Source organism: Pseudoalteromonas sp. T1lg22 (assembly GCF_002964645.1).
In the GTDB taxonomy this organism is placed as follows: Bacteria; Pseudomonadota; Gammaproteobacteria; order Enterobacterales; family Alteromonadaceae; genus Pseudoalteromonas.
Genome location: NZ_PQBY01000002.1, coordinates 346,029 through 403,699 on the forward strand (window position 1 = coordinate 346,029; position 57,671 = coordinate 403,699).

Below are 57,671 nucleotides of genomic sequence, written 5' to 3' on the forward strand. Positions count from 1 at the left end.
GAACCTTTATCGCCGGCATGTAATTTTGACAGCGTCGGCAAGATCACCGTGGCAATGCCAATGCCAAATAGCCCGAGAGGGAATTCAATTAAGCGGTCGGCATAATAAAGCCAGGCAATGGAGCCGGTCACCAGGAAGGACGCAATAACCGTATCCAAGAAGAGGTTTATTTGCGACACCGACACCCCGAACAGCGCCGGGATCATCAGGGTTCTTACCTTTTTCACCCCTTCATCATGCCAGCCCCAACGCGGCCGAACCAACATCTTGGCGCGATATAAAAAGGGGATTTGAAATGCCAGTTGCACCACGCCACCGACAAATACACCTATGGCCAGCGCATAGGCCCCGACATCGAATTGCTGATGCAGAAAAACAGCACAGCCAATAATGGCCACATTAAGCAGCACTGGGGTAAAGGCGGCCACCGCAAAACGGTTATAAACGTTTAAAATAGCTCCACTGAGGGCCACCAAGGAGACGAAGAATAAATAGGGAAAGGTCCATTTCAACAAGCTTGAGGCAAGCAGGAACTTTTCTCCATCGGCGCCACCTTGATACCAGTCCACAAACCAGCCGGCGCCAAACAGCGCGGCAATTATGGGCGAGCCTATCACCCCAAGCAGGGTAACAATAATTAATATGGTGCCCAGGGTGCCGGCGGCGCGGGCCACAAAAAGCCGTACCGCGTCATCCCCTTGTTGTTCTTTTATCTCGCTCAGAACTGGCACAAAGGCCTGCGCAAACGCACCTTCGGCGAATAAGCGACGTAAAAAGTTGGGAATGCGATTGGCGAATAAAAATACGTCGGCACTGGCATTGGCACCCAATAAATTGGCCACCACCGCATCGCGTACTAATCCTAATACCCGCGAAATCATTGTCATGGCACTGACAATCATACCGGAACGAAACAAGCTGTTAGCCACACATCCTCTCTTGGGCCGACATTAATTGCGGCATTATGCCAATAAAAGCCGAGCGAATACAGCGCTGGTCGCCGCTCATTTGCTTTGCTATAATCCGCCGCGGTCACAGGCCATTAACTGCAATAACAAACCAAATTTTATTGGGTATAGGGTGCGCTAACCCGCTATAGCACCTTATATATGTGTCTCCCGGTAGGCATTGGCGATTCGTTACTCCTGCAGTTGGCTGTGCCACGTGAGTAAATTTGATTGACAAATTGAAAAAAAACGGGCATAGTCCACGGCCTTTAAATATAAGCTTTATTTAAGATTGTTAGGAGCAAACCTTGGCTAACATCAAGTCTGCAAAGAAACGCGCTGTAACCAGCGAAAAACGCCGTCAGCACAACGCAAGCCGTCGTTCAATGATGCGTACATACACAAAGAAAGTAATTGCTGCCATCCAAGCTGGTGACAAAGAAGCTGCACAAGCGGCTTTCGCAGTAGCTACACCTATTTTAGATCGTTACGCAACTAAGGGTCTAATCCACAAAAACAAGGCAGCTCGCCATAAGAGCCGTCTTGCTGCTAAGATAAAAGCGCTATAATTTAGCTCTTAATCTAGCAAAAAAACCGGCCTAGGCCGGTTTTTTTATGTCTGCAAATCAATCACGTTCGAATAAACACATGATTAAGCAGGCGCGGTATACACCTGCTCCCCATTTCTTGAGTTGCCTCTTAGGCAAACTCTATGCTGGGATAAAACTTTTTCAGCATCGCCGCAATCTTCTTCGGTGAAAAGGGTTTCACCACAAAACCTTTGGCGCCCTTGTCTATGGCATCCTTTACATTATCAATAGTAGAATGCGCGCTAACCATCACCACCTTCGCCTCGGGCAAAATAGCGTTAATGTCGGCTATCATCGCCTTTCCGTCACCATCGGGCAGTTCGATATCTAAAAATACAATCTGGTAACGCTTTTGCGCACAGGCCGACATACATTGCGCCGCAGTCGCCGCTTCATCGACATCGTCTATCCCTAAATGCATCAAGGTTTGGTTGAGAAAACTCCGTACCGTGCCAACATCATCCACTATTAATATTGCTATATCGTCCATTGAAACTTCCTAACTTATCCTACTGAATGGGGCAATCCTAAGAATTAACTTAGATAACCAAACTACACTAAAAACCGCCCTTATTATAGAGCGATGCGACGGTTAGGCCAAGCATCTGCCAGCGCCTTGGTAACCAAGCTTACAAGGTAGAAATGACGGGGCGCTTAACTGCCTTATTAAACATTAAGCAAACTTATGTTTATTCTATCGACTTAACCTCAATCAAGTTCCCTATATAGTCATAAAGAAAACGCTAGCCTGCATTAGTTCTAATCAGTAATGCATCATTATCTATTTTTTCAGATGCTAAAAAAACTGATGAACGCCTCCTTAACCACTGATTTGCAGTCATTTACCCCTATAAATTGGCAATTATCCTGATTTTACCTGAATTCCTTTATTGTCCGGCTAATACCCAACGGCCCAGATCCCGCACCTCAATATGGATGTATTCTCACTCTGAGCGCATTAAATTTCAGATTAATAAAACTTATCCGAAAATGATATTTTTTTTAGTTTGTTTGCACCCATAATGGCTCGCATAATAGCGCCTCTTTTTTAGTCCTATTACACTTTGGAGTCGAGCAACTTGGACGTCAACCTTGGAATTCAAATCATACTTGGAGCACTGGCTATTGGCGCTTTCTTTATTAGTCATGGCACCCTGCTGCGTATCGCCGCAAGTATCGCCATTGGTTTGTTATTTTTTGTCCATGCTCAGCAGTTAGTTACACCTAATGGTTTGACTAACATTACCCTAGTGTTAATTAATACCTTCTATTTATTTAAGGTATACACCAGCCGCGTTGGCCGCACTCTAGTGTAAAACAGCGCAAAAATAACGCACTTGGTACCACGGCACAAAAATGCTGTGGTACAAGTCAAATAAAATAGGCTAACATCAGCCTAGCTGTAATTTATTTGGCCGAGGCGATTATGAATTCTTCTTCTCCAGCACGCGACAGCGACCTATTTGCAGAGTTTATGGGTGATGTTACCCCCATGGCAAAGCCAGATACCGTCAGTTACTTTCAACGCTCATCTAAACCCACGCTTGCACAGCAGGAGAAACGTCGGGCAGCGGAGCAAGCGATCCAGTTCGATGACAACCTGCTCGCAAGCGAACATGTTGAACTACTCGATCCCCATGATTTTCTAGCCTTTAAAAAATCCGGTGTGCAAGAAGGCGTGTATAAAAATCTGCGCCTTGGTAAATATGATGTGGATGCCACCTTAGATTTGCACGGTCAAACCCTGGTCCAGGCACGCAAGGCCATGTATGAAACCATTACCGACTGCCATGAACGGAATATTCGCGTATTACTGATAAGGCACGGTATTGGAGAAAAGAGCCAGCCCCATAAAGGCCTGCTAAAAAGCTATGTGAACCATTGGCTGCAGCAACTCGATTGTGTTTTGGCTTTCCATAGCGCCCTAAAATGCCACGGCGGCCTTGGCTCCACCTATGCATTATTGAAAAAAAGTGCGCAGAAAAAACTGGAAAACCGAGAACTGCACGCCAAGCGCTAAGACTCGAATATCAGGCAAAAAAAAAGCCGAGCTCAGCTCGGCATTTTTATGCATTGGAATGGTAGTGTTCTAGCCCTAGACCTTATAAAGGCATGGCGTTAGCTTGGTTGAACCAGGCCGCTAATCCGAGAAAAGCAACCCAAATCAATATATAGCTAAACTTAGCTCCACCTTGATTGTGTTTCATAACGCTTCCCACTTGGCTTAGCCTTTTAGCGGCTAAGATTATTATTATTATTTTTTACATCAAGTATGTAACGGCACATACTATAAGCAAGCGGCAAAAAATTAACAAGCTGTTTACTTAGACAGTAGTAATTTAGTATTGCCGCTGCCTGTCTATGCAATGGAGCAAAGCTTCGCCCCGCTGTAAGCGCTGATAATTAGTCACCACCTGCTCAACCACGGTATCTATCCTGCTTAGCGCACTGCAATGGGGAGTGACGATCAGGTTTGGAGTTTGCCAAAACATGTGCTCTGCGGGCAAAGGCTCCTGATTAAAGACATCGAGAGATGCGCCACCAAGTTGCTGCGCTTGCAGCGCCGCCAGTAAATCCTCTTCCACCACATGGGCACCACGGCCAACATTTATCACTACCGCATGATCGGGCAGTTTAGCCAGCAAATCGGCATTGATTATCCCTCTTGTTTGCTCGGTCAAGGGCAAAATACACACCAGATAATCGCTTTGTGCCAACATGGTATTCAGACCCAGTTCACCATGAAAATGCTGCACCTCATCACTATCGGTTTTAGCGCCATTAGAATAAGCCATCACAGAGCAACCATTAGCGCTTAAACGCTTGGCTATGGCTTGCCCAAGTTGACCAAAACCCAGCAAACCCACCCGATTATGAGAGCGTACTCGCTTGGGCCGCCAAACTTGCTGCTCTTGCTGATGCATATAACGGGGCATATTGGTTTTATGCAGTAACACCTGAGTTAATACATATTCGGCCATATCCGCAGCCAACTCAGGGTCGACAATGCGACCGACGGGCAGGTGCGCGGGAATAGCCGCCAAGTTCAATCCATCGACACCGGCACCAAAAGACATTACCGCGCGCACATTCGGCAACTGCGACCATAATTCTTCAGGTACCTGCCAGCCGAGCACCATGTCTACGCCCTCGGCATCAACTATATTCGGCCATACCTGTACCTTATCAGCCCCCAATTGCGCCTGAAGCTGGGCTTCTAAACGCTCGATATTACGATTAGGAATGGCTAACAATAAGCTCATCGACTACTCCCGAACAATAAAAAAGAGCAGTATCACATAGCCTTAGTGCAGCGTCACTAGGCTATTTTGCAATGGCCGCTTTAACCCTCGCCCAGTCTTAAAACTGTCACTTATTTTACACCTTAGTGTCATGGTCGATTTTTAATCTAGCTATTATTTCGTTGCCAAAGGGCACAGTATGATCAGCATTGATAAGGTCGTAGAAGATAACCTACCGAGTTTAGCAAACTCACCCAAGGTAAAGGGGCTGGTTAAAAAAGGCCTGGGTTATTTGTTACATGAGCAGGAGTTTGTTGCTTTTGGTGATAATTACCCACACTTACAGGGCCTGGAGTTTATCGAGCAAGTTTTAGAAGAGCTGGATTTCAGCGCGCGATTTAACTCCGCGCAACTGGACAATATTCCCAGCGAAGGGCGCTTGGTAATAGTGGCTAACCACCCTATCGGCTCACTTGATGCCCTGGCATTGATCAGCGTGTTGGCGCGAGTCCGCCCGGATATCAAGGTGGTCGCCAACCGCTTACTGATGAGTGTCACCCCCATGCACTCCTTATTATTGCCGGTGGACAATATGTCCGGCAACAGCCGTAAAAAAGAGCTGGGCGCTATTCATCAACATCTTAAGGATGAAGGAGCCCTGTTGATTTTCCCCGCCGGAGAGGTATCGCGTTTGCGTCCAACCGGCGTCAAGGACTGCACCTGGAACCACGGCTTTTTACGCATTGCTAAAAAAGCCAGCGCCCCTGTTTTGCCAATTTTAGTTAAGGCCAAGAACAGCCCGCTGTTTTACGGCACCTCAATGATCTACAAGCCACTGGCCAGCCTCTTGTTGGTCAAGGAAATGTTCAAGCAAAGACAAAAGTCGCTGGAATTTGAAATTGGCGCCGCCATAGTGCCCAAGTCATATCTGCTTGATAACCTCAACGATAAAGAGATCAGCCGCCTGATCCGCAAACAGCTTTATCGTCTTGGCACGAAAAAGCCTGAGCTATTAAAAACTCAGACGCCTATTGCCCATGCCGAGTGCCGCAAGGCCTTGGTATCGGCCCTTAATGACTGCGAGCGTTTGGGAGAAACTCAGGACGGCATGCATATTTATCTGTATCAGTATCAGGGCAGCTCGGCGCTGTTTCGCGAACTTGGCCGTCTGCGGGAAATCGCCTTTCGCGCCGTGGGCGAAGGCAGTGGCAAACGTCGCGATATAGACAAATATGATATGGACTATCATCACCTCTTGCTTTGGGATCCAAAGCAGCTGGAGTTAGTAGGCGCTTACCGACTGGCCTGTGCCGACGAAATCATCAATAAACAAGGGCGTCAGGGCCTGTACACGGACAGCCTGTTCGACTACGAGCCGGGCATGGATGAATATTTCCAGCAAGGCATAGAGCTCGGGCGCAGCTTTGTGCAACCAAAGTACTGGGGCCGCAAGAGCCTGGATTATTTATGGTTTGGCATTGGTGCCTTCGTTAGCCGCTACCCCAAGTACCGCTATCTATTCGGCGCCGTCAGCCTCTCTAATGCACTGCCGGAAAATGCCAAGGAGCTGCTGGTGTACCACTACCAACATTATTATGGACAAGTGCAGCAACTGGCTATTCCTAAACATGAGTTTAAACACAGTGACGATACTCAGGCCTATGCGCAAAGCCTGTTCTGCGGAAATGATGTTAAAGCGGACTTTACCGAGTTAAAGCATATTTTGGCCAATATGGGCGCCCAGGTGCCAACCCTGTTCAAGCAATACACTGAACTTTGCCAGGAGGACGGGGTCTCATTTTTAAGCTTTAGTGTCGACCCTGACTTTAATAACTGTATCGACGGCCTGGTATTGGTCGATATGGCCAAGCTGAAAGAGAAAAAGGCGCAGCGCTATCTCACCAATGATGCCCTGATCGCCCGTACAAAAGAAAACTAGTTAACAGATTCCCCCAACCACAAAAAAGCCGGTTTTCACACCGGCTTTTTCATCTCTTAATTACAGTGCCCACTCTTAAGAGCAGGCGAACACCTGCTTTAGCGTCTGGGCATAAATATCGGTAATAGCAGTAAGATCCGCCACTGCAACCCGCTCATTATCCTGATGGATGGTGTGGTTGCGTACACCACACTCCACCACCTGAGTGTGCTCGTTGGCAAAAAAGCGCCCATCGGATGTGCCGCCACTGGTGCTGAGCTTAGGATAACTGTGAGTACAGGCATAAATGGCGCTTTCCAATACCGCAATCAGATCGATATTGCCACCACCGGAGGTGTAATAAGGCTCACAAGGGCGCTCCCAACTGATTTCAATCTCATTTAACCAAGGCGCCAGGGCCTGATTGACCATGTCCTGCACATCATTACTGCGATAACCATGGCTATAGCGCACATTAAAGGTCAGCTGGCACTGGGCTGGCACCAGGTTATCCAAACTGTTAGGTACATGTAGGCCGGTCACCTGTAATGTGGTTTTCGAGCCCTCAATATCCTTATGCCAGTGAATTTGTTGCAGCGCCACCGCCAATTGCGCACCAATATGCGCGGCATTGACCGTATGCTCTGGATAGGCAACATGTCCGGCGCGACCCTTAACACTAATGCGTGCCGACAAGGCGCCACGACGACCATTTTTGATGGTATCACCGGCATGCAAATCAGCGGTGGGCTCGCCGACAAGACAGGCGTCTAAACGCACACCCTGGTTTGCCAGATGCTTAGCAATCTCGGCACTGCCAAACTCGGCCTCACCCTCTTCATCCGAGGTGATCAACCAATAGAATTGTCCCTGAGTTGGCTTAGCCGCCAATAAGCGATCGGTGGCCGCCAGCATGGCCGCGACCCCGCCCTTCATATCCGCGGCACCTCGACCATAAATTTCGCCATCGATAATGTCGCCAGCGAAAGGATCGCAGCGCCAACGCTCGGCGGCGGCTGGTACCACATCTATATGGCCGCAAAACGCAAAGGCACTCCCTGGGCCAAACTCGTATTTAGCTATCAGATTGCTCACCCCCTGGCACTCAAAGAGCTCACAACTAAACCCCCGCTGTGTAAGTTGCTGTTCAAGCCAGGCGATGGCACCGGCCTCATTGGGAGTAACCGAGGGAAAACGAATAAGCTGTTGCAAGTACACAAGCTCATCCGCAAGATTCGAAACCTTTGCCTTAAGGCGAGCAGCGTTCGACATAAAATGCTCCATAACATGGCGTTAAAGCCATTACAGCGCCTTTTTATGACAGCCTTATGTCAACTTTTTGCCTTATAACCGACGCAAAGTTTAATCTAAATCAAAGATCCACCGAGGCGATACGCAAACGCGGATGAAAGCTTGATCTAGAACAGTTTTTATTTTCCAACAGCCCTGATAATGGCGCCATCAGCACAACAAATTTAAAATTTCTACTTAGGAAGATGAAGATGAAAAAAACACTTAGCGCAGCTTTAGTTGGCCTTTTACTTGGAACCTCTTCTCTTGCTCACGCAAACCTGAGCATTAATGTGGGTGCCATTAATGTAAACCCAGACAGCGAAGTGTCTAAAATCGACCAAGATCCAACGCTTGGCCTAAACGTTGATGACGATACGCAGCTGGGTATTACCATCGACTACGCCCTAAACGACAACTGGGTGTTAGAGCTAATCGCAGCCACGCCATTTAGCCACGACGTGGACGGTCGTACCGGTCTTAAAGGTGCATCAATCGGTGAAGTTAAACACTTACCACCTACGCTTCTTGGCCAGTACCACTTCGGTCAGGCCGGCGATAAGTTCCGCCCGTTCGTAGGTGCCGGTATTAACTACACCATCTTCTTCGATGAGCAAGCGAGCCAAGATCTTAAAACCGTATTGGGTACCAACGACGTAGAATTAAAGCTAGACGACTCATTGGGCCTTGCCGCTCAGGTTGGTTTTAACTACGCGCTGGACAAAAACTGGGGTCTACACGGCATGGTCAGCTACATGGATATCGACAGCGACGCAAGCGTTTATGCTGATGGCGTTAAGGCACTGACCGTTGACGTTAAAATCGACCCTGTTGTTGCCATGTTCGGTGTACGTTACAGCTTCTAAATACCAATTCTGTTAAGTATGTGAACAGATATAGCGCTGGATAAATGATGTGATAACAAGGCGGAGTTTTTCCTATGTAGTTATTCTACATACAAAAATTCCAACGCAGTGAGCACGATATTTAGCCCGCTAGAATGATTAGCTATTTAAGTGAATTGGTATAACCAAGCCCACACTTGCTAATGTAAGCAAAGCAAAAGCGACTAACCCTGATTAGTCGCTTTTTTTTGTTCCAGCATGGCCTTCCAATGCTCTATCTCCGGCGGCAAAACCGGCGTTTCACCCTTATAACCAGTCAAGGCCACTATCTCTTCAACATCCACCACTCCTTGGCGGCTGCGAAATACGCCGCGCACATAAGCAATGGCATGTAAGCCTTTCTTTGTTGTAAATTTTTGTTCGATATAGAAGTACTTATGATCCCAGCCCACCAAGCGCGTGGACACGGTGAATTTTTGCCATGGCTTAATATCGCGAATATAGGTGATGGCCGTGGCATTGACTATGGGAAACCAGCGGCGCTTCATCACTGCACCCAGCATGCCCAGTCGCTCTGTCATCCAGGTGCGGGCAATATCCATCAAGGCTAAATAGCGGGAATTAGTCAGATGCAGATTAATATCGCAATCAAGAGGCCAGGCGCGAAAGTCGATATCCACGGATTCCAGTAAAGATTGGCGCGCTTTATTACGTTTAATCCTAAAAAATAACCACAACAGCCGAAAATATAGGTTCAAGGTGTGCTCCTAGAGATCCATTAAACAGGTAAGACCAGCATGGTATCACCGCTTTAATAAAAGCTCACCTATTGCTTTACCCCTTTAAAACATACCAGCAAGGCATTGAATCCATTACCTTCATAGGTAAGGGCATATAAAAATGGGCACCCTGAGGTACCCATCTGAAATAACCTGGCAAAAACTGCCGATTACACTTTTACGGTCTTTCGGTTAATACCGTATTCGCGCAATTTGTTGGCTACCGCGGTGTGACTGAGTCCTAGGCGTTTAGCCAACTGCCGTGAGCTCGGGTAAGCAGGATAAAGCTTGCGCAACAAGGTGGCTTCGAAACGCTTAACCGCCTGATCTAAACTGCCTTCAAAATCCGACTCCAGGTAACCCAGATCATTGGTAAAGGTCGGCAATTGCAGATGCTCTACGGTCAGCTCACTGTCATCGAGTAAGGACACGGCACGATAAATGGCATTTTCCAACTGGCGGACATTGCCCGGCCAAGGGTACTGCTGCAAATACTCTATGGTTTCTTCACTTAAGGTGGGAACCGGAGCACCATTTTGCTGCGCATATTTTTGCACAAAATGCTCAGCCAGCGGGCCGATATCGGCCTTGCGATCGCGCAGTGGCGCAATGTCCAAGGTCAATACATTGATGCGGTAATAGAGATCTTCACGGAAGGTTCCCTCTTGCACCATGGCCGGCAGGTCTTTTTGTGTCGCGGCAATAATACGCACGTTCACCTTAACCTCGTTTTCATCACCGACCTTGCGGAAAGTGCCGTCCTGCAAAAAGCGCAGCAACTTGGTTTGCAGCTGAGATGACATCTCCCCCACTTCATCGAGGAAAACCGTGCCGCCATCTGCCTGCTCTAACACCCCGCGTTTTGGCGCGGCGTTGTCTTCATAGCCGGCATAACCAAAGAGTTCAGACTCGGCAACATCATCGGGAAGTGAGGCACAAGACAGGGCAATAAAGGGTTTAATAGAACGGTTCGACGCATAATGACAGGCCCGCGCCAATAGTTCTTTACCGGTACCGGTTTCGCCGGTGATCAGAATGGGCGCTTCTAACTGCGCCATCTTTCGGGCTTCACGCACGGTGCGGCGCATGGCCGTTGAATAGTTATGTATGGTGGCAAAACTTTCCTGACCGTAGCGACGAAACGCGCTAACCTGCTGTCCTAATCGGCTTTGCGATTTGATGTTGATCACCGCACCGGCCAGGGCATTTTGGTCATCCCCTTGCGGGACGGATATTGGCAGAATATCGGCGATAAAGTCTTCCCCGCCCACTTCTACCCGAGTGGTTTGTCCCAACACTTCTTTACCCTCAAGCCAGCGGGTAAAGTTAAAGCCTTTAAGCAGGTTATTTATGTTGGCACCCACAGCTTCCTGCTCTGTCATTTGCAAATCGCGACAGGCGGCGGCATTGCACAGGCGCACCCAGCCCTTGTTATCGATAGAGATGACGCCATCGGGCAGCGCACTGAGCAGGGTATTAAGTTCATTATGCTCACGTTCCGAGGGTAAAAACGCCGTGGTCCGCACATCCTCAACGCCATGAATAAGGCGAATGGACGGCATGATTTTTTGAAACTGTTCAAACTCAATGGGCGGGAAACTAACATACATGCGGCAATTCTTGGCATCTACCTCAATGCCTTTTAAATCAACCTGATAGTTAACCAGTATATTTAGTACCTCTTGGGCGATACCAATTCGGTCCTGACAATAAATTTCAAGACGCATGTGTTCCTCAGTCGCGGTTTATCTGTGTGGCTGGCGCAATCATACGCTAAATTAGCAATAATTGGGTAGCAAATTGTAAAGATTACTGCACAAACTTGCTAATGCCATATTGCCGAGGCGTGACGTCCTCTGCACATAATGGTTCATTTATCGTTAATTCATAACTCTTCCCCTGATGCCAGTGGGTATGTATACTGTGGCGCGTTTGTCGCTAGGATAAAGTGGCGCCCGCGCTACCAGCCAGGTAGTTTGCCGCTCTTTTATCCTGCCGATACAGGCCAGCTATCTGGGTTCATCTAGGGTTTCCATCCAAGGTTTCACCTGAGGTTTACAGTAGCAAAAGCAACAATAATAAGGCCTCACAAATAGCAGCGATGCCCAGCATTGCAAAATAATAAATTTGTAAGTTAGGAAGTATTTTTAATGAGTTCAGTACCAAAAACAGGTGATTTTCTAGGTCACCCTAAGGGGCTCTTCCTGCTGTTCTTCACAGAAATGTGGGAACGCATGAGCTACTACGGTATGCGCGGTATTTTCGTGCTTTACCTTTCTACTATTGCTACCGCTGCCGCCATGGGCTGGGATATGTCCTACTTCGGCATCGACCCAATGTCAGCAGGCGCCGACGAAGAATATCAAAAAGCATTGAATTCAAATGCCCTGAGCATCTTGGGTTTCTATGCCTTCTTAGTATATGTAACGCCAGTACTTGGCGGTTGGTTTGCAGATAACATCTCGGGCCAGCGTAAAGCCATTATCACAGGTGGTGTGATCATGGCCCTAGGTCAATTTGCCCTAGGTACACCGCATGCCATGGTTCCTGGCCTAGAGCTTGAATTTATGTACCTGGGTCTTGGTCTACTTATTATCGGTAACGGTTTCTTCAAACCAAATATCTCGACCATGGTAGGCGACCTTTACTCTGAAGGTGACAAACGTCGCGATGGCGCATTTACCATCTTCTACATGGGTATCAACCTGGGCTCTATCCTGGGCTACTTCGTAGTTGGCTCTATCGGTGAGAAATTTGACTACCAGTACGGCTTCTTAACAGCCGGTGTAGGTATGCTTCTTGGTGTTATCCTGCAGCTGTCTCTTGCTAACAAGTACCTGGGTAATATCGGTACCGTGCCTGCGGCAAAGCAAGGCGGTGACGACAACCAAGGCGCTGCTAAAAAACCTCTTACTAATGAAGAGCGTGACCGCATCAAAGTAATTTTGATCATGAGCTTCTTCACCATCATTTTCTGGGCCGGCTTCGAGCAGGCTGCGGGCTCAATGAACCTTTTCGCTAAATACAAAACTGACCTGGTATTCTTTGGTTGGGAAATGCCGGCGAGCTGGTTGCAAGCAGTTAACCCTATTTTCATCATCTTGCTAGCACCTATTTTTGCCAGCTTCTGGATCCGTATGGGTGATAGAGAGCCGGATTCACCGCGCAAGTTTGCCCTGGGTATGTTCTTCCTTGGCCTGGGCTTTATCTCCATGGTGGGTGCGGCACTGCAAATCGGTGACGATGCCAATACCAAAGCCCATGTGATCTGGTTAGTTATGGCCTATGTATTCCACACCATGGGTGAGCTATGTTTATCGCCTATCGGTCTGTCTATGGTATCTAAGCTAGCGCCACTGAAGTACACCTCACTCCTTATGGGTATGTGGTTCTTCTTCTCGGGTATCGGTAACTACGCGGCCGCTGAAATCGGTAAGCTGGTTGGTGATGCTGGCCCATTAAGCACCTTCGGTGGCGTGGCCATCATGGCGTTCCTCGCTGGTATCTGCTTATGGTTAATGGCTGACAAGCTAGTTGACTGGATGCATGGTGCAGAAGGTACGCATGACGAAGAGCAGCTGCTAGAAGAAGAATTAGAACTCACAGGTGAGAAGCAGTAATTCTTCCATAGAAGTCAAGAAAGGCGCCTTAGGCGCCTTTTTTATTACCCGATTTAACGAAAAGCTTACACCAGCAGGATATCGTACACCTTTATTTACACTTAACCCATTAGTTAATTAGCCCCCCACTCTTTCGCTTTCGAACAAATTCTCCGATTATGCGCTCAAACAATTATGGCTTGATGGCAATGGCGGCGCTTTATTTTCAGCAACGACCTTTACCGCTAGAGCCTAGCCAAACACACAGCAAGTGGAGCTAAATCATGAGTGAAGTAAATAACCCATTAGGCCTTAAGGGCATCGAGTTTACCGAGTACGCAACACCAGATGCGGACTATATGGACAAGATCTTTACCGACTTTGGCTTTTCAAAGTTAAAGAAATTCAAAGATAAAGACATCCTTTACTACAACCAAAACGACATTCATTTCCTATTGAACAACGAGCGCGGCGGCTTCTCTGCAGAATTTGCTAAGAGCCACGGTCCGGCCATTTGTTCTATGGGTTGGCGTGTAGAAGATGCACAAAAAGCCTTCGACACTGCCGTTGAGCGCGGTGCCAAGCCTGCAACCGATTCTACGCACAAAGACATGCCTTACCCTGCTATCTACGGTATCGGCGACAGCCTGATTTATTTCATCGACCAGTTCGGTGACAAGGGCAGCATCTACGACACTGACTTCGTAGACCTAGAAGAGCAAAATGTAGTAGAAAGCAAAGGCTTTATCCGCATCGACCACCTGACCAACAATGTGTACAAGGGTACGATGGAAACATGGGCTAACTTCTACAAAGACGTATTTGGCTTTACCGAAGTACGTTACTTCGACATCAAAGGTCAAAAAACAGCCCTATTGTCTTACGCCCTTAAATCACCATGTGGCACCTTCTCGATTCCAATCAACGAAGGTAAAGACAACAACAACAACCAGATCGATGAGTACCTAAACGAGTACAATGGCCCGGGTGTACAGCACTTAGCCTTCCTTACTGACGATCTTGTCGCCTCACTTGATAAACTTGATCAAAGCAACATCGCGACCTTGGATATCGTAGATCACTACTACGACACCATCTTCGACCGTGTTCCTGGGTTAAAGAAGATAAAGAGAAGATCAAACAGCACCAGATCCTGGTAGATAGCCAAAGCGAAGATTGTTACCTGCTACAAATCTTCACCAAGAACCTATTTGGTCCTATCTTCATTGAGATGATCCAACGTGTTGATGATGGCGGCTTCGGTGAAGGTAACTTCCAGGCCCTGTTCGAGTCTATCGAGCGTGACCAAGAGCGCCGTGGCGTTATCTAAGCGCCCCCAAATCTAGCGCCAAAAAGCAGCGTCCACCTTTGTGTGGGCACTGCTTTTTTAAGTTCCGAGCCCTTGTTTTTTTTATTCTTGGCTCAATAACAGATAAAAGCTTTAGCAAAAGGAATAACTCATGCAACTCAATGAAACGCACGATATTAACCTGACCAGCTGGGTCAGCTCTGCGAACGACGGCAAAACTGATTTCCCAATCCAAAACTTGCCTTTTGCCACCTTTCGCCGCGCCGGTAGCAGCGAAGCATTCCGTGGTGGCGTCGCCATTGGTGTTCAGGTAGTAGACTTAGCCGCCGTGGCCAAACTCGGCATCTTCAGCGGTCTTGCCCAAGAAGCCGTTGAAGCCGCGTCACAAACCAGTCTAAATGCCTTTATGGCCATGGGTCAGGCGCACTGGTCGGCACTGCGTCTTGCGCTTTCACAAGCATTGCGCACGGGTAGCGAGCACGAGCAAGCACTAAGCGACGCTTTGATTGCCCAAACAGAAGTAGAATATGACCTGCCATGTCATATCGGCGACTACACCGACTTTTATACTTCTATCTACCACGCCACAGCGGTAGGCAGCCTGTTCCGTCCGGACAACCCTTTACTGCCTAACTACAAGTGGGTACCAATCGGTTACCACGGCCGTGCTTCAAGCATAGGCGTGAGCGGTCAAACCTTCCCTCGTCCTAAGGGCCAAACTAAGGCTCCGGATGCGGATACACCGACTTTCGGCCCTTGTAAGCGTCTGGACTACGAGCTAGAGCTGGGTATTTACCTTGGTAAGGGTAACGAGCTGGGCGAGTCAATCGCGCTTGATGATGCAGACGAGCACGTATTTGGCTTCTGCCTATTTAACGATTGGTCGGCGCGTGATTTACAAGCCTGGGAATATCAGCCGCTAGGCCCATTCCTGGCGAAAAACTTCGCTTCAACCGTATCTCCTTGGGTTGTGACCAATGAAGCGCTTGTACCTTATCGCTTGGCCTGGACTCGCGACGAGAACGAGCCGCAACCACTTGAGTACCTGGAATCGGCTAAAAACCGTGAGCAAGGTGCCCTTGATATTCAAATGGATGTAGCGGTAGAGACCGAAAAAATGCGCGCCGAAGGCACGCCAGCGGCCAAGCTGTCACAATCAAGCTTTAAGCATTCATATTGGACGGTAGCGCAAATGGTTGCGCACCACACAGTAAACGGCTGTAACTTTAACGCCGGTGATATGCTGGGTTCGGGCACTCAGTCTGGTCCTGAGCATGAAGAAGCGGGCTCGCTACTTGAGCTATCGCGCGGCGGTAAAGAGTCGCTTGACCTGGGTAATGGTGAAAGCCGTAAGTTCCTGGAAGACGGCGATACCGTGATCATGCGCGGTTGGTGTGAGAAGCAAGGCTTCGCACGCATCGGCTTCGGCGAATGTCGCGCCACCGTTTTACCTGCCAACTAATAGATTGCCAGGTAGTTTCCCTTCCCAGTTGACGGCTTATCTAGCCTGGAAGGATAACTAATAAAAATGCAGCTTTCGTGCTTTTGACCACGATAAGCTGCTTTTTTTTGCGGTCAATTACAATTTTTTGCTGGATTTTTAAACTCACCTTGTTATCTTAGCAGGGTTTTTATCAGTAATTTGTCCTTATGAAGTTTAATCTATCATACTTTATTACTAAGCACTTCCCAGCACGGCAGCTCTTAATTCGCCAAGAGGGTGAAGTGAAAGTGGTTGAGCTAACCACCAAGAAGCAGTGCACCATGGCGCTTAGTGCTTTTGTATGTGTTGCTTCACTTGCCTCTTTTGGTGCTTATAACTTCTGGCAGCAAAGCGCATTGCAATTAAGCAGCGGCGATGTGGTTGCTGAAAATGAGCAATTGCGTCAGCAAATCGCTGCGGCAAAGCAGCAGCAAGAGCAATTTATTGCCCAGTTGAGCCAACTGGAGCAACGCCAGCAACTGACACAGAATGTACTGGCTTCCTTGCCCGCATCTTTGTTGCCGGAACAAGGCATTCCCTTTGAGGCCAGCGATACGCCTTCGGCGGATACTAGTGTCGATGAGCGTTTAGCAACGCTACAGCAGCGTCAATACGACACCTTCTCCCTACTCGACCAAGCCATAGTCAAACGTGAACAAATGCTTGGCGCTGCCATTGCCCGTGCAGGCCTGCCCAGCACTGTGATGGATGAGCTGATTGCTAAAAGCGAGGAGCAGGTGGCTCAGGGCGGCCCGCTGGAATTACTCGATACCGATGAGCAGGACACCAGCTCACTCAGCGTGGTCGATAAGCTGTTGACCCTTAACCAGCTAGAGTCCATGTTGGCGCAGGTACCGCATATGTTACCTGCAGCAGATTACTATATTTCCAGCAGCTTTGGCCTGCGTAAGGATCCCATGAATGGTCGTCGCGCTATGCACAAAGGTGTAGACTTGGCGGCATGGCGTAACACCGAAATTTTTGCCCCTGCGGATGGAACCGTAGTGCGAGCCGGGCGTAACGGTGGTTATGGGCGTTTTATTGAAATAGAGCATGCCAATGGCTTTACCACGCGCTTTGGGCATTTAAATAAAATTCACGTTAAGCGTGGAGATCTCGTCACTAAGGGTGAGGTCATCGCCTTAATGGGAAGCACCGGTCGCAGTACCGCAACTCACCTCCATTACGAAGTGTTGCACAATAATAAACATATCAATCCGGTCAAAATCACCAAGGCATTAACCGATGTTTTCAAAGAACAAAGATACACAGAAGAGTAGTCCCGTTGTGAATAATAATAAAAATAGCAGTACCCCCTCATTAATTTCCGCAGATGTGCGCCTAACCGGCTCACTGTTCAGCCAAGGCGAAGTACAACTTGATGGTCGCATCGAGGGTGATATTAAAGCCGAGGTGTTAATGATTGGCAGCCAAGGCCATGTAGAGGGCAGTGTTGAAGCCGGTGAAGTGACTATACGTGGTCGTGTAAGCGGTTCAATTCGCGCCAATAAGGTGGCAATTGAAAGCTCTGCACAGGTTCAGGGCGATGTGTTCCACAACACCCTGAGCATCGCCGCTGGCGCGCAGATGGAAGGGCAAATCAAACAGCTTAACCAACAAGAAACATTATCGCTTGTCAGCAATGATGAAGAAGCCTTGGTAGCCGAATCTTAACGGCTACTTTTTTCGCGCGGTGATGTACATGGTAACGGCCGCGCGAAACACTAACTCTCCACGCATATTCACTATCTCTACCGGCACCACTAAGTCTTCTTTATCCAACCATTGATGGGGCATAGGAATTTTCGCCGTTGCCTGCATATCGGTATCCACCTTATTTAAATACTCCACCGTCATTCCCTTGGGGATCCAGCGATGGGTTTTATGGGGCACGGTCGCATCCGTCATCACTCCGGCCACCAACTCGGCCAAATTACACTGGGCAATCGCATGTATGGTACCGATATGGTTATGCACGGCACGGCGGTTTTTCACCTTAGCCACACACTTGCCCGGCATCAGCTCACTAATAGCTGGTTTAATTGATGAAAAATACGGCGCTTTCGCACAGACGGCCTTTGAAAACAGCCAGTGCCCACAGGGCCACTTAGTGAACTTTTGATAGGTACGTAATAATGGGGGTGCAGTCATTGTTCTTCTCCTTAAGCACTCATCGTACCAGTAAACATGCGTTTGGGTATAAATGCAACTACATCCTTAGTCGTATTTATTGGTCTTGAAGGTTCAAGCTCTACTAGTAACGGAGACGCCGCAACTTCAACACGAATAGAAACTTCTGTTCAGGAATGAATCTTTTGCACAGATGCTAATGCAATTAATAAGTTAGATCTTGTCGCGGTGGGCGACGAGCGACCGAAGCACGGCTTCGCAGCGCGAGGAGGTGGAGGCAAGGAGGCCGACAGGAGCCCCGCTTCAAGGATGAATGGCTTGCACATACTTTTAACCCTCCGTAACCCAACATTGCATTATTTCCTCAACGCGCTTCGAGAAGTGAACGTAACCAGCGCGCACAGGGCGTCCATGCCCTGAGCACGCTTTCCCCCGCTGCCCCCTCCTCGCTGAGTTCGTCACCTTCAAGCGGCGAGAGTGAAATTGTTCACTCTCTTATTTCCGCTTTCAGCCCTGCGGGCGATTACTCTTCTCGCATCGCGTTTCGGATGCAATGTAAGGGGGGTTAGCTGATAAATCTGCGTTTCAATTTAGGTTAACGCAAACTGTAAATCTGATTAAAGCGAGGATCGGACGTTCATCCTTCCACCGAAATCACAGTGTATGCGTCCATAGTCGTTGAGTTTCCCCTATAGTCAGGAAACGATCCAATGGGTCGTTTTTGTCGTGTCCACGTTTAGAGCAATGTAGCGTAACTTCAATGCTGGTAAGTACTTCCTAAATTTGCTATCAATGGTCATAGGACAAAAACGAGACAGATTGCGGCAGAAAAACGACCCAATCGCTCGATATTAAATTGTTATATTCCTAGAGTTTCATCAACATGGAGAGTTATAAATGAGAGTATTTATTTTTAGTTTTGTTTTACTTTGTTCACAGTTTTCATTCGCCTCAGATTTAATTTTAGCTGAGGAAATTAAGTTAAAGTCCGATACACTTGGGGAAGAAAGAAACTTATTAATAAAACTTCCAAAGAAATATCACGATGAAGATAATTCGTATCCAGTATTATACGTACTACACGGTCAATGGGATATGCTTTCAACCCTATCGACTATTGATCTATTAGAAGATCAAATTCCAAACTTTATAGTTGTAGGTATAGAAAGTAGAGGAAAAGAACTTAGTCCTGAAAATGGAAAAACAACGCCCTTTGCTGAGTTTCTTGCGACAGAAGTCGTATCTTTTGTTAATGATAATTACCGAGTTGCGCCTTATACAATTCTATCTGGGCATTCTAATTCAGGCCGTTTCGTCTTAGATTATTGGTTAAGTAATAATCCTGGTTTTTCTAAATACTTCGCTTTCAGTCCTTCTCTTGACGATAATTACATCTTAGATATGGTATCCAAATCAAAAATTGAGGATTTAAAAAAGAAAGCTCCTCTTACGATCACCATCGCAAATGAAGGTGAGCATATGCAAAACCCTTTTACTGAATTAACTCAGAAGTTAAGTAACTTATCTAAAAGCTCTTTTGAATTCCAAAAATTCCCAGAGCAATCTCATAGAACCACTAAACATTCTTCTATGCAATATGCTTTACAATCAACATTTGCGGGCTGGGAACCAACCTACGAAGTAAAAACTTCAGGGTTAAACGGTTTAAAAAAACACTATACAGATTTATCTAAAAAGTTTGGGTTTAAGGTTTCTGTTCCAATCGAAACCTTGCAAAAGTTAGTAGCTCATTATGCTATTTCTGAAAATGCGACTGAAGAACTTAATAAGCACATAGCTTTCACGATTAATCAATCTTCAGAAGGCATAGATTCACTGTTTGAAATATCTGACTATTTATCTAGTAATGGATATAAAGAAGCCGGTGAAAATATTCTCAATGTAATATGTGATCAGGCTAAAAATAATCAAAGGTGTAGTGGTTAGTACGGAATATAACAAGGTAATTAAACGGAAAATTAACAGTTGGCTTTTTCCGCTTCGCTTCAAATTATAGCCAACTATCAATTTCCGCTTATTGCGGTGTTACCACAGTCCACTAGTGGCACTTATCAGCCCATCAGCAAACTCTGAAATATCAGGTGCCGCCTCTCCCGTTTTGATTCGCGCTGAAGAAATCGGCTTTTGTTGTGAAGCGTGGAGTTGATCGTGAGACACGATGTCGAGCTAGATTTATCAGGACATGGATGTGCTGTTAAATCGCATCAACACCTAAGCGGAACGTTTAACAAAAACCTGAGTTCGTAAGCATTGGCGAATCACGGGTTCGCGGAGTTTCCAAAGAGGGAGTCGAATCACTCCCTCTTTGGTTGTCGTCGCCAACGCGACAAAATAAACGCGACAGACACACAAAACATTTCCACATTAATGCTGGCATCTATTTGGAGACATTTTTACAATACGTCTTTGTAAGCTAGGCCGTATTATTATCGTGAGTTCTTCTTCAGTTTCATCCAGTTCTCAACCGAGCAAATCTCTGATCACCGTATTAATGATGCTGGTGGTGTTTTGCCCGCTGGCCATCGATATTTACCTGCCCGCCTTTGTGGTGATGGCCAAAGATTTCCAGGTATCACAACAGCAACTGCAACAGACGGTTGCCATTTTTATGCTCACCGTAGGTCTGGGACAGCTTGTTGCCGGCCCCCTGGCCGATAAAATAGGTCGCCGTCCCGTTGCCCTTGCGGGTATTGTGATTTATGCCCTGGCTGCCACGGCCGGTGCCATGGCCCGTGATTTAAATTGGCTGTTGGTGGCCCGTGCCGTGCAAGGAATCGGCGCCTGTGCCACCTTTGTTGCCGCGTTTGCCATCGTGCGCGACGTGTTTGGTCCGGCGCGCAGTGGCCAGATGCTGACCTATTTAAATGGCGTGGTGTGTTTTATTCCCGCTCTGGCGCCCATTTTAGGTGCCTGGCTGACGCTGCGTTTTAACTGGCAAAGTAACTTTATCTTTATGCTGATATGGGCCGTGATCGGTGCCCTCGCCACCTGGTTTATCTACCGCGAAACCCGCCCGCATGATAGCCACTATCAGGGCCATATTTTCGATTTTCGGCGTTTTATGCCCATTTTACGCAACCCAATTTTCTTGTTTAACGGCTGCATCACCATGCTAACCATGGGCTCAATTCTAATGTTTGTAACCAGTGCTCCGGGCTGGATCATCGAGCACCTGGGTGAAGATATTCCAACCTTCACGCTGTGGTTTTCCATTAATGGTGCCATTAGCATGGTGGCCTGCTTTATCGCCCCACAGCTTATTAAACGCAGCTCCCGCCGCGCCCTGCGCTTAGGTCTAACCCTGATGTTGGTGTGCGCCATTGCCTTGGTGGCCGGTCAACACAGCGCACACGCCGCAGCGCTGATGATACCCATGTTTGTAGGCGCCCTGGGTTATGCGCTTATTCTTGGCAGTGCCGCCGGCGCCGCCCTAGCCCCTTTTGCTAAGCAGGCGGGCACCGCCTCTGCTTTGGTTGGCGTTATGCAGATGAGCGGCGCAGGAGTGCTGGTGCTAATAACCCAGTCTCTGCCCCTGTCAGCGCCAGCGTTAATCGCTTTGCATATAGGTATGCTACTGCCATTTTGGCTAGTTCTACTAGGCAACAAAGGAAAAATGTTACATAAATAAGACAAACTGTTGCATTTTTAGCCAGCAATTTTTGAAGGGTTCTCAAATTGCTGGCTCCTGTCCCCATAGTAATCCAGCCTTAAAATCCTCTTTGAATTTAGCTAGATAGAAGCCTCTTTATAACTTTCCTGCCCATATCATCTACAGAATATTCTAAAAAAGTACAAAAAAAGGAACAAATTACTATTGCACTTTGTGCCAACATACGTAAGATTGTTAACGAATGTTAAGCAACGGTTAACACCCTTCAATGCTTTTGAGGTTACTATGAAAAAAACAATGATTCGCAGCGCGGTTGCGTTAGCACTTCTAAGTGGCGCAACACAGTCTATGGCTGCTGATGACCGTTACATCATCCAAGTTGACAACGATAAGAAAGGCGTCGTGAAAGCGCTCGCTAAAAAACTGGGTGGTGAAGTTAACATGGATAGTAACGGCTTCTTCGCAGCGACTTTCGCTGGTAAAGACTTGGCCACGGTTAAAGGATTACTAAACAACCCACACGTTAAATTGGTAGAAGCAGACCAACGTCGTTACCCTATGGGTCTATATAACGACGACCTTGGTGACCCAATGTCACAACAGCTGACTCCTTATGCTGTTTACCAATCACAAGCGAACCAAGTGACTTTCAACGCCAACGCTGGCATGAAAGTGTGTGTTATCGACTCTGGTCTTGACGCATCTAACCCTGATTTCAACTGGGGTGCAATCACAGGTGACAATGACTCTGGTACTGGTAACTGGTTCGACAATGGCGGCCCACACGGTACTCACGTAGCCGGTACTATCGGTGCAGCAGACAACAACATCGGTGTAGTCGGTATGGCTCCGGGTGTTGATATGCACATCATCAAAGTATTTAACGCTGCAGGTTGGGGTTATTCATCTGACCTAGCTCACGCTACAAACCTATGTTCACAAGCGGGCGCTAACATCATCAGCATGAGCCTAGGTGGCGGCGGTTCAAACAGCATTGAATCGAATGCATTTGCAGACTTTACTGCAGCAGGCGGTCTTGTTGTTGCTGCAGCAGGTAACGATGGCAACAGCGTACGTTCATACCCTGCCGGTTACCCATCGGTAATGATGATCGGTGCTAACGATGCCGACAACAATATCGCAGACTTCTCGCAATTCCCAAGCTGTGCTTCTGGCCGCGGTAAAAACGTGACCGAAGATGAAACCATCTGTGTAGAAGTAACTGCAGGCGGTGTTGATACGCTTTCTACTTACCCTGCGGGTATGGCGGCATTCGCTTCAGCTTCAGCTGACGGTGCAGGTGTAGAAGTATCGGCAATGGAAAATACAGGTTCAGCAGCCGCTGATCTTTACTTCATGGGCACGGCAGAAGCGAGCGATAGCGGCGCAGCTGGCAAAGTATGTCTAATCGACCGTGGTGTAATCTCTTTCCACGACAAGGTTGCTAACTGTGAAGCTTCTGGTGGTCTGGGCGCGATTATCGTTAACAACGAACCTGGCATGCTTTACGGTACGCTGGGCGACACCAACAGCACTTCTATCCCAGCAGTAGGTACAGCCCTTGAAGACCGTGCAGCACTTATGGCAGCAACTTCAGCGACTGTTACTATCTCTGCGAGCGACTATGGCTACATGAGCGGTACTTCAATGGCAACACCTGCTGTTTCTGGTATTGCAGCACTAGTTTGGTCTAACCACCCTGAGTGTACTGGTACAGACATCCGTAACGCGCTTAAAGCGACTGCCGATGACCAGGGTGCAGCGGGTAAAGACGTATACTTCGGTTACGGTATCGTAAAAGCGGCTGACGCTGATGCATACCTAACGGCTAACGGCTGTGGCGGTGACGGCGGCAACGGTGGCAACCCAGGTGCTGACGTAACTCTGGATGCCAGCGGCTATAAAACACGTGGCGACGCATACGTTGACCTATCGTGGGCCGGTGCAGCAACCTCTATGGTAGATATCTACCGTAACGGTCAGCTGATCACAACTACGGCTAACGATAACGCCCACACTGACAGCCTAGGTAAGGTTGCGGGTAGCTTCGGTTACCAGGTGTGTGAGCAAGGCAGTTCAGTATGTTCAACAACTGTTACTGTTAACTTCTAAGCCAAATTAGAAGTGAGTAAATAAAGCGGGCTTTATGCCCGCTTTATTGTTTTTTGTCGAGCTGCTACCCTGTGCGCTTTACAGGCAACCTTTCGTTATCATGCTTAACCCCGAACTTCTCTTGTCCTTTCTCGGCGCCAGTTTTCTAATCGCCGTGGGTCCAGGCCCTTCCAATGCCTTTTTAATGGCGCAAACCTTTGCCAATGGTCGCCGCGCCGGGCTGCATTGTGCCCTCGGTTTTGCTTTAGGCGGCGTGGCCCATACCCTGTTTGCCGTGGTCGGCTTATCGGCCTTGCTCAAGGCCTCCACTACCGCCTATACCACGGTGCAATATTTAGGGGCCTGCTATTTGGCTTATCTCGGCATTATGACCTGGTGGCAAAGCTGGCAGCAAAATGCGGCGAGTGAGGCGTGTGAAGACAAGCCCCATGTGCAAATTAAAAAACAAAGCCCGCTGTTGCAGGCTATGATGACCGAGGTACTGAATCCCAAGGTGGCGCTCTTTTTTATCGCCTTTATTCCTCAATTTGTTGACCCGACACTAAACACCTCCACCACGGTACAACTGGCTATTTTTGGCCTGCTCTACCCTATCCTGGCGTTTCCGGTGGATTGCACCTATATCTATTTCGGTGACAAGATTGCCCGTTACTTTAAACGTAACCCCAGTGCCCAACTCTGGATAGACAGGCTGACCGGCTTGATCTTTATAGCGCTGGCCATCAACCTGCTGCTCTAGCGCAACACGAGCTGACCTGTCTTTATTTTTGCTGCAACAACCAAAGATAGAACTGCTGCAAATCATCAAAGCGCCTGTCCACATGGCTAAAATCCTGAACCTGGGAATGGCAATTAGGGACGGCGGCCACCGTTAGCCCGGCATCTTTGGCCGAGCACGAGCCGGTATGGGTATCTTCAATGGCTATGCCCTGCGCGGCGGGCACCGACAGCTTCTCAAGGGCCATAAGATAAGGCTCGGGGTGAGGCTTAGGGTGGTGCACATCGTCCTTGCAGACGATACAGCTAAACAGGGAGCTTAGTTGATAGCCATGTAAAATAGGGTCAACCTCGTCACGGGTGCTGCCGGTCACTAGGGCTAGAGTAAAGCCCGCTTGATGAGCCTGACGCAAAATAGTCTCGGCATAAGCCATCAGCGGCGGCAAGGTATTATGTGCCCGCTCGGCAAAGAGCTTGTTCTTTTTGGCGGCCAAGGCCAAAGGATTTACCTGCAAACCATGTTCGAGCACCATGTCCTCGGCCGAGGCCAGTGTTGGTCGCCCAGCATAACGCTGACAAAAGGTCAGTTCATCATAGCGAACGCCATACTCCGCCAGTACCAGATCCCAGCAGTGAAAGTGCACCGCCTCCGAGTCCACCAAGGTGCCATCGAAATCAAATAATAAGGTGGTGATCATGCTCCCTCCAAAGTTCAACAGACCCTAATAACACAAAAGCGCCCTTGGGCGCTTTTGGTCTAACTTGCTGTAGGTGGCTCAGCGCTGGCTGGCTCACCACTTTCAAGCTCAACTAACTCATAGCCGCGAGCTTCGCGTACTACTTTTAGCACCGGCTTTTCAAAAGCGCTTTTTAGTCGCTCGGCATCGGCTTTAAGCTCGTCAAGGTCATGGCCAAAGGGTGCGGCACCGGTTTCTGACCAGTTACTTACCTTGCCATTGGCTGTGTATTCCACTTCGTGGATTTGATAAAGCGGCTCTTTGCCCTGCTCTTCCGCCAAGATAACGCGATAGTTCCAAAATCCAGACATGCAAATGCTCTCATGTATCTATAAAAACTGTACTGTACCAGTAAGGTGATGCGATATAAACGAAAAAACCCGCCATCAAGGCGGGTTTTGCATAACTTGCTTATTCGTTAGCTTAGAAGAAGCTGATCTTGAACTCGGCGCCAATGTAACGCTCTTCGTTCACCATGGCGGTGTTGTTGTTGAAATCAACGGCGCCAATGGCTTGCTGCTCATCAAACAGGTTACGAACGAAAGCCGACACTTCATATTCGTTGTCGCCTTCTGCCCAGCTATAACCAGAACGTAAGCCAACTTCGGTCAAGGCCTTGCCTTCAAACTCCACCGACTCATATAAGAAGAAGTCGATTTCGCTGCGGTATGAAACGTCCGCATAAGTGAAGAACTCACCATCGGCCATTTCACGGCTGTAACGAAGCGTTAGGTTTGAGATCCACTCAGGAGCGTGCGGCAAACTGTTGCCGTCCAAAATAGCACGGTCTTCAGGACCAAATGCACCCGGCACCTGATAGGTAGGATCCGTTACCGTACACTGAGCACAAACGGCAACCGCTAGGTCATCGTCTTTCAACTCGGTGTTATTGTAGCTCAGGTTGAAAGTAGCATTTAGGTTGTCTGTTAGTACCCATTGGGTATCTAGCTCAAAACCATAACCAGTTGTTTTGTCAGCGTTAACAAGACGGTTAAAGTTGGCACCACCACCTACTGCGGTCAGTTGCTGGTCGTCCATATCGTAATAGAATACAGCCAGGTTAACGCGACCACGACCATCCCATACATCTGACTTGATGCCCGTTTCGTACGAGGTCAGAGTTTCAGACTTGGCTACGGTTACTTCATCGCCAAACAGGATACGACCCTGAATACTTGGTGCACGGAAGCTGTTGGCAACACGGGCGTACCAGTTGATATCATCATTCACTTTATAGTTGGTTGAGATATCCCAGCTCACATGGTCGTCACTTGGGTTTTCCGTTAGGAACAAGGTACCGCCGCCAACTGGGCTCAAGGTACGGTTCGCGCTAAATTCTTTATCGTCGTCGGAGTAACGCAGACCCACGGTCACTTTAAAGTCGTCGGTTACTGTGTAATCAACCGAGCCGAATACCGCCCAGGCTTCGGTGTCTTGCTGCTGGAGCACATAACCGTTCAGGGCACCATTGGCGGCCGTGTCATAGCTAAAGTTTTCAATGGTCAAAGCTTCATCAAAGTAGAACAAACCTACCTGATAGTTAAAGTCGCCGGAGAAGTTACTGGTCAGGCGCAGCTCTTGAGTATATTGGTCGTGATCCGGAATACCGTCGGCACTTTCTGAAGTGAACGGAATAAAGCCTGGGCCACTTGGCACTGCTTGGCCGTCGATTTCATAACCGCCGTAACCACCATCGATATCGGCGCGTGAGTAGATCTCAGCACTTTCCCACGCCGTGATTGAGGTCACTGTGTGCTCATCCAGATCCCATTCCAGGCGCAGGCTGGCACCTTGAGATTCTACTTGCTGAGTTGCACGTGAAGCGGCGTCGTGTTGTATCTCGTCGTGCTCAAAACCGGATACCAAATCATTGCTGCCCGCTTTGATAGCATTGGCACGAAACGCAATAGGCGTGCCGTCCATATCGCGAACATGGTAGTTAAACAGGCCGGTGAAATCGTCACCTTCGTAAAGGAATTGAATACGCGCGGCTTGGTCGGTGTAACCGCCTAGCACGTCTTTTTGTTCAAAACCCGGTGCCACGTTGTCGATGTAGTTGTCTTTATCTTGCCACAGTACAGAAACGCGCGTTGACAGGCGATCCGTCAGGGCGCCACCTACGGCACCTTCAAAGTCGATAGCACCACGACTGCCGTATGATACCGAGCCATAACCTTCAAAGTCCTGGCTTGGTTTAACGGTATCGAACTTTACCAGACCCGCCGGGGTATTACGGCCGAACAGGGTACCCTGAGGACCACGCAATACTTCAACGCGAGCCACGTCAAATACTGGGAAACCTTTAAGAATGGCGTTTTCTTGCACCACTTCGTCAACAACTAAAGAAACTGGTTGTGAGGCGTTCAAATCGAAGTCTGTGTTACCTAGACCACGCACGTAAAAACGTGGGAATGAGCGACCGAATGAAGATTCAATCGACAAGCTTGGGATCTTGGCATTCATAAAACGAATATCCATACCCGCGGAGCTGTACGCATCCAGGCTGTCGCCCTGAAGTGCAGAAACGGCTACAGGAACTTCCTGTGCATTTTCAACACGTTTACGAGCTGTGATTTGAATAACTTCAAGTGATTTGTCTTTCGCCGCTGGGCCTTGTTGCTCGGCAGCTGTGGAAGAGAATGCAGAACCTGCAGCAGCAGATAACAGCGTTGCTTTAATTAGATTGGCAAGCGCAGTACGTTTCATCGCTTTCATGTCGGATTTAACCCTTATTTGTACTCTTTTGTTCATTGGTAGATATGTAGCGCCCTATCACCCGGCACAATGTTCAATTTTTCGCGTGCTCCACGCGGACCTTAAATTTGAGAGTACAGGCACCAATAAAAGGCTGAACATTACGGTGGCGAAGTATAGCACCGAAATGAAGCTTCAAATCAGCTTTATTTCATTTTTTTGCAACATTTCCCACCTTTTACCAACACAATCGAGAATTTTAAAAGATTTTATGCGCATTTAAGGACAATTGTCCTTTATGCATAAAAAATAAGCATAGTCTAATTATAATATTTCGCGATACCCACCAAACTTATAAACATAAAAAGCCCAACACCGAACCTAACTGGTTAATAAATATACCATTCAAAAATAATCAGGTGGCGCCAAATCAATCTTCAGCTTGTGCAACAAAGACAAGATAGCGAGATTGAGTTCTTCGCTGCGGGCCAGGTACAGATTAAAGTCGGTGGTTTCAATATAACAAAGCACCTCGATACACAGCCCCCGCGGCACAAATCCGGTAAAGCGCGCGCGACAGGGGCTATCTGCAACATCTGGCTGCTGCCCCAACAGTTGCATCAACTCGGCTTGTAGGTCCGCGATCTGCGCGCTACTGGTACTTCTATCAAGGATCAGCTCGGGACGATAGCCAATACGCTCACGCTCGGAAATGTTTTCCAACTCCATGTCAACAAAACGAGCATTGGGCACATGGATCACTGTGCGGTTTAAGGTGCGCACCCGGGTGGCCCGCAAACCAATTTCTTCCACCGTACCAACCTGCTCGCCAAAGCGGCATACCTGCCCTACCCTTACCGGCGCCGATGAATACAAGGTGATAGCACCGATAATGTTCTCCACCGATTTTTGCGCCGCCAAAGCCACCGCCAAGCCACCAATACCCAACCCGGCCACTAAGGTGGTGGCGCTAAAGCCAAGGTTTTCCAACCATAAAAATAACGCCATGATGACCACGGCGATTTGCACTACGTTGCCAAGCGGTCGCAGCAGATACACGGCTTGCTCATTGCCTCTTAGGATCAAGCGCTGGCTAAAACGATAACGGACTACGTCAATGGCGCGCAGGGCAAACCAGGTCCAGGCTATGATCAATAAGGTCGCCCCTTCAAAGACGGCTTTGCTGGCCAGCGTCGAATTGGCCTCTGAGGCCAGGTTGCGGGCCAATATCACCCCGAGCAACAAACACAAGGGGCCATTGATCAAACCACTGGCCTCGGCACTTAAATCCGGCTTAATACGCTTGGCAATAAAGGCAAGCACCCGGGTAATAGCAAGCGCCAGTAATAAATACACCAGTAAATTGGCACTGTAATAGACCCATTGCCAGAGTTTGACCCCGAGAAAACTTTGATCCGGGAGATGCTTGTAGAGCCACTCGCCGCTTGGGGAATAACTGTAATGCGTCTTTAATAAGGGGATTTGTGCCACCGTGGCATTAGATATCTTCCAGATATAATTACCGCCACTCTCTGCTGGCACCCTTTGTAACAAAATCTGCACCGGCCCCTGAGCGGTTGTGAGTTCGCCCACCAAGTCGCGATAGCTAGGCAGTAAATCCTGCTCCTTGCCTTGTGGCTGACTGCTGAGGCTTGGCAAGTCGACCCAAAGAGTGCGCTCAAGCACCAAATAAAGGATTTCCGCCAATTGCGGTTTGCCCAGCGCCAACACCTCGGGGCTCAAGTTACGAAAATCTAAATAGTCACTGGCCAAGGTAAAATCGCGAGACCTAGCGGCATTAAGATAACCCTGCATGGCCCCACGAGGCGTTTCCCTGTGCAGCTTATCCAGCGCCACCTCTTCAATACCTTGGTCTTGCTCGCTTGCCTCTTGCTCCGTCTGCTCAGGCTGCTGATTTTGCAATATCTCTTTTACCGTTACCTTGCCTTGTGTGGCCCCGCACAGGCTACTGGCCAATAACAAAACCAGTAAGCACGCCCTTATCAACATCGTCTAGTATCCTTAATTCCATCTTCAATTAGCATAGACAGCAAAATTAAAAAGCTCACACTTTATCGTTAAAAATTGCCTTAAAAGCAGACACTTGATAGATTCAAAAAGCTATTTTTATTTTTGGGATCATTATGTTTAAGCCTTTTTATTCCTTAGTCGGCGCCGCGATAGGCTGCGCCCTTATGGCTTTGGCTAACCCAGCCTACAGCGCCACCTATGTTAAAGCCGACAAAATGTTGGATGTCACCAATGGCAAGGTACTTGAGAATGTCGTTATCAGCATAGATGAGGGCGTTATCACAGACATTGGCCATACTCTGCCGACCCCGTTGGGCGCCGAGGACCAATTAATCGACCTAGGCAACAAGATGCTGCTGCCCGGTTTAATGGACATGCATGTGCATCTGACTTCGGATCCCACCGTGCCCCGCGTGCAACGTTTTAGCGATTCGGCGCCGCGTAAAGCAATAAAAGCGGCCTACTTTGCTCATAAAACCCTGCTCGCAGGCTTTACCACCTTGCGTAATATTGGCGCCACCGGCTACAGCGTGATTGCCCTGCGCGATGGTATAGAAGCAGGTGATGTACCCGGACCACGGATCTGGGCGGCCGGCCCATCCTTGGGAGTCACTGGAGGCCACTGCGACAACAACCGGGTACCGCCGGAATTAAATTACCGTGCCGAAGGCGTGGCCGATGGTCCCTGGGCGGTGCGCGCCAAGGTACGTGAAAATATTAAATATGGCGCCAACGTCATTAAGTTTTGTGCCACCGGCGGCGTTTTCTCCAAAGGCACCAAGGTGGGTGTACAGCAATACAGCCAGGAAGAAATGAATGCCCTGGTGGAAGAAGCACATCTGCGTGGCTTAACCGTGGCCGCTCATGCCCATGGCACCAGCGGTATCAAGGCGGCCATTATCGCCGGAGCCGACAGCGTTGAACATGTCAGCTATATCGACGACGAAGGCATTAAGCTGGCGAAAAAGCACGGCACCTGGTTGTCCATGGATATCTACAACACCGAATACACCCTCACCTATGGTGAGCAAAATGGCGTTGCCGAGGAAAACCTAAATAAAGAGCGCCAGGTATCCAAGCGTCAGCGTGAAAGCTTTAGTCGTGCCGTGGAGGCGGGGTTGAATATGGTGTTTGGTACCGATGCCGCTATCTACCCGCACGGTGACAATGCTAAGCAGTTTTCTCGCATGGTGGAATATGGCATGACGCCCTTAGAGGCCATTCAAAGTGCCACCATCAATGCCGCCAAGCTATTGCGCGCCGAAAAGCAATTAGGCCAGTTAAACACTGACTTTGCCGCCGACATGATTGCCGTTGACGGCAATCCGCTTGAGGATATCAGCGTCTTGGAGCGGGTTGATTTTGTGATGAAAGCGGGCCAAGTTTATAAGCAGCCGCAATAGGAGAGCATAATGACTATTAATACTTCACTACCGGGTCAGTGGCCAATCTTTGTTATTCAGGGGATCATCGCCATTATCTTTGCCGCCGTGGCCTGGTTTTCACCGCAAGCCACCATAGGCGCCTTGATCTTTGTCTTTGCCGCCTTCTTTATGTTCGACGGTTGCTCGCGGATTTGGCTGGCATTTAAACAAAAGCAGTATTCGTCTTACTGGTATTTAACGCTGATAGCCGGCATTTTAGGTATTGTCGCGGCCATAGTTACGGTCAGCATGCCTCAGCTGACCGCCTTGATCATGCTCTATTTGATCGCCTTTTGGGCCATCATTATTGGCATGATGGAAATGGCGGCAGCGATCAAGCTCTTTAAGCACCTGCAGGGAGTGACCTTGTTGCTGTTAAGCGGGGTGGTATCGATCATCTTTGGCATCTATCTGATCATTAACCCGGGCCAGGGGATCATTGCCATGCTCTGGCTGGTCGCCATTTATGCCTTTGCCTTCGGCATCATCTTATGTTGGCTGGGCTTTAAGCTACGCGCCTTGGATAAGGCGCACGGCTAACTGTGCCTTTGCCACCTACAGCATCTCGTTGTAGGTCGGCTGTAGGTCGCCTGTAGGTCGGGCTTTCAGCCCGACAATGCCCTTTTGTCGACGCAGAGCATCGACCTACAAACCTTAATGTAAGGCGGCGCGATATGGCAAAGAGGCACAGATTTGTGCTTCGCGGGTGATCACCTCGGCCAGACGAGCATCCACTTCTTCTTTATCGAAATATTCGTAGGCCAATTCCACAAACAGATTCTTGTGTTTTTCTTCAGACTTGGCGATGGCGGTATAAAACTCCTTGTCCTTACCCGGCGGCAACGCCTCGGCGATTAAAGCAAAACGCTCATGACCGCGCGCCTCAATCACCGCAGCCACCAGTAGGCGGTCGAGCATAAAGACTTCTTTACCATGGCGGAACATGCCGCGCAGCTGATTTACGTAGGGGTCTTTTTTATCATCGCCGAGATTAACATCACGCTCGGTAAGCAACTTCACCACCTGCTTAAAGTGGATCATTTCTTCAAGTGCCAAGTCCGTCATGGCCTTGACCAATTTACGCTTATCCGGGTAGTGAGACAGCATAGAAAGCGCCATGCCCGAGGCTTTTTTCTCAGCGGCGGCATGATCTTGTAAAAAGGCGTCGAAGTCGGCAAGCACCGCATCGGTCCACTGCTGTGGCGTATTAAATTCGAGTTCAAACATAAGCATTACTGACAACTAACATTGGCGCTATTGTACGCAGCCAAGGCCATTCACGCCAGTCCCCTTAGCCTAACCACCAGCTATCGAGGTTATCCACCTTGCCATTGCGGGTCGAGGCAATTTTCAGCGGGCTTTTAATGTCGCGCCAGGCCATTACCTTATTACCCTTATTAAGGTGGGCAAACTCGCTGCCTTGGGGCTCAACACCCAAAAAGCGGCAGAATGTGTGGTAGGCATGGGGTTCGCCTAAATTCAGGCACAACAAACGCTCGCTCTGAGTGGCAAAATAGTCGCGCACCTGCTGTTGGTGGCGGCGATAACAGTGTAAAAGGTGTGTATCATCCGCCAGTGTGTGTGGGTTCAGAGGGGAAAATACCCGCCCATAACTTTGTTTTAATAAAGGGCTAAAGCCGCCATGGGTGCATAACAGGTTATCGCTCATGCGCGCCAGTAATTGCTTAATGGATGCCAGCCAGGCCTGTTCATCACGGCAAAGGAGAATAAAGCGACTGCGCGGATAGCGCCTGGCAAGCTCGGGATAATGACTAAAACAAGGAGTGTCGGCCAGCACCTGAGCCTGTTCAAAGCAGGCCTGAGTATAGGCGGTGTGCGCCGTAGGCAAGCCCAACTGCAAGGCCGCCACACACACGCTGGTGGTGCCGGTACGGGGCAAGCCCAGCACAAATATTTTCTCTACTGCATTCATTAGGGGTGGCCTTGATCCGCGCCCAAAAAATAAGGGCGCCATTATACTCATGCCCCTTCATCTATGCGACCCTGGGCTTGTGCTTTTATGCAGACAAAAAAAAGCGGCGGTTAAATACACCGCCGCAGCCTGGGAGCTGCTAATTACAGCATTGCTAAGTATAGTCACTAAAACATAAGTTATTAATATTTATCGCTTTTATCATTGCCGTTGCCATAACCGTCATCAAACAGGGAGCGCAAGTTGTCGGCAAAGGATTTTAATTTTTCTTTCATGGTTCTTTTTACGCTGACTTCGACGCTGCCTAAAACATTACGGCCGGTGAGTAAAATACGCGGACGTTGGCGGTCTTGATCCCGCGGACCTAAGGCCACCCGCTGATTGCTAGTGGAGGCAATAATATTGGTGGTTTGCGTCACCACATCAACGCCCTCTGGCACATAAATCTCGCAGGAGCCCAAATAGCAGTTAAGGTAAATATGTACGTCCGGGTGGCTGAAGATGGCATTACTGAAGTCCAGCTCCAAGGTCCCAAGCACGTTTTTTATCTGTATTTCTTTAGGAACCACCCAATCACCGCCACGGTGATCCGAACTTAAAATGGTGGTGATGGACTCACCAATCGGTTGCTCATCGCCACGACCATATTGTGGGCGCAAACGGGCCGCCTTTTCACTTTGATAGCGCGGGTCTGCTTGCAATGGTAAATCGGCAACCAGGGTCACTAGATATTCTTGATCCGTGCTGTCATAGGCTGCATCCAAACGGCGCTCGAATGCCTCGGCAGAGAGCTCGCCATGGCTGTAATTAAGTATAAGCTGGTCTATGACTTCTTCTTTAACCTGCTCTAGGGGTCTATCCGCAACGGGTACCGACATAATTCAATTCCTTAAAGAGTAATCCTATATAGGCTAGTACTTTTACAGCAAACTTTAGACCAAGATTAAAAATATATATAAATCATATAGATAAATAAAACCTGATAACAAGTGCCGGTAGCAATGACCACGTTTACGTATTTATCACCACTTTTTAGCAAATTTTGCACATGCGTTTTAACTAACGCCGGAAGTCGACCAGCTGCTCGCCAACCACAAGGTGCCCAGCACCAAAACACTCAGGGCAGCAATGCCTTTGAGCTTATGTTTGCGGATCACCTTTTCCGCTTTATTACCGGCGTAATACACTACCAAAGCCAGACCAAAATATCGCAACGAGCGGGCTATAGCGGTGGCAAGGAAAAATAACCACAGGGGATAATGAGTCGCCCCCGCCGCCAACATGGCAATTTGAAAGGGAATAGGCACTATCCCCAGGGTCAGCACAAACCAAAAGCCCTGGCTGTGCATTTGCGCTTTGACTTCGGCAAACTGCTCCGGGGTTGAGATAAGTTCGATTAGCCAATCACCCAGCATATCGAAAAGATAATAGCCCAGGGCATAACCAAACAAGGCGCCGAGCATACAACCCAGAGTTGCCACCAAAGCGATGGCCCAGATTTTATCGCGCCGCGCCTGCATCAGCGGCACCAGGAGCGCTTCCAAGGGAATGGGCACTATGGTCGATTCTAAAAACGAAGCCAGGGTCACGCTTGAGAGCATATGCCGAGAGTGGATCCAGCGCCGTGTTTTATGTATCAGTCGCCCACAAATTCCCATCTTGTCTCCCTACATCATTATGCGCCATTTAGTCGGCGCTTTACCAAAGTGATTCGTGTTAACAGCCTAGCGCGGCTCCAACTGCGTCAAAAGCTCTTGCTGCTTGGCTTTCGTTAGTTTCGCCACCACCAAGAGGTAAGAGTTATCCATCATGCGCTCGACTTCCCCTTTAGGAATGCTGCCGTCTAACATAATCGTGTTCCAAAGTCGTTTATCCATATGGTATCCGGGCAACACGGCGCTAAAAATATCGCGCAGCGCCTGCGCCTCATCCGGGTCGCACTTTAGGTTCATTTGCCACATGGGTTCGCCATCGTCGATTGCACGCAGCGTTAAAGTGGCAAACATCTTACCTGCTACCTTATATACATCAACCCCTTCGCCAAAGGGTTGCTCGACCTTGGTTTGTGGCTTATTGAGCAAATAATTATGGGCTTGAGTCTGATCCATACCGGCACCTTATTATTCATGGTTATTTAGGTTATTTGGTTACTTGTACTCAGTCTTCAAAGGTTAGTATCTATGGCCGCTGAGTTCACCTTGCTGCCAGCGGCTAAAGCCTTGCCTGATATTAACGGGAACTAATCCCTGTACCTGCTGAGCACTGAGCTTCTGACAGCGCTGCGCTACTTGCGCTCTGACTACTCGCTTGAACGCCTTTCTGCCCTCAGGATTATGCAGTAAATAGCTTATAAACGCCCAACTGGAGCGATATAACTTGCTACTATCACCATCGTTTTGCCACAAGGCTTCCGCTTGCCATAAATGACCCGGGCTATAAACGCTCTGTTGTAGCCAGCCATCACGAACCCAACTCGGATTAGGATGTACCATCACCAATTGCAGCTCAATCTCGGTGTGCTCAAAATATTCCGCTAACCCCTCATTGAGCCAAGAAGGCGTATTGCCCAATACGGCGTGATTTATGGCATGTACAGCTTCATGTATGGCCGTGCGCATGGTTTGAACATCACCTCGGTATTCTATATAGGCTTCATTGGAACGGCCGAAATAACTGCCGACGCTGTTTGAGGAAGTACTGCCAGCGCGGCGTATGGCCGCCAGGTAACTGCTGCGCTTCGGCAATACATGCAGGCGTAATTCAACCTTACGCATCGCCTCCCTGCCTACCACCTGACTATAGGCTTTAAAGACACCATTTAAGGTCGACTCGAGCCGGGCTCTAAATTCACTATTCAGACTCGGCGCAATCAGCTCAAGGGCAAAGTAATCCATCACATCAGCACCCTCGTACCGATATTGCTGCACCTCAAAGTCGGGCTTTTGGTCACTGACATGACGTACGCCCTGGCTATCCGTCCAAGTATAAATACCCTGAAATTGCTGCACCTTGAGCTCTCCTAAGGAGGTGTCCGAACAGGTAAAACGCTGCTCAAGGTTATGCTTATTGTTATTTGTCGCCACGGTGCCATTTCCGGTGCCGGGCTGAGCTTGTGTGGGTTTAGTCGGTGTGTTTAAAGGCGATTTATTCTGCAGCGGCGTTGGAGCTGGAAGCGAGGCTTGTTTTGAGCCAAATAATTGCTGCAGCCAAGTTATACAGGCGGCTACTGGCTCGGGTAACTCCAGCTGTTTTCCCTGCAACTGATTGGCCCCGTGCGCCAGCGCTAAGAAAATAGCTAAGCATATAAATATCTTGATGATTCTTCTTTCCATAACGCGTTTATTTATCTAATCCCTTTGCCCCAGATCATAACAGCGATTACTGGACTGGGGTACAACTAGCATGGACGGCCAAGCAAATTATGCCGTGACTTTAGCGCTAAGCTAGAGATGTCCTCATGATGACAAAAACAAGGAGATTCATTATGAAAGCAGCAGTTGCCCATAGTTTTGGCGCCCCTTTAAGCATTGAAGAAATAACCAAGCCTACTATCGACGCCCATCAGGTGCTGGTGAAGATTCATGCCTGCGGAGTGTGTCATACGGATTTACACGCCTGCCACGGCGATTGGCCGGTCAAACCCAAACTCCCCCTTACCCCGGGGCATGAAGGTGTAGGTGAAATTGTTGAGCTCGGCAGTGCCATCAGCCACTTAAAGCTCGGCGACCGAGTTGGGATCCCTTGGCTTTACAGCGCCTGCGGCCATTGTGAATATTGCCTCGATGGCAAGGAGACCTTGTGTCTGGAGCAGCAAAATGCGGGCTACTCCGTCGATGGCGGTTTCGCCGAATACTGCGCCGCCCATGGCGATTATGTGGTGAAAATACCCGAAGGACTAAGCTACCCGGATGCCGCACCGCTGTTTTGTGCTGGCGTGACCACCTATAAGGCACTCAAGGTATCCGAGACCAAGCCCGGACAATGGATGGCCGTTTTCGGCGTCGGCGGCCTTGGACACCTGGCAGTGCAATATGCGGTGGCCATGGGCATGCGGGTTGTGGCCGTGGACACGGGTGAAGCCAAACGTGAACTCGCGCAGCAGTTGGGTGCCGAACATTTCTTCGACTTTAAAACCGACGATGTGGTCAATGCCATTAAAGAAGTCAGCGGTGGCGTGCATGGCAGCGTCTGTACCGCGGTAAGCAAAGCCGGCTTTAGGCAAAGCTATGATGTGGTGCGCCGCGGTGGTAAATGCGTGCTGGTCGGCCTGCCGCCGGAGGACATGCCCTTGCCTATTTTTGATACCGTCCTCAATGGCGTCAGCGTGGTCGGCTCTATCGTCGGCACCCGCAAGGACCTGGAGGAATGCTTAGAGTTTGCCGCCCGCGGCAAGGTCAAAGCCATTATTACCGAGAAGGACCTTGATGATATTAACGATATCTTCGCGGATATGGAAAAAGGCGAGATCACCGGGCGCATAGTGATGAATATGCCCAAGTAAATAAGCAGGCCACCGCAAGGTGGCCTTTTTATGAATGTCTAATTAGTTTGCAATAAAGGGCGCCGAACAATCCTCGGTGCCAATATTACATACCATAAATTCCTGAGACTGCTTCTTAAAGTACCAATAGGTAGCGCTGTTGCTATCGGTCACCGACTCCAGCCATTGGCCATTAAAATAAACATCGACGCCTTCGGCCTCTGTGCTCCAGGTCAGGGTCGTTTGAATATCGCGCCCGGCATTTTGCACAGTACCTTGCAACACGGGTGCTGCTGGTGGCAATACCGATGGCACAGTGGCCACGAAGGCATTGCTGGTGCTGACAAACAGCTCGGTAAAGTCACTTAAGTTGGTATCGGTGACATACACCTGACCAAAGCGACTGCCCGTTACTACACGACCCGAGTGGTCGATATCAATATCGTGTAGATTGCCACCAATTTCCAAGGTGTTAACCAGGGTGCCCTCGGCACTATAACGGGCAACATAGCCACTCCAGCTCACCATATATATATTGCCCTCGGCATCGGCGGCTACACCACGCGACGAAGAAGTATGACCCAAGGCGACGCTACGCAGCACTGTGCCACTGGCTGGGTCTATCACATCAAGAGCGCCATAGGTGTTTTGCAAAGCATACAACTTTCCATCTAGCCCCACATTGATATCGATATAGTCGCTGTCATCGATAATGCGCTGCGCATTGCCGCTAGCTAAATCAAACTTAACTACACCCTTGGCTGCTCCGTCGTAGGCAGTGTAAGTATCGGTCACATATACTGCATCGCCAATGGCAGTTATGCCACCATAAGACAGGTTATTCGCTGTGCTCCATCCAGGCATGGTAAAGCTCTGCCAGTTTTCACCGTTATAGACCAACAACTCAGGGGTAAAGGTGCCGTTAAATACAGCAACTCGACCATCATCCAGTATGGTGATATCACGTGCCATTTCATTGGCACTGTTGGTCGGAATGTTTCGCTGTGATATCAAGGCGCCGTTATTATATTCGTACAAGATATTGTCGCTGGCAACGACCAAGCTGTTATCCTGAAATACTTGGTTGCTCATTGCCGGAGCCGCAACTGTTAACAACGCCAATGTCGAGATCATTGTTTTCATTATTTTTTCCTGTTGTTCTAGCACTTATGGGTCCCCCCAAAAATCCTTGTCTAAAATTGACGATTAGGGAAGCATAATACTCCCTAAGCAAACGTCTCTAGCATAACAGTAAATTAACAATACCGATAATAGGGATGCGCTTGTTATCCTTTAAATTTTAATGACATAACTTTTTTTGGCGGTGGTACACGCAGTCGCCACAAGATTTATTAGTCTAAATATCCCCTCGCCACTGCCGACTATGGTCGCATTTTGCTCAGCGCCAAAAGCTCCTATTTTTATTAACACTCTCACAATTTTATTTTGGAGCCTTGTATGTCAGGCGAATATCAACGCACCTATCGCGCCTTTAGTGATAATCCAGAGCAATTTTGGCTGCAACAAAGCGAGCGCATTGCCTGGTTAAAGAAACCGCAGCAAGCCTATCATCAGGATGAGCATGGCTTTTATCACTGGTTTGCCGATGCCGAACTTAATACCAGCTACCTGGCACTGGATCAGCATGTGTTGAACGGCCATGGCAATGAAACGGCGCTGATTTACGACTCGCCGGTCACAGATAGCAAGCGTCAGTACAGTTACAGCGAATTGCTCGAAGAAGTGAGTAAGTTTGCCGGGGTCATGCAAGGGCTGGGAGTTGGTAAAGGCGATCGCGTGGTGATCTATATGCCTATGATCCCCGAAGCTGTGATCGGCATGTTGGCCTGTGCCCGCCTCGGTGCCATTCACTCCGTGGTCTTCGGTGGTTTTGCCGCCCATGAGCTGGCGGTGCGTATTGATGATGCCACACCAAAACTGATCCTCAGCGCCTCCTGCGGGGTTGAGGTCGATAAGGTGATCGAATACAAGCCGCTGCTCGATGAGGCCGTTAGTCAGGCCCAACATAAGGTCGAGCATTGTGTTATTTACCAGCGCCCGCAATGCTATGCGCCGCTTAGCGAATGCCGCGATATTGACTGGGCTACAGCCATAAGTCACGCTCAAAGCGTGGACGCTGTGCCAGTCGCCGGCGCCGATCCTCTCTATATTCTTTACACCTCAGGCACCACGGGCACACCCAAGGGCGTAGTGCGTGAGAACGGCGGCCATGCGGTGGCCATGCATTACAGTATGGAAAGCGTATACGGTATGCGCCCAGGGGAGGTATTTTGGGCGGCCTCGGATATAGGCTGGGTGGTAGGCCACTCCTACATAGTTTATGCGCCGCTGATTTATCGCTGCGCCACCGTGCTATACGAGGGAAAACCTGTGCGTACCCCAGATGCCAGCGCCTTTTGGCGCGTGGTTGAAGACTACAAGGTTACAGCTTTATTTAGCGCCCCAACCGCATTTCGTGCCATCAAAAAAGAAGACCCCAGCGCTCAAGGTTTTAAGCAATACGACACCTCAAGTCTAAAACGCTTGTTCCTCGCTGGCGAGCGTCTGGATCCGCCCACCTATGAGTGGTTAAAAGAGCACACCCAATTGCCGGTGCTGGATCACTGGTGGCAAACCGAAACCGGCTGGGCCATCGCCTGCAACCCCATCGGCATTGAGGCCCTCCCCACCAAGGCAGGCAGCGCCACAGTGCCCACCCCGGGTTTTGATGTACAGATACTCGATGTCCATGGTGAGCAATGCGAAGCCAATGAGCATGGCGCCGTGGCCATTAAGCTGCCGCTGCCACCCGGATGCTTGCCGACTATCTGGCAAAATAACGAGCGCTTTAAAAGCGGCTATTTAAGCCAGTATCCGGGCTATTACCTGTCCGGCGATGGTGGTTACTTCGATGAGGAAGGCTATCTGTTTATTATGGGGCGCACCGATGATGTGATAAACGTGGCCGGTCACCGCCTGTCTACCGGTGAAATGGAAGAGATAGTTGCGGCTCACCCGGCGGTGGCCGAGTGCGCGGTGTTTGCCATACATGACAGCCTTAAGGGGCAAATCCCCATGGCCATGGTGGTGCTTAAAGACGACTTCACCGGCAGTCATGAAGAGGTCGAGCAGCAACTTAGAGCCTCGGTACGCTCCACCATAGGCGCCATTGCCTGCCTGCGGGATATTATCTGCGTGCCGCGCTTACCAAAAACCCGCTCGGGTAAAATATTGCGCAAGAACCTGCGCCAGTTGATTGATGGTGAAGAGCTGCAGATCCCCTCCACCATAGATGATGCCAGCATCTTTACCGAGATAAACGAGCAGCTGCAAGGGCGTTAACTCGGCCCTCAAGGCAACCTGCGGGGGCGTTCATTCGCCCCGCGGTTTATTCCCAACGCGCGATAAAGGCAACAAAGTCCTCAGCCGCCAACGGCTTGGCACACCAGTATCCCTGTACCTGATCACAACCCAGCTCAGCCAGACATTGCCACTGCTGCTCGGTTTCGACGCCCTCGGCTATGCTGCCAATATTGAGCGCCTTGGCCAGTTGCACCATGGCCTTGACTATCGCCACATCCGCTGGCTCGCCGCTGGCCAAATCATCAATAAAGGATTTATCTATTTTCAGCTTATCGACAGCGAAGCGCTTTAAGTAGCTCATTGATGAATAGCCGGTACCAAAGTCGTCGATGGACACCCTAAAGCCCGCGGCGCGCAGCGAGTTAATGCGCTTAAGTACCGAGTCCGGATCCATCAGGGCGATGGCCTCGGTGAGCTCGAGCTCAATACAGCTGACGGGCACCTCATAAATCTCAAGCTCGCGCATCAGCGCGCCCAGCAATCCTTGGTCTTCAAAGCTTGCAGCCGATAGATTAACGGCAAACACCAGGTCTTCAACTCCCATTGCCAGCCATTGTTTTATTTGCGCCAGCGCATGCCTAAACACCCAGGCATCCAAGGCTTTGATCAAACCTGCGCTTTCCGCCACAGGAATAAACTCGACAGGGGAAACCTGACCTAACTCAGATGAGTGCCAGCGCAGCAGCACCTCGGCGCCGACCACCTGACGGGAATCTATACGCACCTGAGGCTGAAAGACCAGGGAAAGTTCATCTTCCAACAGCGCCATGTTGAGGGCATTGATCACCTGCAGTTGTCGCGACGCATGCTGATTCATCTCCCGCGCATAAAAAAGGAAGTTGTTGCGCCCACGTTTTTTCACTTCAAACAGCGCCGCCTCGGCCAGTTGCAGCAAGCGTTGGCTGTTATCGCCATCATGAGGATAAAGCGCCACACCAATGGAGGCGGTGAGCACCATGTTTTTACCGTCGATATTAATCGGCGTGCGCAGGGATTCGAGGACGCGTTGAGCCTTGCATGAGGCACTGTTGGCCTTGGCATAAGGCATTAAAAAGGCAAAACGGTCACCGGGTAAGCGACAGATCAATTCGTCTTCATCACCTAAATTGAGCAGCCGCTGAGCCAAGGTTTTAAGGATCAAATTGCCCTTTTCATAACCCAGAGCTTCGTTGAGCACCTTAAAGTTATCCAGACCAATAAACAGCAGCGCGCCCTCGGTCAGCCTGTTCTTCGAGCGCAAAGATGCAAACACATGCAGCAGCATCTTGCCATTGGCCAGCCCGGTGAGCTGATCATAGTAAGACAGGTGATGTATCTTGGTTTCGTTTTCTATCTGAGCGGTAATGTCATGCTGAAAAGAGATGTACTTGCTGACCTTGCCGTCTTTATCCTTGATCGGGTAGATGGTGGTACGCTCGATCAGCTCCTGCCCTTGCTTGTTACGGTTGATCAGCTCCCCCACCCAAGGTTGCTGGGCAGTCAGGTTTTGCCACATGGACTGATAGACCTGAGGCGCGGTTTTACCCGAGCTGAGAATAGCCGGATCATTGCCCAGCAACTGCTCGCGCGAAAAGCCACAAAGTTCCACATAAGCGCGGTTCACATACTCGATTTTAACCTCAGTATCCGTGATTAAAATCGGGTGCGGATTTTGCTCAACCGCCAATGACAAGGTGTGCATACGCTCTTCCTGACGAAGGCGGTTTAACCAATGCCAAATGGCCTGGGACCAAATGGTAATGGCCTCTACCTCGCGGTCGCTAAAACTGCGCTGGTCATTGCTAAGCAAGATCACCATGCGCAGTACCTCCTGATCGCGCACCGGCACCGCCATTACAACCCCTAGCGCCGATAACTCACTCTCTTGGCTTGACTGCCCCTGCCAATGAGGATGTAAAACATGCTCTTGCGTACCTAGCTGCGGCGACAGTTGTGACAATAAATCCAGGGCCTGTGTCACCTTGAATTGCCCTTCACCAGCTAGCAACTGGTAAGTCCCGTCGTCATTAACCGCATACAGGCCAATACTTTGGCAAGGAACCAGATAGCGGGCATAGCTCACCCCATGACTCAGTAATGCCGACTCACAGCCCTTATAAGCAACATCGGATAAGCCCAGCAAGCCTTCTTTAAGTCTGGCTTCATGGGCCAGAGCATCGACTTGCGCCGCACGTTCGCTGACATCGCGCACCACCACCAAATAATTCGCACTGCCTTGCTCGGCCAGTTTCACCACCACGCATTGGTAATGGCGTTGCTGTTGTTGCCGGGCGACCACTATATCCTCCACCTCGGCCATACCCTGACGCTTGGCCGCGGCCACTGTGTTATATAGGCGGGTTTGATCTTTGCCTGCAAACAAGGTGTAAATGCTGCGCCCTATACTCTCCCCCTGCAGTAAAAACGGTTCGTTTTCTTTGGCATGGCTGCGCAGTATTTTGCCGTGTTCGTCAATTTCAAACACCAGTTCAGGCAAGGCGCTTAAGGTGGCACTCAGGCGATGGCGCGAACGTTCAAGATCAAGAAATGGCCGGGTAATGGTTTCCACAAACAGCACCTGATAAAGCAAAATATAGGCAACAATTTTATAGAGGTGGCCACAGAGGTTTAGGGTGTCGCTGATATGAGTGTAAAGGGTAAAATAATATTCGCTGAGCACCATAAGCACGGCGACCACGAACAAATGGCTTAAATTTCTGCTCTGTCGTACCTGCGCCAAACGCAATAAAAAGAGTAATGCCGCAAAGGCATACAGGGCCATCAAGAAATACTCAAAATTGCGTTTAAAGTCGGTCAGCCCCCGCCCGGGAATATAGCTAGGTGGCAGCCAGTCAGGATGAAATAAAAACACATAGCTCACCAGCGTGGTGCTCAGGCCGGCGACAATCAAGGATGGATAAATGCTGCGAGATCCTAAGGCCAGCCAGGGCTGGGCTGCCAGAGCAATAATGGCAACGGCGGTAAATATGCGCCCGGCAAACCAAAAGTTAATTGCCTTGTCGGCGCTTGCTGGGGTAATAAACTCCGGCATCCCCTGGAACGAAAACACATGCTGAAAGTCGAGTACGCCAACCCAAAGCATCACCCCGGAGACAAATATAAAGGTCGGGCTTTTAATATAGCTGCGTGCGCTCCAGCCCACCGCAAAGATAAGCACAGAGACTATGATGGAGACAAGCTCCAAAAAAGAATGCAGCAGTATATAGTGCTCTATAATGCTGACCAGCCCGAGCCGCTCAATAAGCAGCGACAGCCCCAGCACCACAAGAGCTATTACTAAAAACCTAGAGCTTTGCGACCACTCTTTTGCATGACTGGGGTGAATAAGGTTGCGCACCAGAAAACTTGACCGAAATAGAGAGAATTATGCTTGGATATATTGTCGAGCAGAAGTCGAAATACAGTCTAATATGCTGAAAAATCAGCATGTTCGGCAATATACCATAACGTGTGAGGACTGTAACTCACAGGCCGCACCCGAGCGCAGAATTTCACCCTGCATTTGATCTGGGTTATCTTTTGCTAAGATTCAAAGGTCATTGGTGAACCCCCGCCTCTACAATCGCAACCCGAAAAGGTCTAAAAATCAGGCATCTTCTTGCTGGCTCATAAAGTCCGCCATTCTCTGCAGTAACTCTTCTTCGCTGAGATCTTCCTTATGAGTGCCTATGGTCCAGACATGACCAAAGGGATCTTCCAAGGTACCGGCACGATCGCCATAAAATTGGTCGTGCACCGGACGCAGCTCCTTGGCTCCGGCGGCAATGGCCCGGGCAAACACAGCATCCACATCTTCTACATACAGCATTAAACTCACCGGCGTGCCGCCTAGGGCATGTGGGCTTTGAAAATGCGGCTGTGGGCACATATCCGCCAGCATAATATGGGAGTCGCCGATTATCAGCTCGGCATGAGCAAGGCCACCATCGGGCATGGGCATCTGCATCACTAACTCGGCCCCAAAGACCTCTTGATAATAGCTAATGGCACGCACGGCACCATCAATAATCAAATAGGGGGTAACGGCATGAAAGCCTGGTGGAATAGCAGGAACACTCATAAATTTGACTCGCTGTGGTAATTACACTCAGTTTAAGCTTAGTCGACAGACAGCAAGCAAGTACCTTATCAGTACCCGGCAACCAGGTATATTTCGCGGCGTTTTCAAGCTAGTATCGGATAATATTGATAAGGTGATGGACGCCAGATAATGATCAATACCCTGAGACTACGCGCTTGTGGCAACTACTCAAGCCTGGGGGAGGTATTTGAAGTGCTGATAGACGGCACACCCTTGCTGGAACTGGTAAAGCAATTCGAACAGCGCTTTGATCCCCACATAGGTGGCGCCTATAGAGCGGCGCTGAGCCTTGACGATATCAGCAAGCGCATGTTGGAAAACAAGGCAACCCTGATGCCACTGGCCTGTGATTGCGGACAGTGGGAATGTTGGTACTTACTTACCCAGGTCTATTGCACCGACGACTATGTGTGCTGGCAGCATTGGCATAACCCCTATCGCGACGGCCAAAGCACACAGCATTGGGATTACCGTGAATTTGATGTATTCACCTTCGACAAAGCGCAATATCAAGCGGAAATCGTTAAGGCATTAAGGTAACGACTTAAGGGCTCAATTATGGATGAACAGGAATTACAGCATTATCTGCGTAGCGTAATCAACGAAGCGGACGTCGCCTTGCTCTGTGATGATTGTCGCGGTGCCCTGGCTTTGGTTGTTAGTCGCTTGCATGCCCTGTACGAATTCGATGAAAACCTTCATATTCCGTTACTTGATGAGCTTCCCCAGCGCTACCGTGCCGGGGAGCTGGACACTCCCGAGCAGATCCGGGCCTTTTTCGAGCGCCACCTAGATTCTTTACCCGGCGATACCCTGCACCGCCACAACCTATCGAAGACGAAACCCGGTAGCCAAAACGAGCCATTCTAAGACCAATTTCAATGCCGGGTCTTAACCCACTCCACTCTCAAGTACCATCCCGTAAAATGCAAAAATAACCTAAAAACGCAAAAATAATGCACATTTGTTAAAATAAACCAAAGCCTTAGCCACAAAAACAAAACCTACAACAAATTGAATTTAAATGCCTTTTTACCAACCAACCCCAAATTACCCAAAACAATTACAAAAAACTATACCATTTTTTTAACAACTGTGTTTTCATAATCGGGCCTAACGCGGTAACCGAATTACAACAGGCGGCAACCGCGTCAACGTCAAATACCCTTGTGTCACCAAGGCACAATGACAACACAATAATTAAATAAAGGTATTCACTATGAAGTCTAAATTCTCTCTCGTTGCTACGGCCACCCTATTGGCTCTAGGCCTTGGCTCAGAAGCAGCACTAGCAAACTCTTTACAACCGAATTTAGGCAGCAAGGATAAAGCTGAACAAGTAAAAACGAACGGAGCGAGCAAAGAGCGCGTAATCGTAAAATTCACTCGCGGTAAGTCTGCCGAAGTAAAATCGCTGGCGAAAAAGCTAGGCGGTGAGATTAAAGTTGACCTGGCCAAGCACGATGCCTTCGCCATGGAAGTACCAGCGGCGGCTCTTAAGGGCCTGCGTAACAACCCAAATGTTGAATTTGTAGAAGCCGACGTTAAACGTCACCTACTTGCCACCAACCTCAATACCACAGAGGTTGAGCCATGGGGTATCAGCCGCGTTGAAGCGGATATCGTTTCCGATGAGCTAGCCGGCAACCGCACCGTATGTATTATCGACTCAGGCTATGACATCCGTCACTCGGACCTAGACGCCAACCTGGTATCAGGCACCAACGACTCAGGTACCGGCCAATGTCAACGCCAGGCGGTTCACACGGTACTCACGTTGCCGGTACCGTAGCCGGTATCACTAACGGTTCGGGTGTTGTGGGTGTAATGCCAAACGGCAATGTAAACCTGCATATCATTAAAGTATTTAACGAGTCTGGCTGGGGCTACTCTTCAAGCTTGGTATCAGCAGTTGATGACTGTGTGGCAGCGGGCGCCAACGTTATCAGCATGAGTCTAGGTGGTGGTGGCAGCAGCCGCACCGAAGGCAATGCCTTTGCCAACTACTACAGCCAAGGTGTACTAAGCATCGCCGCGGCAGGTAACGACGGTAATACCGCTCACTCTTACCCGGCTTCATATGATGACGTGGTATCGGTAGCGGCCGTTGATTCTGGCAATATGCACGCTAACTTCTCACAGCGCACCAACCAGGTTGAACTTGCCGGTCCAGGTGAAGCCGTACTGTCAAGCGTAGGTCTAGGCGACGGTCAGCTAGCACAACTAAGTGTTGGCGGTACCGACTACTTCGCTAATGGCGTGGTACCACACCTGTTCTACAACAGCAGCCTGGCGTTTGACCCTGCGGGCAACAATGGCTCAGCCAGCGGCGCGCTAGGCGTATGTACTACAACGGGTACTTCATACTCGTGTGGCGACATGACGGGTAAAATCTGTCTTGTTGAACGTGGTGAAAACCAAGGTGACAGCTCGACCTCAACGGAAAATTCATACCCTGAATACCGTGGCGCCAATGCCTGTGCCGACGCCGGTGCCGAAGGTATTATCGTTTACAGTAATGCTGCACGCCCGGGCCTACAAGCGCCATTTATGGTTGACTTCAATGGTAAAATTCAAGGCATTCCAACGGCCTCAATTGACCGTGCAACCGGCCTTGAGCTGGCTGCAAAAGCGGGTCAAACGGCGAGCCTGTCTAAAGTAGATGGTCAGGACTGGGATTACTACAATGGTACCTCTATGGCGACCCCTCACGTAAGTGCGGTTGCCGCCCTGGTTTGGTCATATCACACCGCCTGTTCGGCAGCGGAAGTGCGTAACGCCCTGGCGGTTACTGCCGAAGACCTAGATGCAGCCGGTCGTGACGTGAAAACCGGTTACGGTCTGGTTAAAGCACAAGCGGCCATCGATTATCTTGCGGGTACTAGCTGTGGTGGCGGTTCATCTGACAATGCACCAGTTGCAGACTTCAGCTTCTCATGTGATGCCCTGGCTTGTAGCTTCACCGACGGCAGCTCGGATGACAACGGCGTAACCGGTTACAGCTGGAACTTCGGCGACGGCGCTAGCAGCTCGGCGCAAAACCCTAGCCACAGCTATGCGGCAGACGGTTCATACACTGTGACGCTAACGGTAACCGACAGCGCCGGTCAAACCGACACCAGTTCGCAAACCGTGAATGTAAGCAGCGGTGCTACGGGCGGCTCTATCGACCTAAATGCGTTTGGTTACAAGGTAAAAGGTCGTCAACGCGTAGACCTAAGCTGGAGCGGTGCAAACAGCAGCAATGTTGATATCTATCGCAACGGCTCGGCTATCACCACAACCAACAATGACGGTGCCTACACTGACGCTATCAACCAAAAAGGCGGCGGTGTATACAACTACTCAATCTGTGAAGCAGGCACGACTAACTGCTCTGCAACTGTAACCGTAGTTTTCTAAGCCTTAGTTAAACTACCGATACATTGCAACACCCATGCCGGTCTATATAGACCGGCATTTTTGTTATAGCACTATTGACTGGTAAGGGCTTTAATGACAAGCAGTAACAGATTTCAATTGTGAAGCGCGGTTGCTATAACTGCGGATCTCAAACTGGGTTATAAAGCCAAGGTTTTCATACAGAGGTCGACCGGCCGCCGATGCCTGCAAGACCATATACTGCGCCCCCGAGGCCACCGCAAGCCTGAGCAAATCCTGCATCATGCTTTTGGCAAGCCCTTGTCCTTGATGCGTTTGTTTTAACGCGACCTGATGAAGGCCGACTACCTCCCCGGTGTAATACAAAAGCGCGCTGGCAACAACCTCTCCCGCCCATACCCCAACATATAATTGTGCTTGCTCACATTCGAGTAAAGACGCAATGGCCCGGGCATCCACACGATAACCAAAAGCCTCATTCACCACCTCTATCCAGGAAGAAACCTCCTCGACCCTAGTAATGTTTCTTACCACCAACTCTGCGCTCGTGATTGGCTTATCCGAGGTGGGTGGATAATCACTTACTGACAAGGGCAAATACATGGCCGTTTGTGCTAAGACGCAATCCCAACCGGCGTGTTTAAGCGCTAACTCACGCTCCTCGGGGAACTGCAATGACGCCCCGTGCAAATCCGGCCAAAGTGGAAACATCACCCCAGCTCGAGCCTCGGCTAGCGGCGCCATGCAGGTCAGCGAACCGGGCTCTGGGTGCCAGCAGCGATGAGGCCACACATGATTGACCTTAAATGGCCATGTGCTCTCATCAGCCAAGGGCGCCGCACCATAGTGCTCCCAAAGGCTTGTTAAGTTCGCTATATTGGCTTGATTAATATCCACTTCTCGACTCCCAATTCACTAAGATAACACCACCAATCAATAACACCGTTCCCAATAACTTGCTGCCATCCAGAGCCTTAACGGGCAAGTTAAACCAACCCAGGTGACTTGCAAGCATGGCCACCACAATTTGCCCCGACAAGGCAAACGACATCATGCTTCCTAGGCCCATTTTTGGGATCAGATAATAAAAGCAACTGACGCCAAACGCACTGAATATCCCGGCAAGCCACAAATACCAGGGCACATTGGTGATGACACCAACGCTCGGGTAGCTTTTACTGGTGAATACCAGCACCGCGGTGACAAGAGTAAAGCTGGTTAAAAACGCCACCCCCGTGGCGAACATTGCGCTGTTGAGCAACACCCCCAATTGCGCATTCATGGCCGCTTGTATGGCAATGGCGGCGCCGGCAGCAATGGCCAGCATACAAAGCATGAAGGCCATCATATGCTGTCTACCATCTCGGCGTAGTCGAAGCGGACTTTTTCTGCCCTTGCTTGACTGTCTTCTTGATGTCGATAGCCTATGGGGCAGATCACGGTCGTGGTTAAACCGCGCTTTGTTAATCCCAGAATGCGGTCATATTGCTGCGCGTCAATCCCACTCATCGGGCAGGTATCTATGCGCATCTGTGCCGCACAGGTAAGCAAGTTGCCAAGCGCAATATAGGCTTGCTGATGTGCCCATTCCTGGCGCTGTGCCGGTGTTTTACTGGCCAGCGCCGACTTCATATGATCACCGTAACGCTGTAAATCGGCAATGGGGGTGCCCGTGACTTCGCTGTGGCGGGCTATATAGCGCTCTACCGTCTCATCACCAATGTTTGTCTGCGCCGCAAAAACAAGCAAATGCGAACTATTAGCCACCTTATCCTGGCCGTAAGAATGAGGCACCAGTTGCTCGCGCAAGTATGTTGAACGTACCAGAATTAACCTATAAGGCTGCAATCCATACGCCGACGGGCTTAAGGAGGCGGCCTGTAACAGGGTTTGCAATTGGTCTTCAGGCACCCTTTGCTGGGAAAATTGTTTTACGGCGTAACGCCACTCTAGTGCGGTTAAAAACTCCATACTTACCTCTGTGTCAATCAAACCATAACTGGAACCTACTCGCTCCAGCGCATGAGAGACAGTGTATCGAGGCGCTATGCGGGGTTCATTTACATAGGTTGATAAGGGATAAGTTTTTTCTCACCCGACTTAACTGGGTCGGCGTTATCCCTAAATGCGAAGCGATATGGTATTGCGGTAAGCGCTCGGCTAAGGCAGGAAATTGCTTGCTAAAATGCAGATATCGAGTGGTGGCATCGTCCTGCACTATCTCGATTTCTCGCTGGTCTTTTGCCAACAACCAATTCTTCTCAAGATAATGGATTTGATAGAGCATAAGTTCTGGATTGCTCTGCATGAGCCGGCGAAAGCCCTTAAAATCGATGGCGATCAGCGTGCTTTGCTCCAGTGCCTCAAAGGCCAAACTTGATGCTTGCTGTGTTAACAGCGCCGTCATAGACCCGGGAAACTTGCCCTCATCGAAAAACATCTTATTGTATTCATTACCTTTTTCATCGGTAACAAAACAACGTACCAAGCCTTGGTAGAGATAAGAGAAGGACTGTGGCACGACCCCACATGGATAAATCAGCTGGTGCTTATCCACATGAATCAAGGTGCATAGGGGCTTAAATTGCTGCCAGGTCTGCTCACCGATGGGAGCATACCCTGTCATTTGCGCACGCAAAGAGTCGAACGCAGCCTGCTGCTCACTCACTATTACCTCCAATGTAACTAACCGCCTTGCTGTACTTATTTTCGTCATTGGCACGAATACCGGCACTGGCTGTCATTATAGTCGGATTGATAAGCAAAACAGTAGCGCAACGTTTTATCTCGTTAACCAACAAAGCAATGATAAAAGCAAAGCCCCAATTTTGGGGCTTTTTAAGTGCTTTATAACTTGGCCAATAATGGCGACATGGGGATACCAAAATCGGGGAGGCTCGGCGGTAAACTGGCCACTTCTGTAGGTAGCTGCGCTTTAATCCGCTTCATGTTTTCACTATCACCTTGATGGAAGTAAACATAGTACTTCAAAACGGCCGTGTACTTGTTGTCTTCTGGTAACTGCTCAAGAATGGCTAGCGCATTGTCAAAGTCCTCCACCTCTATGTACGCACGGGCCAGATTCATCAGAGTTCCAGGTTTAGTCTGGTCTTTTAGCTGCGCCTTTAGCTCGTTTAACTCCTTGATTGCTAAATTAGGCTGCTGCAGCTGCAAGTGCGTCAAGGCCGTTACATTTTTCAAAAAATATGGCGCCGAGTCCGCATCGGGATACCAATCTGCGAAGGCAAGCATAACATCTTCATAACGAGCAAGTTTGTGACCAACATGACTTAGCAGGGTAAAGCTCAGTAGCTTAATTTTGCTTTCGTCCTGTTCGTTGAGTACGGCTCTATTGGCGTGCCAATTTAAGATGTTAGCAAACACTTTATTGAGCTTTTCTACATCTTTGCTTTTAGCCTCGGCTGCGCCATCGAGCAACGCAGCCATTTGCTCTTCATAACTAATGGCTGTTTGCTGTGCTTGTACCTGCTGCGGCTTATCTTTATCCACAATTTGCGCCGCCGCAACGGCACTAAAGGCGAGTGACATAACTAGTGCAATGACATGCTTTTTGTTCATAGTTTTTTCCTTGTCTAACATTTTAATCCGTTGCACGTTAAAGCTCTGTTGTTGAGCAATACTTAACAACGGGGTCATAAATTGCCTATGTCCATTTTTCGCTTGGTGCTGCGATAAAAGGACACTGGCAAGATCCAGTTGATATTGTTCCCGAAAGCTCGCTGCGCACTTTTCATCGCAGCTGAGTTCCAGCTGTTGCTTTGATTTTTTAGCTAAAAATAAGCACAGGGGATTCCACCAAAATAGGCTTTCCAACAAGCAAATAGCCCAGCTCCAATACACATCCCCCTGGCGTAAATGGGTTGCCTCATGTTGAATAATCGAATGAACTTCTTTGGCATCAAGCAGCGCCCGATCCAGCCAGATAGTGGGCCGTGTCACCCCACTGGCGAATGCCGGAGCCCCCAACTTTGCAACCCGAACAGGGTAACCCCCACTACTGTGCTCATAGCGGTTACAGGGTGTGGAGTGGCGATAAAGTCGCTTGATAAACGAGAAGTACTGCCCTATGCGCCAGATAAACAAGGCGACACCAATTAGCAACGCCAGAAATACCAGATGAGAGACATCAAATGCATAGCCATCAACTAACGACACTGGTGCCTGAACCTGAGTAGCTAGAGCATCTTGTTGTTGGCCTTGCGAGAGAGCCGTCTGCCAAAAATGTGCAACGTTAAAAGTCAGCTCCGGGTCTTGCTGATATTTAGAAACTTCGGGCATATGCTGCCAGGGCACAAGCCAGCTGGACAGTGCCAACACCGAGACATAGAAGCTCAGTCGTGCCGGAGCACTTTGTAGCCCCTTTAATGCGACCAGTGCGCACAGTGAAATAAATAAGCTGGTTAGGAAATAGTCCGTCATATCGCCCTCCTTTTTTACATGTCTTTCTTTTTGCTATTTAACAGGTTTTGTAAATAGGCAATATCCTCATCATTAAGACGCTCTTCTTTAATAAAGTGAGCAATGAGATTACGGGAGCTTCCCTTAAAAAAGCGCTGCATAAAGGTGGGGACGGCTTCTTCTGACAGAGCGCTTTGCGTCACAATAGACTGATAAACAATCGCCCTGCCTTGCTGACCACAACGCTCCACCGCGCCTTTGTTTTCAAGCCGATCGACAATTGTTTTCACCGTGTTATAGGCCACTTGCTTGTTATTCTTTTTTGCTTCGCTAAGCAACTGATGGAGTTGGCTCGCTGTACATGGCTCGTGTTGCCAAAAAAGCTGCATCACATCCATTTCAAAATCACTGAGTTTCATTTTACCCCTCACTACTACACTTGTAGTTATCAACTACCACAAATGTAGTAATTGGATTTTTTAAAGTCAAGATTTAATTTAACCCTCAGCATGAAACCTTAAGGTAGGTTGTGAACTGCGTCTTTATTCTGCCGGCACGAGGTTGAGCATGTTATAATCCCCTTTTACTTTTAAAAGATGATTGCCACCGTGACCTTACCTGCCTTTTCCAGCACCCCTCTTTCTCGCTCTTTGCTCGATAACCTAGAGTCTTTGGGTTATCACCATATGACAGAAATCCAAGCGCAAACCTTGCCGCTCATTTTGGCGGGCAAGGACGTGATTGGTCAGGGTAAAACCGGCTCAGGCAAGACGGCCGCCTTCTCTTTGGGGCTGTTACATAACCTCAATGTAAAACGTTTTCGCGTCCAGGCCCTGGTGGTATGCCCGACCCGAGAGCTGGCCGATCAGGTGGCGGTGGAAATTCGCAAACTGGCTCGCGCCATTCACAATATCAAGGTGTTGGCTCTGTGCGGCGGTGCGCCCATGGGGCCGCAAATAGGCTCGCTTGAGCACGGCGCTCATATTATTGTCGGCACCCCGGGACGCATTGAGGAGCACCTGCGTAAGGGTCGCTTATCCCTGGATGAGGTTAACACCTTCGTACTTGATGAAGCGGATCGCATGTTGGAGATGGGCTTTGAAGAGCCACTGCAATACATCATCGATCACTGCCCGGCAGAGCGACAAAACCTGCTCTTTAGCGCCACCTATCCGCCTAAGATTGAGCAGCTGGCCCAGCATGTAATGCACAACCCGCAAAAGATCACGGTCGAATCGACCCATGACGACAGCAGCATAGAGCAGTATTTCTATGAGGTGGACAACAATGACATGCGCTTGGAAGCAGTGCAAAAACTGCTGCTGCATTTCCAGCCCGAGTCGGCGGTAATTTTTTGCAATACCAAGGCCGAGTGTCAGCAGGTGTGCGATGAGCTTCAGAAGATGGGCTTTGATGCCGCCGCCTTACACGGCGACCTAGAACAAAAAGACCGCGACCGCACCCTGGTACGTTTTGCCAATCACAGCCTGAGTATCCTTGTGGCCACGGATGTCGCCGCCCGAGGTATAGATGTGGACCATGTGGATATGGTGATCAATTACCATATTGCCCATGATCCTGAAGTCCATGTACACCGCATCGGACGTACCGGCCGCGCCGGTAAAAAAGGCATCGCCTGCTCCTTAATGAGCTATAAAGAGTCGCACAAGGTCAATGCCTTAGAAGATTATCTCGAGCAAACCTTAGAGCCCACCGACCTGCCCAATGACAACGTCTTTAACAATGCGATTAAGCGTGCGCCCATGGTCACCATACAAATCGACGGCGGCAAAAAGTCCAAACTGCGTCCGGGAGATATTCTTGGCGCCCTGACCTCTAATCAGGCCATTACCGGGGATCAAATTGGGAAAATCAAGGTCACGGCTATCAGCTCCTACGTTGCCGTACAGCGAAAAATCGCCAATGCGGCGCTGAAAACCATCAGTGAGGGGAAAATGAAGGGCCGCAATTTCCGCGCTCGGAAGCTAAATCGCTAAGCCCTTTAGGAAATATCTCACTAAGGTGCCAAGGCATAGCGCCCCGGCACCCAATCTCTTAGTTGGCGCCCAGTAAGGCCTTAGCCATTAACTGACCGATTTCGGTGTGGTGCAACATGCTTGAGAAAGGCTTGGTCACGCCATCTGGGCCAAACGCATACACGGCAACCGGCGTTGCGGTATGAGTACCGTTACCCCAGGTCACGCTTTGCTCCGAGCTAATCGCACGGGCAATCAAGGCTCCTTGGTCTTCATAGGCATACACATAGAAGTCGCTGAAATCATTGATAGCCGGCACCTGAGTCGCACTTAGGTACTTGTGATCCGCATAATAGTTTTCGTTAGGCTTAACCGCAGCGATGGCTTGGGCATCAGCATAATCGATATGGAAATCCGAGTGCAGGGTCGCGTTTACCGCAGTTTGCCATTGCTCCGGCGTTGAAGCGCCAAAATCCCAATCAGCATTCACCTGGTCGTAAATCGCATAGAAAGACGCTTTTTGAGCGTAAATCTTGTCCAGGGTAGACAGCGAACCAAAGTTGTAGTTTGGATGGTAGTTTTCACCCTTCATACCATCACCCGACAAGGTAGTGGCTTCAGGAATATTGTGTGCCGAGTAGCTAAAACCAAAACCACCGGTTTCGTGGTCGGCGGTGATCACCACTAGGGTGTCATTGCGCTCGCTTACCCACTCGTACACGGCATCAACCGCTTCATCAAACTTCAATAATTCGTGTAGCATCCAGCCGGTGTCATTTACGTGCGCCGCCCAGTCGATTTGACCACCTTCTATCATCAAGAAGAAGCCATCTTCGTCTTGAGACAAAACATCCAGGGCTTTTAACGTCATTTCACGCAGTGAAGGCTCGTGGTTACACTGGCTTGCATCGTTTTTACAGGCCGTGTATTCGATGCCATCGTTCATAGCCGAGTCGTCAAATAGACCCAGCAGCTTAGCACCCTCTGCCGCGCTCAACTGCTCCTTATCAAAGGCCAGGGTATAGCCGGCATCGCGTGCTTCTGCGATCAGGTTACGATCATCGCTACGCTTAGACTTTTTAATTACGCTGGTGTTACCGCCTAGCTCGGCAGCCAATGCATCTTTGCGATCGGCGGTATCTTGTGGCAACCAGTGACGGGCACCACCACCTAGCAATACATCAACCTGATTCATCAATAGGTCTTCGGCAATTTCGTTCTCAAATGAGCGATGTGGTTGGTGCGCCGCAAAAGCCGCCGGCGTGGCGTGAGTAATACGGGTATCTGTCACTAAGCCTGTGGCCTTGCCCGCTGCCTTGGCTTTTTCCAAGATGGTTTCTACTACATTACCCTGGTCGTCCAGGCCAATCACTTCGGAAGCCGCCGCTATGCCGGTAGCCAGCTGAGTCGCCGAGCACGCCGAGTCTGTTACCAAAGAACCGTTTTTACCGCCCGGGGCATTAAGCGATAAACCAACGTGGCCGCCGTCGGCAAACTTCTGCATACCCGTGGTTGTGCTTGCCAATACGCTGTTTGGCGCACGACGCGCATATTCTTCAAGCAGGCCGATTTGTTGCGGGCCCATGCCGTCGCCGATCATTAAAATGACGTTTTTAACAGAGGTGACTTCTTCTTGTTCAACCGGTACTTCAACGATTTTTTCGACCTCAACAATGCGCTCTACTTCAACTGTTTTTGTGTCCGAATCACAGCCCATTAGCAGTGCCGAAGAAATGGCCGCCGCCAGCATAGTTTTATTTATTTTCATTTTTTTCCCTGATAATACTATTTTAGTTAGTGGTACAGGGCGGCGATAATGAACGCGCTTTGTTAAAAATAAATGAAACTTTTGTAAAGGTTTAAATTATTGGGACATTAATTTTTATATTTATAAAATAACCATTCCCATATTAGGGATAAAATAAATCAAACCATATTTCTTTCTCTCCCCTAAGCCAAGCGCGCTTTATCTAGACTTTTTTTATCTATTTGCCCAAGGGAGGCTAAACTTGAAAAGCAGCTTAGCGATTTAGTTGATTTATCGGGGTCAATTTCAAGGAGCAAGGCATGAATCGTGTCAGTAATGTAGAGGCGCAACAGAGTAAACCGATCACCGCACGTTCGCCAATTCGAGCACTGTTAACACCACGCTATAAAGATATGGGTGGTTTTTCGGTGCTGCGCTCCCTGCCCACCTCACAGATCACCACCATAGGACCCTGGATTTACTTCGATCACCTAGGACCGGCTACCTTTGCACCCGGGCAAGGGGTTAATGTGCGCCCTCACCCTCATATTGGCATAGCCACAGTCACCTATATGTTCGACGGCGAGCTGCTGCATAGAGACTCCTTAGGCAGAGTACAAGCGATTCGTCCCGGCGATGTTAACCTAATGATTGCCGGTGCCGGCATAGTACACTCAGAGCGCCAAAGTGAGCAGGAGTGCGCTAAAGCGCACAGTCTTGAGGGCTTACAGTTATGGCTGGTATTGCCAGAAGAGCAAGAGCAAAGCGACCCGGCCTTTTATCATTATCCCGCTGAAGCCTTGCCTATCACCT

Annotated in this window: 50 protein-coding genes and 1 pseudogene (2 of these 51 cut by a window edge); 24 read left to right on the forward strand and 27 right to left on the reverse strand. The window is 49.3% G+C overall.

The window, feature by feature from the left end:
- On the reverse strand, positions 1-929 hold the 5' portion of the coding sequence (gene murJ / locus C2M24_RS01560) for a murein biosynthesis integral membrane protein MurJ (protein ID WP_105213069.1). 652 nt of this gene lie to the left of the window's left edge; the window shows 929 of its 1,581 coding nt (coding positions 1-929); its start codon is at positions 927-929; its stop codon lies beyond the left edge, outside the window.
- A gap of 326 nt (positions 930-1,255) precedes the next feature.
- On the opposite strand from murJ, the gene rpsT reads away from it, so the two are divergent.
- Positions 1,256-1,516, forward strand: coding sequence for a 30S ribosomal protein S20 (gene rpsT, locus C2M24_RS01565; protein ID WP_105190149.1), 261 nt, complete (start codon positions 1,256-1,258; stop codon positions 1,514-1,516).
- Positions 1,517-1,646: 130 nt separating this feature from the next.
- Here rpsT and C2M24_RS01570 read toward each other — a convergent pair whose 3' ends face one another.
- Positions 1,647-2,027 carry a response regulator gene (locus C2M24_RS01570; RefSeq protein WP_105200969.1) on the reverse strand — a complete coding sequence of 127 codons (381 nt, stop codon included), beginning with the start codon at positions 2,025-2,027 and terminating at the stop codon, positions 1,647-1,649.
- 589 nt (positions 2,028-2,616) lie between these two features.
- Here C2M24_RS01570 and C2M24_RS01575 point away from each other — a divergent pair.
- Positions 2,617-2,853 (forward strand): hypothetical protein, encoded by a 237-nt coding sequence (locus C2M24_RS01575; RefSeq protein ID WP_105200968.1) that lies wholly within the window; start codon positions 2,617-2,619, stop codon positions 2,851-2,853.
- Between the two features lie 110 nt (positions 2,854-2,963).
- Entirely contained in the window at positions 2,964-3,557 is a 594-nt protein-coding gene (gene smrA, locus C2M24_RS01580) for a DNA endonuclease SmrA (RefSeq protein WP_105201096.1), read from the forward strand.
- A 319-nt stretch (positions 3,558-3,876) separates the two neighbouring features.
- Here the strand turns inward: smrA and C2M24_RS01585 are convergent, their stop codons facing one another.
- Entirely contained in the window at positions 3,877-4,800 is a 924-nt protein-coding gene (locus C2M24_RS01585; protein ID WP_105213070.1) for a 2-hydroxyacid dehydrogenase, read from the reverse strand.
- A 178-nt stretch (positions 4,801-4,978) separates the two neighbouring features.
- Between C2M24_RS01585 and C2M24_RS01590 the strand changes: the two genes are divergently transcribed.
- Entirely contained in the window at positions 4,979-6,718 is a 1,740-nt protein-coding gene (locus C2M24_RS01590) for a GNAT family N-acyltransferase (RefSeq protein WP_105213071.1), read from the forward strand.
- Between the two features lie 75 nt (positions 6,719-6,793).
- Here C2M24_RS01590 and dapE read toward each other — a convergent pair whose 3' ends face one another.
- Positions 6,794-7,969 (reverse strand): succinyl-diaminopimelate desuccinylase, encoded by a 1,176-nt coding sequence (gene dapE / locus C2M24_RS01595; protein WP_105213146.1) that lies wholly within the window; start codon positions 7,967-7,969, stop codon positions 6,794-6,796.
- A gap of 230 nt (positions 7,970-8,199) precedes the next feature.
- Between dapE and C2M24_RS01600 the strand changes: the two genes are divergently transcribed.
- Positions 8,200-8,853: an OmpW/AlkL family protein gene (locus C2M24_RS01600; RefSeq protein WP_105200965.1), complete on the forward strand. Its 654-nt coding sequence runs from the start codon at positions 8,200-8,202 to the stop codon at positions 8,851-8,853.
- A gap of 203 nt (positions 8,854-9,056) precedes the next feature.
- Here C2M24_RS01600 and C2M24_RS01605 read toward each other — a convergent pair whose 3' ends face one another.
- Positions 9,057-9,590, reverse strand: a complete 534-nt coding sequence (locus C2M24_RS01605; RefSeq protein ID WP_105213072.1) for a thioesterase family protein — start codon at positions 9,588-9,590, stop codon at positions 9,057-9,059.
- Positions 9,591-9,781: 191 nt separating this feature from the next.
- Positions 9,782-11,338, reverse strand: coding sequence for a transcriptional regulator TyrR (gene tyrR, locus C2M24_RS01610; RefSeq protein ID WP_105213073.1), 1,557 nt, complete (start codon positions 11,336-11,338; stop codon positions 9,782-9,784).
- A 423-nt stretch (positions 11,339-11,761) separates the two neighbouring features.
- Between tyrR and C2M24_RS01615 the strand changes: the two genes are divergently transcribed.
- The 5 genes and pseudogenes from C2M24_RS01615 to C2M24_RS01635 all read left to right on the forward strand — a co-directional run bounded on the left by C2M24_RS01615 (position 11,762) and on the right by C2M24_RS01635 (position 17,676).
- Positions 11,762-13,231, forward strand: a complete 1,470-nt coding sequence (locus C2M24_RS01615) for a peptide MFS transporter (RefSeq protein WP_105200963.1) — start codon at positions 11,762-11,764, stop codon at positions 13,229-13,231.
- 263 nt (positions 13,232-13,494) lie between these two features.
- Positions 13,495-14,540 (forward strand): annotated as a pseudogene (hppD, locus tag C2M24_RS01620) (4-hydroxyphenylpyruvate dioxygenase).
- A 130-nt stretch (positions 14,541-14,670) separates the two neighbouring features.
- Positions 14,671-15,981: a fumarylacetoacetase gene (gene fahA / locus C2M24_RS01625; protein WP_105213074.1), complete on the forward strand. Its 1,311-nt coding sequence runs from the start codon at positions 14,671-14,673 to the stop codon at positions 15,979-15,981.
- A gap of 188 nt (positions 15,982-16,169) precedes the next feature.
- Positions 16,170-17,282 carry a M23 family metallopeptidase gene (locus tag C2M24_RS01630; protein WP_105200960.1) on the forward strand — a complete coding sequence of 371 codons (1,113 nt, stop codon included), beginning with the start codon at positions 16,170-16,172 and terminating at the stop codon, positions 17,280-17,282.
- A gap of 7 nt (positions 17,283-17,289) precedes the next feature.
- Positions 17,290-17,676, forward strand: a complete 387-nt coding sequence (locus tag C2M24_RS01635; RefSeq protein WP_233997986.1) for a bactofilin family protein — start codon at positions 17,290-17,292, stop codon at positions 17,674-17,676.
- Between the two features lie 3 nt (positions 17,677-17,679).
- On the opposite strand, the gene C2M24_RS01640 is transcribed toward C2M24_RS01635, so the two are convergent.
- Entirely contained in the window at positions 17,680-18,153 is a 474-nt protein-coding gene (locus C2M24_RS01640) for a hotdog fold domain-containing protein (RefSeq protein ID WP_105213075.1), read from the reverse strand.
- A gap of 876 nt (positions 18,154-19,029) precedes the next feature.
- On the opposite strand from C2M24_RS01640, the gene C2M24_RS01645 reads away from it, so the two are divergent.
- From C2M24_RS01645 to C2M24_RS01660, 4 genes are all read left to right on the forward strand, one after another.
- A complete protein-coding gene (locus C2M24_RS01645) occupies positions 19,030-20,079 on the forward strand; it encodes an alpha/beta hydrolase (protein ID WP_105213076.1) in 1,050 nt (349 codons plus the stop codon).
- A gap of 505 nt (positions 20,080-20,584) precedes the next feature.
- Positions 20,585-21,781, forward strand: a complete 1,197-nt coding sequence (locus C2M24_RS01650) for a multidrug effflux MFS transporter (protein WP_267894369.1) — start codon at positions 20,585-20,587, stop codon at positions 21,779-21,781.
- 279 nt (positions 21,782-22,060) lie between these two features.
- On the forward strand, positions 22,061-23,875 hold the full coding sequence (locus C2M24_RS01655; protein ID WP_442792497.1) for a S8 family serine peptidase: 1,815 nt from the start codon (positions 22,061-22,063) through the stop codon (positions 23,873-23,875).
- A gap of 100 nt (positions 23,876-23,975) precedes the next feature.
- Positions 23,976-24,614 carry a LysE family translocator gene (locus C2M24_RS01660; RefSeq protein WP_105213147.1) on the forward strand — a complete coding sequence of 213 codons (639 nt, stop codon included), beginning with the start codon at positions 23,976-23,978 and terminating at the stop codon, positions 24,612-24,614.
- A 22-nt stretch (positions 24,615-24,636) separates the two neighbouring features.
- Here the strand turns inward: C2M24_RS01660 and C2M24_RS01665 are convergent, their stop codons facing one another.
- The 4 genes from C2M24_RS01665 to C2M24_RS01680 form a co-directional block, all read right to left on the reverse strand.
- On the reverse strand, positions 24,637-25,290 hold the full coding sequence (locus tag C2M24_RS01665; protein WP_105213079.1) for an HAD family hydrolase: 654 nt from the start codon (positions 25,288-25,290) through the stop codon (positions 24,637-24,639).
- A 59-nt stretch (positions 25,291-25,349) separates the two neighbouring features.
- Positions 25,350-25,640 carry a hypothetical protein gene (locus C2M24_RS01670; RefSeq protein ID WP_105213080.1) on the reverse strand — a complete coding sequence of 97 codons (291 nt, stop codon included), beginning with the start codon at positions 25,638-25,640 and terminating at the stop codon, positions 25,350-25,352.
- 112 nt (positions 25,641-25,752) lie between these two features.
- Positions 25,753-28,044, reverse strand: a complete 2,292-nt coding sequence (locus C2M24_RS01675; protein ID WP_105213081.1) for a TonB-dependent receptor — start codon at positions 28,042-28,044, stop codon at positions 25,753-25,755.
- A gap of 384 nt (positions 28,045-28,428) precedes the next feature.
- Positions 28,429-30,033, reverse strand: coding sequence for a mechanosensitive ion channel family protein (locus tag C2M24_RS01680; protein ID WP_105213082.1), 1,605 nt, complete (start codon positions 30,031-30,033; stop codon positions 28,429-28,431).
- 185 nt (positions 30,034-30,218) lie between these two features.
- On the opposite strand from C2M24_RS01680, the gene C2M24_RS01685 reads away from it, so the two are divergent.
- Complete coding sequence (locus C2M24_RS01685) at positions 30,219-31,457, forward strand: Xaa-Pro dipeptidase (protein WP_233999482.1); 1,239 nt, start codon at positions 30,219-30,221, stop codon at positions 31,455-31,457.
- A 9-nt stretch (positions 31,458-31,466) separates the two neighbouring features.
- Complete coding sequence (locus C2M24_RS01690) at positions 31,467-32,018, forward strand: HdeD family acid-resistance protein (protein ID WP_105200950.1); 552 nt, start codon at positions 31,467-31,469, stop codon at positions 32,016-32,018.
- Positions 32,019-32,132: 114 nt separating this feature from the next.
- Here C2M24_RS01690 and C2M24_RS01695 read toward each other — a convergent pair whose 3' ends face one another.
- From C2M24_RS01695 to C2M24_RS01720, 6 genes are all read right to left on the reverse strand, one after another.
- On the reverse strand, positions 32,133-32,705 hold the full coding sequence (locus C2M24_RS01695) for a tRNA-(ms[2]io[6]A)-hydroxylase (protein ID WP_105201093.1): 573 nt from the start codon (positions 32,703-32,705) through the stop codon (positions 32,133-32,135).
- A 64-nt stretch (positions 32,706-32,769) separates the two neighbouring features.
- Entirely contained in the window at positions 32,770-33,411 is a 642-nt protein-coding gene (locus tag C2M24_RS01700; RefSeq protein ID WP_233999474.1) for a sulfotransferase family protein, read from the reverse strand.
- 182 nt (positions 33,412-33,593) lie between these two features.
- On the reverse strand, positions 33,594-34,289 hold the full coding sequence (locus tag C2M24_RS01705) for a LiaF domain-containing protein (protein WP_105213084.1): 696 nt from the start codon (positions 34,287-34,289) through the stop codon (positions 33,594-33,596).
- 177 nt (positions 34,290-34,466) lie between these two features.
- On the reverse strand, positions 34,467-35,069 hold the full coding sequence (locus tag C2M24_RS01710; protein ID WP_105213085.1) for a YqaA family protein: 603 nt from the start codon (positions 35,067-35,069) through the stop codon (positions 34,467-34,469).
- 66 nt (positions 35,070-35,135) lie between these two features.
- The gene (locus C2M24_RS01715) at positions 35,136-35,519 is read right to left on the reverse strand and encodes an MmcQ/YjbR family DNA-binding protein (RefSeq protein ID WP_105213086.1); all 384 of its coding nucleotides are present in this window, start codon (positions 35,517-35,519) and stop codon (positions 35,136-35,138) included.
- Positions 35,520-35,582: 63 nt separating this feature from the next.
- Entirely contained in the window at positions 35,583-36,743 is a 1,161-nt protein-coding gene (locus C2M24_RS01720; protein ID WP_105213087.1) for a DUF1570 domain-containing protein, read from the reverse strand.
- 152 nt (positions 36,744-36,895) lie between these two features.
- Here C2M24_RS01720 and adhP point away from each other — a divergent pair, with 152 nt between their 5' ends.
- Positions 36,896-37,912: an alcohol dehydrogenase AdhP gene (gene adhP, locus C2M24_RS01725; protein WP_105213088.1), complete on the forward strand. Its 1,017-nt coding sequence runs from the start codon at positions 36,896-36,898 to the stop codon at positions 37,910-37,912.
- Between the two features lie 42 nt (positions 37,913-37,954).
- Here the strand turns inward: adhP and C2M24_RS01730 are convergent, their stop codons facing one another.
- Positions 37,955-39,034 carry a hypothetical protein gene (locus C2M24_RS01730; protein ID WP_105213089.1) on the reverse strand — a complete coding sequence of 360 codons (1,080 nt, stop codon included), beginning with the start codon at positions 39,032-39,034 and terminating at the stop codon, positions 37,955-37,957.
- 315 nt (positions 39,035-39,349) lie between these two features.
- Between C2M24_RS01730 and C2M24_RS01735 the strand changes: the two genes are divergently transcribed.
- Positions 39,350-41,233: a propionyl-CoA synthetase gene (locus tag C2M24_RS01735; RefSeq protein ID WP_105213090.1), complete on the forward strand. Its 1,884-nt coding sequence runs from the start codon at positions 39,350-39,352 to the stop codon at positions 41,231-41,233.
- A 46-nt stretch (positions 41,234-41,279) separates the two neighbouring features.
- Here the strand turns inward: C2M24_RS01735 and C2M24_RS01740 are convergent, their stop codons facing one another.
- Together C2M24_RS01740 and C2M24_RS01745 are read right to left on the reverse strand one after the other, a co-directional pair.
- The gene (locus C2M24_RS01740) at positions 41,280-44,591 is read right to left on the reverse strand and encodes a bifunctional diguanylate cyclase/phosphodiesterase (protein ID WP_105213091.1); all 3,312 of its coding nucleotides are present in this window, start codon (positions 44,589-44,591) and stop codon (positions 41,280-41,282) included.
- 249 nt (positions 44,592-44,840) lie between these two features.
- Positions 44,841-45,314, reverse strand: a complete 474-nt coding sequence (locus tag C2M24_RS01745; protein ID WP_105200936.1) for a VOC family protein — start codon at positions 45,312-45,314, stop codon at positions 44,841-44,843.
- A gap of 150 nt (positions 45,315-45,464) precedes the next feature.
- On the opposite strand from C2M24_RS01745, the gene C2M24_RS01750 reads away from it, so the two are divergent.
- The 4 genes from C2M24_RS01750 (at position 45,465) to C2M24_RS16065 (ending at position 48,737) form a co-directional block, all read left to right on the forward strand.
- Positions 45,465-45,875: a hypothetical protein gene (locus C2M24_RS01750; protein WP_105200935.1), complete on the forward strand. Its 411-nt coding sequence runs from the start codon at positions 45,465-45,467 to the stop codon at positions 45,873-45,875.
- 18 nt (positions 45,876-45,893) lie between these two features.
- Positions 45,894-46,205 carry a hypothetical protein gene (locus C2M24_RS01755; protein ID WP_105213092.1) on the forward strand — a complete coding sequence of 104 codons (312 nt, stop codon included), beginning with the start codon at positions 45,894-45,896 and terminating at the stop codon, positions 46,203-46,205.
- A 349-nt stretch (positions 46,206-46,554) separates the two neighbouring features.
- Positions 46,555-47,127: a S8 family serine peptidase gene (locus tag C2M24_RS16060; RefSeq protein WP_199775677.1), complete on the forward strand. Its 573-nt coding sequence runs from the start codon at positions 46,555-46,557 to the stop codon at positions 47,125-47,127.
- Positions 47,079-48,737 carry a S8 family serine peptidase gene (locus C2M24_RS16065; protein WP_199775678.1) on the forward strand — a complete coding sequence of 553 codons (1,659 nt, stop codon included), beginning with the start codon at positions 47,079-47,081 and terminating at the stop codon, positions 48,735-48,737. Before C2M24_RS16060 ends, C2M24_RS16065 begins: the two co-directional genes overlap by 49 nt.
- A gap of 90 nt (positions 48,738-48,827) precedes the next feature.
- Here C2M24_RS16065 and C2M24_RS01765 read toward each other — a convergent pair whose 3' ends face one another.
- The 6 genes from C2M24_RS01765 to C2M24_RS01790 form a co-directional block, all read right to left on the reverse strand.
- Positions 48,828-49,613, reverse strand: a complete 786-nt coding sequence (locus C2M24_RS01765) for a GNAT family N-acetyltransferase (protein WP_105213093.1) — start codon at positions 49,611-49,613, stop codon at positions 48,828-48,830.
- Positions 49,603-50,064 (reverse strand): DMT family transporter, encoded by a 462-nt coding sequence (locus tag C2M24_RS01770; RefSeq protein ID WP_233999475.1) that lies wholly within the window; start codon positions 50,062-50,064, stop codon positions 49,603-49,605. Before C2M24_RS01770 ends, C2M24_RS01765 begins: the two co-directional genes overlap by 11 nt.
- A complete protein-coding gene (locus C2M24_RS01775) occupies positions 50,061-50,687 on the reverse strand; it encodes an NAD(P)H-dependent oxidoreductase (RefSeq protein WP_105213095.1) in 627 nt (208 codons plus the stop codon). Before C2M24_RS01775 ends, C2M24_RS01770 begins: the two co-directional genes overlap by 4 nt.
- Positions 50,688-50,772: 85 nt before the next feature.
- Positions 50,773-51,384: a Crp/Fnr family transcriptional regulator gene (locus C2M24_RS01780; protein ID WP_233999476.1), complete on the reverse strand. Its 612-nt coding sequence runs from the start codon at positions 51,382-51,384 to the stop codon at positions 50,773-50,775.
- A gap of 179 nt (positions 51,385-51,563) precedes the next feature.
- Positions 51,564-53,156, reverse strand: a complete 1,593-nt coding sequence (locus C2M24_RS01785) for a M56 family metallopeptidase (protein ID WP_105213096.1) — start codon at positions 53,154-53,156, stop codon at positions 51,564-51,566.
- A gap of 14 nt (positions 53,157-53,170) precedes the next feature.
- The gene (locus C2M24_RS01790; protein WP_105213097.1) at positions 53,171-53,554 is read right to left on the reverse strand and encodes a BlaI/MecI/CopY family transcriptional regulator; all 384 of its coding nucleotides are present in this window, start codon (positions 53,552-53,554) and stop codon (positions 53,171-53,173) included.
- Positions 53,555-53,743: 189 nt separating this feature from the next.
- Between C2M24_RS01790 and dbpA the strand changes: the two genes are divergently transcribed.
- On the forward strand, positions 53,744-55,132 hold the full coding sequence (dbpA, locus tag C2M24_RS01795) for an ATP-dependent RNA helicase DbpA (protein ID WP_105213150.1): 1,389 nt from the start codon (positions 53,744-53,746) through the stop codon (positions 55,130-55,132).
- A 58-nt stretch (positions 55,133-55,190) separates the two neighbouring features.
- Here the strand turns inward: dbpA and C2M24_RS01800 are convergent, their stop codons facing one another.
- A complete protein-coding gene (locus tag C2M24_RS01800) occupies positions 55,191-56,879 on the reverse strand; it encodes an alkaline phosphatase (RefSeq protein ID WP_233999477.1) in 1,689 nt (562 codons plus the stop codon).
- Positions 56,880-57,178: 299 nt separating this feature from the next.
- On the opposite strand from C2M24_RS01800, the gene C2M24_RS01805 reads away from it, so the two are divergent.
- A protein-coding gene (locus C2M24_RS01805) for a pirin family protein (RefSeq protein ID WP_105213098.1) crosses the window boundary here: on the forward strand, positions 57,179-57,671 show its 5' portion. Its footprint extends 419 nt past the window's final position; 493 of the gene's 912 nt are visible here — the first part of the coding sequence; the start codon lies at positions 57,179-57,181; its stop codon lies beyond the right edge, outside the window.

What these genes read in the sequence shown, in the direction of transcription:
- C2M24_RS01570 (WP_105200969.1), bottom strand. Translation starts at nt 2,027, where the DNA reads ATGGACGATATAGCAATATTAATAGTGGATGATGTTGGCACGGTACGG.
- smrA (WP_105201096.1), top strand. Translation starts at nt 2,964, where the DNA reads ATGAATTCTTCTTCTCCAGCACGCGACAGCGACCTATTTGCAGAGTTT.
- C2M24_RS01585 (WP_105213070.1), bottom strand. Translation starts at nt 4,800, where the DNA reads ATGAGCTTATTGTTAGCCATTCCTAATCGTAATATCGAGCGTTTAGAA.
- C2M24_RS01590 (WP_105213071.1), top strand. Translation starts at nt 4,979, where the DNA reads ATGATCAGCATTGATAAGGTCGTAGAAGATAACCTACCGAGTTTAGCA.
- dapE (WP_105213146.1), bottom strand. Translation starts at nt 7,969, where the DNA reads ATGTCGAACGCTGCTCGCCTTAAGGCAAAGGTTTCGAATCTTGCGGAT.
- C2M24_RS01600 (WP_105200965.1), top strand. Translation starts at nt 8,200, where the DNA reads ATGAAAAAAACACTTAGCGCAGCTTTAGTTGGCCTTTTACTTGGAACC.
- tyrR (WP_105213073.1), bottom strand. Translation starts at nt 11,338, where the DNA reads ATGCGTCTTGAAATTTATTGTCAGGACCGAATTGGTATCGCCCAAGAG.
- C2M24_RS01615 (WP_105200963.1), top strand. Translation starts at nt 11,762, where the DNA reads ATGAGTTCAGTACCAAAAACAGGTGATTTTCTAGGTCACCCTAAGGGG.
- fahA (WP_105213074.1), top strand. Translation starts at nt 14,671, where the DNA reads ATGCAACTCAATGAAACGCACGATATTAACCTGACCAGCTGGGTCAGC.
- C2M24_RS01630 (WP_105200960.1), top strand. Translation starts at nt 16,170, where the DNA reads ATGAAGTTTAATCTATCATACTTTATTACTAAGCACTTCCCAGCACGG.
- C2M24_RS01640 (WP_105213075.1), bottom strand. Translation starts at nt 18,153, where the DNA reads ATGACTGCACCCCCATTATTACGTACCTATCAAAAGTTCACTAAGTGG.
- C2M24_RS01645 (WP_105213076.1), top strand. Translation starts at nt 19,030, where the DNA reads ATGAGAGTATTTATTTTTAGTTTTGTTTTACTTTGTTCACAGTTTTCA.
- C2M24_RS01655 (WP_442792497.1), top strand. Translation starts at nt 22,061, where the DNA reads ATGATTCGCAGCGCGGTTGCGTTAGCACTTCTAAGTGGCGCAACACAG.
- C2M24_RS01660 (WP_105213147.1), top strand. Translation starts at nt 23,976, where the DNA reads ATGCTTAACCCCGAACTTCTCTTGTCCTTTCTCGGCGCCAGTTTTCTA.
- C2M24_RS01665 (WP_105213079.1), bottom strand. Translation starts at nt 25,290, where the DNA reads ATGATCACCACCTTATTATTTGATTTCGATGGCACCTTGGTGGACTCG.
- C2M24_RS01670 (WP_105213080.1), bottom strand. Translation starts at nt 25,640, where the DNA reads ATGTCTGGATTTTGGAACTATCGCGTTATCTTGGCGGAAGAGCAGGGC.
- C2M24_RS01675 (WP_105213081.1), bottom strand. Translation starts at nt 28,044, where the DNA reads ATGAAAGCGATGAAACGTACTGCGCTTGCCAATCTAATTAAAGCAACG.
- C2M24_RS01680 (WP_105213082.1), bottom strand. Translation starts at nt 30,033, where the DNA reads ATGTTGATAAGGGCGTGCTTACTGGTTTTGTTATTGGCCAGTAGCCTG.
- C2M24_RS01685 (WP_233999482.1), top strand. Translation starts at nt 30,219, where the DNA reads ATGGCTTTGGCTAACCCAGCCTACAGCGCCACCTATGTTAAAGCCGAC.
- C2M24_RS01690 (WP_105200950.1), top strand. Translation starts at nt 31,467, where the DNA reads ATGACTATTAATACTTCACTACCGGGTCAGTGGCCAATCTTTGTTATT.
- C2M24_RS01695 (WP_105201093.1), bottom strand. Translation starts at nt 32,705, where the DNA reads ATGTTTGAACTCGAATTTAATACGCCACAGCAGTGGACCGATGCGGTG.
- C2M24_RS01700 (WP_233999474.1), bottom strand. Translation starts at nt 33,411, where the DNA reads ATGAATGCAGTAGAGAAAATATTTGTGCTGGGCTTGCCCCGTACCGGC.
- C2M24_RS01705 (WP_105213084.1), bottom strand. Translation starts at nt 34,289, where the DNA reads ATGTCGGTACCCGTTGCGGATAGACCCCTAGAGCAGGTTAAAGAAGAA.
- C2M24_RS01710 (WP_105213085.1), bottom strand. Translation starts at nt 35,069, where the DNA reads ATGGGAATTTGTGGGCGACTGATACATAAAACACGGCGCTGGATCCAC.
- C2M24_RS01715 (WP_105213086.1), bottom strand. Translation starts at nt 35,519, where the DNA reads ATGGATCAGACTCAAGCCCATAATTATTTGCTCAATAAGCCACAAACC.
- C2M24_RS01720 (WP_105213087.1), bottom strand. Translation starts at nt 36,743, where the DNA reads ATGGAAAGAAGAATCATCAAGATATTTATATGCTTAGCTATTTTCTTA.
- adhP (WP_105213088.1), top strand. Translation starts at nt 36,896, where the DNA reads ATGAAAGCAGCAGTTGCCCATAGTTTTGGCGCCCCTTTAAGCATTGAA.
- C2M24_RS01730 (WP_105213089.1), bottom strand. Translation starts at nt 39,034, where the DNA reads ATGAAAACAATGATCTCGACATTGGCGTTGTTAACAGTTGCGGCTCCG.
- C2M24_RS01735 (WP_105213090.1), top strand. Translation starts at nt 39,350, where the DNA reads ATGTCAGGCGAATATCAACGCACCTATCGCGCCTTTAGTGATAATCCA.
- C2M24_RS01745 (WP_105200936.1), bottom strand. Translation starts at nt 45,314, where the DNA reads ATGAGTGTTCCTGCTATTCCACCAGGCTTTCATGCCGTTACCCCCTAT.
- C2M24_RS01750 (WP_105200935.1), top strand. Translation starts at nt 45,465, where the DNA reads ATGATCAATACCCTGAGACTACGCGCTTGTGGCAACTACTCAAGCCTG.
- C2M24_RS01755 (WP_105213092.1), top strand. Translation starts at nt 45,894, where the DNA reads ATGGATGAACAGGAATTACAGCATTATCTGCGTAGCGTAATCAACGAA.
- C2M24_RS16060 (WP_199775677.1), top strand. Translation starts at nt 46,555, where the DNA reads ATGAAGTCTAAATTCTCTCTCGTTGCTACGGCCACCCTATTGGCTCTA.
- C2M24_RS16065 (WP_199775678.1), top strand. Translation starts at nt 47,079, where the DNA reads ATGTCAACGCCAGGCGGTTCACACGGTACTCACGTTGCCGGTACCGTA.
- C2M24_RS01770 (WP_233999475.1), bottom strand. Translation starts at nt 50,064, where the DNA reads ATGATGGCCTTCATGCTTTGTATGCTGGCCATTGCTGCCGGCGCCGCC.
- C2M24_RS01775 (WP_105213095.1), bottom strand. Translation starts at nt 50,687, where the DNA reads ATGGAGTTTTTAACCGCACTAGAGTGGCGTTACGCCGTAAAACAATTT.
- C2M24_RS01785 (WP_105213096.1), bottom strand. Translation starts at nt 53,156, where the DNA reads ATGACGGACTATTTCCTAACCAGCTTATTTATTTCACTGTGCGCACTG.
- C2M24_RS01790 (WP_105213097.1), bottom strand. Translation starts at nt 53,554, where the DNA reads ATGAAACTCAGTGATTTTGAAATGGATGTGATGCAGCTTTTTTGGCAA.
- C2M24_RS01800 (WP_233999477.1), bottom strand. Translation starts at nt 56,879, where the DNA reads ATGAAAATAAATAAAACTATGCTGGCGGCGGCCATTTCTTCGGCACTG.